General features: G+C 67.6%; 50 protein-coding genes (1 of these 50 cut by a window edge). 21 read left to right on the top strand and 29 right to left on the bottom strand.

Features of this window, described 5'->3' with window-relative positions:
- Both AC1DFR_RS19060 and AC1DFR_RS19055 read left to right on the top strand, forming a co-directional pair.
- Positions 1–825, top strand: the 3' portion of a protein-coding gene (locus tag AC1DFR_RS19060; protein WP_476851446.1) for an MDR family MFS transporter. It extends 834 nt beyond the left edge of the window; 825 of the gene's 1659 nt are visible here — the last part of the coding sequence; its start codon lies off the left edge, out of view; the stop codon is at positions 823–825.
- Positions 826–1026: 201 nt separating this feature from the next.
- A complete protein-coding gene (locus AC1DFR_RS19055) occupies positions 1027–2502 on the top strand; it encodes a sugar porter family MFS transporter (RefSeq protein ID WP_476874185.1) in 1476 nt (491 codons plus the stop codon).
- A 119-nt stretch (positions 2503–2621) separates the two neighbouring features.
- On the opposite strand, the gene AC1DFR_RS19050 is transcribed toward AC1DFR_RS19055, so the two are convergent.
- From AC1DFR_RS19050 to AC1DFR_RS19030, 5 genes are all read right to left on the bottom strand, one after another.
- The gene (locus tag AC1DFR_RS19050) at positions 2622–3848 is read right to left on the bottom strand and encodes an MFS transporter (protein ID WP_028277571.1); all 1227 of its coding nucleotides are present in this window, start codon (positions 3846–3848) and stop codon (positions 2622–2624) included.
- A 38-nt stretch (positions 3849–3886) separates the two neighbouring features.
- Positions 3887–4351: a MarR family winged helix-turn-helix transcriptional regulator gene (locus AC1DFR_RS19045; protein ID WP_223914957.1), complete on the bottom strand. Its 465-nt coding sequence runs from the start codon at positions 4349–4351 to the stop codon at positions 3887–3889.
- Between the two features lie 182 nt (positions 4352–4533).
- Positions 4534–5682, bottom strand: a complete 1149-nt coding sequence (locus AC1DFR_RS19040) for a mannitol-1-phosphate 5-dehydrogenase (RefSeq protein WP_476874184.1) — start codon at positions 5680–5682, stop codon at positions 4534–4536.
- On the bottom strand, positions 5682–7652 hold the full coding sequence (locus AC1DFR_RS19035) for a PTS mannitol transporter subunit IICBA (RefSeq protein ID WP_476874183.1): 1971 nt from the start codon (positions 7650–7652) through the stop codon (positions 5682–5684). Before AC1DFR_RS19035 ends, AC1DFR_RS19040 begins: the two co-directional genes overlap by 1 nt.
- A gap of 58 nt (positions 7653–7710) precedes the next feature.
- A complete protein-coding gene (locus tag AC1DFR_RS19030) occupies positions 7711–8439 on the bottom strand; it encodes a TetR/AcrR family transcriptional regulator (RefSeq protein WP_028277575.1) in 729 nt (242 codons plus the stop codon).
- A gap of 184 nt (positions 8440–8623) precedes the next feature.
- Here AC1DFR_RS19030 and ptsP point away from each other — a divergent pair, with 184 nt between their 5' ends.
- From ptsP to AC1DFR_RS19015, 3 genes are all read left to right on the top strand, one after another.
- Positions 8624–10309, top strand: a complete 1686-nt coding sequence (gene ptsP, locus AC1DFR_RS19025) for a phosphoenolpyruvate--protein phosphotransferase (RefSeq protein ID WP_223914954.1) — start codon at positions 8624–8626, stop codon at positions 10307–10309.
- Between the two features lie 22 nt (positions 10310–10331).
- Positions 10332–10754, top strand: coding sequence for a helix-turn-helix domain-containing protein (locus AC1DFR_RS19020; RefSeq protein WP_476874182.1), 423 nt, complete (start codon positions 10332–10334; stop codon positions 10752–10754).
- 74 nt (positions 10755–10828) lie between these two features.
- Positions 10829–11098 carry a hypothetical protein gene (locus tag AC1DFR_RS19015; RefSeq protein ID WP_230006918.1) on the top strand — a complete coding sequence of 90 codons (270 nt, stop codon included), beginning with the start codon at positions 10829–10831 and terminating at the stop codon, positions 11096–11098.
- A gap of 8 nt (positions 11099–11106) precedes the next feature.
- On the opposite strand, the gene AC1DFR_RS19010 is transcribed toward AC1DFR_RS19015, so the two are convergent.
- On the bottom strand, positions 11107–12327 hold the full coding sequence (locus AC1DFR_RS19010) for a PucR family transcriptional regulator (protein WP_223914951.1): 1221 nt from the start codon (positions 12325–12327) through the stop codon (positions 11107–11109).
- A gap of 244 nt (positions 12328–12571) precedes the next feature.
- Here AC1DFR_RS19010 and ald point away from each other — a divergent pair, with 244 nt between their 5' ends.
- Positions 12572–13690 carry an alanine dehydrogenase gene (gene ald / locus AC1DFR_RS19005; RefSeq protein WP_476872288.1) on the top strand — a complete coding sequence of 373 codons (1119 nt, stop codon included), beginning with the start codon at positions 12572–12574 and terminating at the stop codon, positions 13688–13690.
- 178 nt (positions 13691–13868) lie between these two features.
- Here the strand turns inward: ald and AC1DFR_RS19000 are convergent, their stop codons facing one another.
- From AC1DFR_RS19000 to AC1DFR_RS18975, 6 genes are all read right to left on the bottom strand, one after another.
- Positions 13869–14924, bottom strand: a complete 1056-nt coding sequence (locus AC1DFR_RS19000) for a Gfo/Idh/MocA family protein (RefSeq protein ID WP_476874181.1) — start codon at positions 14922–14924, stop codon at positions 13869–13871.
- A gap of 139 nt (positions 14925–15063) precedes the next feature.
- A complete protein-coding gene (locus AC1DFR_RS18995; protein ID WP_230006921.1) occupies positions 15064–16761 on the bottom strand; it encodes an ABC transporter family substrate-binding protein in 1698 nt (565 codons plus the stop codon).
- 68 nt (positions 16762–16829) lie between these two features.
- Positions 16830–18998: a dipeptide ABC transporter ATP-binding protein gene (locus AC1DFR_RS18990; RefSeq protein WP_476874180.1), complete on the bottom strand. Its 2169-nt coding sequence runs from the start codon at positions 18996–18998 to the stop codon at positions 16830–16832.
- A complete protein-coding gene (locus tag AC1DFR_RS18985) occupies positions 18995–20005 on the bottom strand; it encodes an ABC transporter permease (protein ID WP_230010032.1) in 1011 nt (336 codons plus the stop codon). The genes AC1DFR_RS18990 and AC1DFR_RS18985 overlap by 4 nt, the downstream gene beginning before the upstream one ends.
- Positions 20006–20007: 2 nt before the next feature.
- Positions 20008–20994: an ABC transporter permease gene (locus AC1DFR_RS18980; RefSeq protein ID WP_476874179.1), complete on the bottom strand. Its 987-nt coding sequence runs from the start codon at positions 20992–20994 to the stop codon at positions 20008–20010.
- Between the two features lie 357 nt (positions 20995–21351).
- Positions 21352–21984 carry a TetR/AcrR family transcriptional regulator gene (locus AC1DFR_RS18975; RefSeq protein WP_476874178.1) on the bottom strand — a complete coding sequence of 211 codons (633 nt, stop codon included), beginning with the start codon at positions 21982–21984 and terminating at the stop codon, positions 21352–21354.
- 125 nt (positions 21985–22109) lie between these two features.
- On the opposite strand from AC1DFR_RS18975, the gene AC1DFR_RS18970 reads away from it, so the two are divergent.
- The 3 genes from AC1DFR_RS18970 to AC1DFR_RS18960 all read left to right on the top strand — a co-directional run bounded on the left by AC1DFR_RS18970 (position 22110) and on the right by AC1DFR_RS18960 (position 24664).
- Entirely contained in the window at positions 22110–22673 is a 564-nt protein-coding gene (locus AC1DFR_RS18970) for an NAD(P)H-dependent oxidoreductase (protein WP_018775397.1), read from the top strand.
- Between the two features lie 163 nt (positions 22674–22836).
- Positions 22837–24129, top strand: coding sequence for an aminotransferase-like domain-containing protein (locus tag AC1DFR_RS18965; RefSeq protein WP_476857699.1), 1293 nt, complete (start codon positions 22837–22839; stop codon positions 24127–24129).
- Between the two features lie 106 nt (positions 24130–24235).
- Complete coding sequence (locus AC1DFR_RS18960) at positions 24236–24664, top strand: universal stress protein (protein WP_223914942.1); 429 nt, start codon at positions 24236–24238, stop codon at positions 24662–24664.
- 4 nt (positions 24665–24668) lie between these two features.
- On the opposite strand, the gene AC1DFR_RS18955 is transcribed toward AC1DFR_RS18960, so the two are convergent.
- On the bottom strand, positions 24669–26312 hold the full coding sequence (locus tag AC1DFR_RS18955) for an AMP-binding protein (protein WP_476874177.1): 1644 nt from the start codon (positions 26310–26312) through the stop codon (positions 24669–24671).
- Between the two features lie 256 nt (positions 26313–26568).
- Here AC1DFR_RS18955 and AC1DFR_RS18950 point away from each other — a divergent pair, with 256 nt between their 5' ends.
- The gene (locus AC1DFR_RS18950; RefSeq protein ID WP_476874176.1) at positions 26569–26907 is read left to right on the top strand and encodes a hypothetical protein; all 339 of its coding nucleotides are present in this window, start codon (positions 26569–26571) and stop codon (positions 26905–26907) included.
- A 116-nt stretch (positions 26908–27023) separates the two neighbouring features.
- Here the strand turns inward: AC1DFR_RS18950 and AC1DFR_RS18945 are convergent, their stop codons facing one another.
- The 4 genes from AC1DFR_RS18945 to AC1DFR_RS18930 form a co-directional block, all read right to left on the bottom strand.
- Positions 27024–28565, bottom strand: coding sequence for a dihydrolipoamide acetyltransferase family protein (locus AC1DFR_RS18945; protein ID WP_476874175.1), 1542 nt, complete (start codon positions 28563–28565; stop codon positions 27024–27026).
- A gap of 9 nt (positions 28566–28574) precedes the next feature.
- The gene (locus AC1DFR_RS18940) at positions 28575–29555 is read right to left on the bottom strand and encodes an alpha-ketoacid dehydrogenase subunit beta (RefSeq protein WP_090582226.1); all 981 of its coding nucleotides are present in this window, start codon (positions 29553–29555) and stop codon (positions 28575–28577) included.
- A complete protein-coding gene (pdhA, locus tag AC1DFR_RS18935; protein WP_476851435.1) occupies positions 29555–30820 on the bottom strand; it encodes a pyruvate dehydrogenase (acetyl-transferring) E1 component subunit alpha in 1266 nt (421 codons plus the stop codon). The genes AC1DFR_RS18940 and pdhA overlap by 1 nt, the downstream gene beginning before the upstream one ends.
- Before the next feature lie 147 nt (positions 30821–30967).
- Entirely contained in the window at positions 30968–32086 is a 1119-nt protein-coding gene (locus AC1DFR_RS18930; RefSeq protein WP_476857695.1) for a histidinol-phosphate transaminase, read from the bottom strand.
- 128 nt (positions 32087–32214) lie between these two features.
- Here AC1DFR_RS18930 and AC1DFR_RS18925 point away from each other — a divergent pair, with 128 nt between their 5' ends.
- Complete coding sequence (locus tag AC1DFR_RS18925) at positions 32215–32601, top strand: phage holin family protein (RefSeq protein WP_028277592.1); 387 nt, start codon at positions 32215–32217, stop codon at positions 32599–32601.
- Here the strand turns inward: AC1DFR_RS18925 and AC1DFR_RS18920 are convergent.
- Complete coding sequence (locus AC1DFR_RS18920) at positions 32552–34006, bottom strand: hypothetical protein (RefSeq protein ID WP_476857694.1); 1455 nt, start codon at positions 34004–34006, stop codon at positions 32552–32554. The two genes, AC1DFR_RS18925 and AC1DFR_RS18920, sit on opposite strands and share 50 nt — an antisense overlap.
- Positions 34006–34305, bottom strand: coding sequence for a hypothetical protein (locus AC1DFR_RS18915; protein WP_476857693.1), 300 nt, complete (start codon positions 34303–34305; stop codon positions 34006–34008). The genes AC1DFR_RS18920 and AC1DFR_RS18915 overlap by 1 nt, the downstream gene beginning before the upstream one ends.
- A gap of 272 nt (positions 34306–34577) precedes the next feature.
- Between AC1DFR_RS18915 and purB the strand changes: the two genes are divergently transcribed.
- From purB to AC1DFR_RS18890, 5 genes are all read left to right on the top strand, one after another.
- Complete coding sequence (gene purB, locus AC1DFR_RS18910) at positions 34578–36020, top strand: adenylosuccinate lyase (RefSeq protein WP_476874174.1); 1443 nt, start codon at positions 34578–34580, stop codon at positions 36018–36020.
- Positions 36017–36688 (top strand): histidine phosphatase family protein, encoded by a 672-nt coding sequence (locus tag AC1DFR_RS18905; RefSeq protein WP_476874173.1) that lies wholly within the window; start codon positions 36017–36019, stop codon positions 36686–36688. The genes purB and AC1DFR_RS18905 overlap by 4 nt, the downstream gene beginning before the upstream one ends.
- A gap of 156 nt (positions 36689–36844) precedes the next feature.
- Positions 36845–41701 (top strand): NAD-glutamate dehydrogenase, encoded by a 4857-nt coding sequence (locus AC1DFR_RS18900; RefSeq protein WP_476874172.1) that lies wholly within the window; start codon positions 36845–36847, stop codon positions 41699–41701.
- Positions 41702–41861: 160 nt separating this feature from the next.
- Complete coding sequence (locus tag AC1DFR_RS18895) at positions 41862–42365, top strand: GNAT family N-acetyltransferase (RefSeq protein ID WP_043436378.1); 504 nt, start codon at positions 41862–41864, stop codon at positions 42363–42365.
- A 70-nt stretch (positions 42366–42435) separates the two neighbouring features.
- Positions 42436–42870: an acyl-CoA thioesterase gene (locus tag AC1DFR_RS18890; RefSeq protein WP_079555099.1), complete on the top strand. Its 435-nt coding sequence runs from the start codon at positions 42436–42438 to the stop codon at positions 42868–42870.
- Here the strand turns inward: AC1DFR_RS18890 and AC1DFR_RS18885 are convergent.
- The 4 genes from AC1DFR_RS18885 to AC1DFR_RS18870 form a co-directional block, all read right to left on the bottom strand.
- Complete coding sequence (locus tag AC1DFR_RS18885; RefSeq protein WP_476874193.1) at positions 42809–43861, bottom strand: FAD-dependent monooxygenase; 1053 nt, start codon at positions 43859–43861, stop codon at positions 42809–42811. The two genes, AC1DFR_RS18890 and AC1DFR_RS18885, sit on opposite strands and share 62 nt — an antisense overlap.
- A 44-nt stretch (positions 43862–43905) precedes the next feature.
- Complete coding sequence (locus AC1DFR_RS18880) at positions 43906–44298, bottom strand: nuclear transport factor 2 family protein (RefSeq protein ID WP_476874171.1); 393 nt, start codon at positions 44296–44298, stop codon at positions 43906–43908.
- A gap of 117 nt (positions 44299–44415) precedes the next feature.
- Complete coding sequence (locus AC1DFR_RS18875) at positions 44416–45606, bottom strand: 4-hydroxybenzoate 3-monooxygenase (RefSeq protein WP_476874170.1); 1191 nt, start codon at positions 45604–45606, stop codon at positions 44416–44418.
- A 93-nt stretch (positions 45607–45699) separates the two neighbouring features.
- Positions 45700–46479, bottom strand: a complete 780-nt coding sequence (locus tag AC1DFR_RS18870) for an IclR family transcriptional regulator (RefSeq protein WP_476874192.1) — start codon at positions 46477–46479, stop codon at positions 45700–45702.
- Between the two features lie 133 nt (positions 46480–46612).
- Between AC1DFR_RS18870 and AC1DFR_RS18865 the strand changes: the two genes are divergently transcribed.
- Positions 46613–47914 carry an MFS transporter gene (locus AC1DFR_RS18865; protein WP_476874169.1) on the top strand — a complete coding sequence of 434 codons (1302 nt, stop codon included), beginning with the start codon at positions 46613–46615 and terminating at the stop codon, positions 47912–47914.
- Positions 47915–47927: 13 nt separating this feature from the next.
- On the opposite strand, the gene AC1DFR_RS18860 is transcribed toward AC1DFR_RS18865, so the two are convergent.
- Positions 47928–49010, bottom strand: a complete 1083-nt coding sequence (locus tag AC1DFR_RS18860; RefSeq protein WP_476874168.1) for an FUSC family protein — start codon at positions 49008–49010, stop codon at positions 47928–47930.
- 243 nt (positions 49011–49253) lie between these two features.
- On the opposite strand from AC1DFR_RS18860, the gene mscL reads away from it, so the two are divergent.
- The 3 genes from mscL to AC1DFR_RS18845 all read left to right on the top strand — a co-directional run bounded on the left by mscL (position 49254) and on the right by AC1DFR_RS18845 (position 51444).
- Positions 49254–49784, top strand: a complete 531-nt coding sequence (mscL, locus tag AC1DFR_RS18855) for a large conductance mechanosensitive channel protein MscL (RefSeq protein ID WP_476857685.1) — start codon at positions 49254–49256, stop codon at positions 49782–49784.
- 94 nt (positions 49785–49878) lie between these two features.
- Positions 49879–50472 (top strand): DinB family protein, encoded by a 594-nt coding sequence (locus tag AC1DFR_RS18850; RefSeq protein ID WP_476857684.1) that lies wholly within the window; start codon positions 49879–49881, stop codon positions 50470–50472.
- Positions 50473–50562: 90 nt separating this feature from the next.
- Positions 50563–51444: an ACT domain-containing protein gene (locus tag AC1DFR_RS18845; protein WP_476857683.1), complete on the top strand. Its 882-nt coding sequence runs from the start codon at positions 50563–50565 to the stop codon at positions 51442–51444.
- A gap of 63 nt (positions 51445–51507) precedes the next feature.
- On the opposite strand, the gene AC1DFR_RS18840 is transcribed toward AC1DFR_RS18845, so the two are convergent.
- On the bottom strand, positions 51508–52467 hold the full coding sequence (locus tag AC1DFR_RS18840; RefSeq protein WP_476857682.1) for a diacylglycerol/lipid kinase family protein: 960 nt from the start codon (positions 52465–52467) through the stop codon (positions 51508–51510).
- A 172-nt stretch (positions 52468–52639) separates the two neighbouring features.
- Here AC1DFR_RS18840 and AC1DFR_RS18835 point away from each other — a divergent pair, with 172 nt between their 5' ends.
- The gene (locus AC1DFR_RS18835) at positions 52640–52876 is read left to right on the top strand and encodes a hypothetical protein (RefSeq protein ID WP_476851420.1); all 237 of its coding nucleotides are present in this window, start codon (positions 52640–52642) and stop codon (positions 52874–52876) included.
- A gap of 84 nt (positions 52877–52960) precedes the next feature.
- On the opposite strand, the gene AC1DFR_RS18830 is transcribed toward AC1DFR_RS18835, so the two are convergent.
- The 4 genes from AC1DFR_RS18830 to AC1DFR_RS18815 form a co-directional block, all read right to left on the bottom strand.
- Complete coding sequence (locus tag AC1DFR_RS18830) at positions 52961–53767, bottom strand: IclR family transcriptional regulator domain-containing protein (RefSeq protein WP_079555075.1); 807 nt, start codon at positions 53765–53767, stop codon at positions 52961–52963.
- A gap of 62 nt (positions 53768–53829) precedes the next feature.
- The gene (locus AC1DFR_RS18825; RefSeq protein WP_230007404.1) at positions 53830–54537 is read right to left on the bottom strand and encodes a 3-oxoacid CoA-transferase subunit B; all 708 of its coding nucleotides are present in this window, start codon (positions 54535–54537) and stop codon (positions 53830–53832) included.
- A 1-nt stretch (position 54538) separates the two neighbouring features.
- On the bottom strand, positions 54539–55198 hold the full coding sequence (locus AC1DFR_RS18820; RefSeq protein WP_229993600.1) for a 3-oxoacid CoA-transferase subunit A: 660 nt from the start codon (positions 55196–55198) through the stop codon (positions 54539–54541).
- An 18-nt stretch (positions 55199–55216) separates the two neighbouring features.
- The coding region (locus AC1DFR_RS18815) for a thiolase family protein (RefSeq protein WP_476874167.1) at positions 55217–56389 on the bottom strand (1173 nt) is incomplete at its 5' end.

The raw sequence follows: 56389 nt of genomic DNA, 5'->3' as shown, positions 1-56389 counted from the left end.
ATCACCTTCGGCCTGTCCTCGCTGCTGAACTTCATCATCGGCATCGGCATGTTCGGCGCCATCGCGATGCTGCCCATGTACCTGCAGCTGGTCAAGGGCCTGACCCCCACCGAGGCCGGCCTCATGATGATCACTTTCACCGTGGGCATCCTCACCGGCTCCATCACAGCGGGCCGGACCATCTCGGCCTCGGGCACCTACCGGATCTTCCCGATCCTTGGCACCGCAACGCTGACGGCGGCCGCCGTCGTCATGGGCCTCTCCCTCGGCGTGGACACCCCGCTGTGGGTCCCCGGCGCCATCGCCGTGTTCTTCGGCCTGGGACTGGGCTTCTGCATGCAGCCCCTGACGCTGGCCATGCAGGTCTCCGTGCCCTCGAAGGACATGGGCGTGGGCACTTCCTCCGCCGCGTTCTTCCGTTCCATGGGCGGCGCGGTTGGCACGGCAGTGTTCATCTCGATGCTTTTCAGCCTCGCGGCGGACAAGATCGCCACGGGCATGAAGGACGCCGCGCAGAATGCTGACTACCTCAAGGTGCTCAAGGATCCGGCCGTGGCCGCCGACCCGGCCAACGCCCAGCTCTACGACTTCTTCAAGAACGGCGCCAGCAACGACTCGCTGAACGACACCAGCTGGCTGCACACGGCCAACTCGACGCTCACCCGTCCCATCGTCGAGGGCTTCGCGCAGTCGATCGACGCGGTCATGCTCACGGCCGCCGTGCTCACCGGCATCGCCTTCCTGATCACGTTCGCCCTGCCGAACAAGAAACTCACGGACCCGAAGGCGGTTGCCCGCGAGGGCGCCGTGGCCGCCGCCCACTAGGCGGTCACGAGGTCTGGAACACGACGACGGCCGGCAGTCTTGTGGACTGCCGGCCGTCGTCGTCTGTCCTCAGCCGCAGCAGCGGCAAAGTGTATGTTTCGTCTCACTTTCCAGTGGTTGTGACAGGGGGCACGCGGGGGCGGGTGTAAGACTGGGTAGTTGCGGCGAAGGCCGTGGACCGCGAACTGCCAAGGGAGCCGTATGACCACCACCCATGACCAGACCGCCGCCAAGATCCCAAAAAGGGTCATTTGGCTGGCCGTAGCGGGCGCCGTCGGCGGCTTCCTCTTCGGCTTTGACTCCTCCGTCGTCAACGGCGCCGTCGACGCGATCAAGGACGAGTTCGCCCTCAGCGAGGCCGTGACCGGCTTCGCCGTCGCCGTGGCCCTCCTCGGCTGCGCGGCAGGGGCCTACCTGGCCGGCAAGATCGCCGACCGCTACGGCCGGATCCCGGCCATGAAGCTGGGCGCGCTGCTGTTCCTGGTCAGCGCCATCGGCACCGGGTTCGCGTTCGGCGTCTGGGACCTGATCTTCTGGCGTCTGGTGGGCGGGCTCGGCATCGGCCTGGCCTCGGTGATCGCGCCGGCCTACATTTCCGAAATCTCCCCCCGCCACGTCCGGGGCCGCCTGGCCTCGCTGCAGCAGCTGGCGATCACCACCGGCATCTTCGCCGCCCTGCTCTCAGACGCCGTGTTCGCGACGTCGGCCGGCGGCGCGGACCAGGCCCTGTGGCTGGGTTTGGAAGCCTGGCGCTGGATGTTCATGGCCGCCGCCGTCCCCGCGGTCGTCTACGGCTGGATCGCCTTCACCCTGCCCGAATCGCCGCGGTTCCTGGTGTTCCAGGGCAAGGACGAAGAAGCCCTCAGGGTCTTCAAGTCGATCGCACCGGACGAGGACTCGGACCGGCACCTGCGCGACATCAAGAAGGCCATCGACGAGGACAAGTTCGCCGGCCAGAAGGGATCCCTGCGCGGCAAGGCCCTGGGCCTGCAGCCGGTGGTCTGGATCGGCATCATCCTGTCCGTGCTGCAGCAGTTCGTCGGCATCAACGTGATCTTCTACTACTCCACCACGCTGTGGAAGGCGGTGGGCTTCCAGGAAAAGGATTCGCTCACCATCTCCGTGGCCACCGCCGTCACCAACATCCTGGTCACGCTCGTGGCAATCGCCCTGGTGGACCGGATCGGTCGCCGTCCGATCATGTTGGCCGGCTCCATCGGCATGGCCCTCTCGCTGGGCACCATGGCGCTGGCCTTCGGCTCGGCCACCGGGTCCGGCGACGCGATCTCGCTGCCCGGGGCGTGGGGGCCGGCGGCGCTGGTCGCCGCCAACGTCTTCGTCATCAGCTTCGGCGCCTCCTGGGGCCCGCTGGTGTGGGTACTGCTGGGGGAGATCTTCCCGTCCCGGATCCGCGCCCGGGCCCTGGGCCTGGCCGCGGCCGCGCAGTGGATCGCCAACTTCGCCATCACCCTGAGCTTCCCGGTTATGGCCGCGGCCTCCCTGCCGCTGACGTACGCCATGTACGCGCTGTTCGCGGCGGCGTCGTTCTTCTTTGTCATGTTCAAGGTCCCGGAGACCAACGGCATGTCCCTGGAGCAGGCCGAAACCCTGTTCGTACCGAAGGGATCCGCGAAGGAAGCCGCCAAGGAATCCGCGAAAGAGTCCGCCAGGGCCTGAGCCGGCGCTTCTGTCAGGCCCGCCGCGCCTTCAGCGTTCCGACAAAGAACGCCCATGCTTCCTCGGAAGCATGGGCGTTCTTTGTCACCTCAGCGGGTTCTGCACAACACCGGGCGTTGCTACACCACGTGCGGCTCGTGCGCCGCCAGGTAGCGGCGTCCGCCGAAGACGACGGCAATGGCGGCCACCATGGCCAGCGCGCCGGCGAAGAAGGGCACCTGCGGGCCGAAGTGCTCGCCCAGCTGCGCCGCGGCAAACGGTGCCAGGGCGCCGCCCATCCAGCGCACGAAGTTGTAGCCGGCGGAGGCCACCGGCCGCGGCGAGTCGGACACGCCCATGGCCAGCTCCGTGTAGATGGTGTTGTTGATGCCCAGGAGCGCCCCGGAAATGACCACGAGGACGACGACGGCCGGCACCGAGTGCCCGGCGGCCAGGCCCAGTCCCACAAGGTCGAGCATCAGCAGGACCAGGGTGCCGGTGAGGACCCGGACCGCTCCGAAGCGGTTCTGCAGCACGGGGGCGGCAAACACTGAGAAGACCGCGACCGCCACACCCCAGCCGAAGAACACCCCGCCGATCCCGTAGGCGTCCATGCCGAGGATGAAGGGCGTGAAGGCGAGGACGGTGAAGAAGCCGTAGTTATAGAACAGGCCGCTGGCCGCCGTCGTCCGCAGCCCCTTGTGCCCCAGGGCCAGCAGCGGATCCCGGAGCCGGACTTTCCGCTCGGGCAGCGGCGTCTTGGGCAGCAGGGCAATGAGCGCGATGAAAGCGGAGGCCATCAGCACGGCCGTACCGAAGAACGGGGCGCGCCACTGCCAGCCGCCCAGCAGTGCGCCCAGGAGCGGGCCGAGGGAAATGCCCAGGCCGAGCGCGGCCTCGTACAGGATGATCGCCGTGCCGGCGCCGCCGCTTGCGACGCCGACAATCACGGCCAGCGCCGTGGCCACGAACAGGGCGTTGCCCAGCCCCCAGCCGGCGCGGAAGCCGATGAGCTCAGCCACGCTGCCCGACGTGCCGGACAGGGAGGCGAACACGACGATGACCGCCAGCCCGATCAGCAGCGTCCGCTTCCCGCCGATCCGGGAGGAGACGTAGCCGGTGATCAGCATGGCGACTGCGGTCACCAGGAAATAGCTTGTGAAGAGCAGCGACACCTGGCTCGGCGAGGCGTCCAGGTTCTTGGCGATCGCCGGCAGGATGGGGTCCACCAGCCCGATCCCCATGAAGGCGAACACCGCCGCGAGGGCCGTGGCCCACACCGCCTTGGGCTGTTTGAGCAGTGAGGCCTTCTCGGCCTCGAGGGTTACTTCCGCTGCCGGCAGGGTGTCGGCGGGCTGGCCGTGCATGGGGGCACTCCTAAGTGATTGGAATTGTTGGGTGAAGATCAGGCAAGGAGCGTCGCGTTGATCCTGCCGATGACCGGGAGGGCGGCCGCGAGGGCGGCGCGGTCTTCGCCCGAAAGGGACGAGAGGACGCCGGCCATGACGGTGTTCCGGCGCTCGTTGGCGGATGCGACGGCGGCGAGGCCGGCGTCCGTGAGGGTGACCCGGACGGCGCGGGAATCGTCGGGGTCCGGCTCGCGCCGGGCGAGGCCGGCGCGCTCGAGCTTGATGATCTGCTCGGTGGCACTGGGCACCTTGACCCCCAGGTTCCGGGCGATTTCGCCTACCCGCACGCCACCTGCGGCGGGCCCGGCGTCCAACAGCATCTTGAGCATGCTGAGCTGTGCGGCGCTGAGTTCGCCGTCGGCGTCCAGGCGGCGGACGAGGTAGATGCTGTGGCGGAGGGCCTCGCGGAAGTCCTCGGCGAGAGCGAGGAGGCCGGGGTCAGCCGGTTCACTGGCGTTCATAGTTAGGTAGCCTAACAGTTAGGCAACCTAAAGGTCAAGGACTCTCGTTGCCCTATGACTCCCGGGTGCTAAAACCGTCGGATAGCAGCCAAAAGTGATAGGGCAACGGGGGTGTGAGGGGCTCAAAAACGCCGGCGCCGGAACTCAGGTGAGTTCCGGCGCCGGCCCAGCTAGGGCGTTGATCAGACGACCGCCTTGGCCTCCTCGATGAGGGAGGAGACGGCGGCAAAAAGCGGGTGGTCCGCCGGCAGGCCAGTGATCTCCTCCGTGGCCTCGTCCGGCGTGGACGCGGAGAGGATTTTCGCCAGCTCCACGGCCTCGGCGTCGGCCGGATCATTGAAACGCAGGGCGGCGGCGATGGCCCCGAGCAGCGCCTCGGGGACAATTCCGCGTTCGGCCAGCTCGGCAGCGGGACCGATGAAGCGCTCGTGCCGGCTGAGTTTGCGCAGCGGGGCACGGCCCACCCGCGTGACGGTGTCCGGCAGGTGCGGGTTCGAGAAGCGGCCCAGGATTTTTTCCACGTACGCCTCCTGCTCGGCCCGGTTGAAGCCGTGCTTGGCCACCAGCAGCTCCTTGGTTTCGTCCAGGACGGCGCGCACATCGGCCGCGACATCCTGGTCGGCCATGGCCTCGGAAATCTTGCCCAGGCCGGCCTCGAATCCGAAGTAGGCCGCCGCCGCGTGCCCCGTGTTGACGGTGAACAGCTTCCGCTCGATGTACGGTGCGAGATCGTCCACGAACGTCGCGCCCGGGACCACCGGCTCCTTCCCGGCGAACGGGGTACGGTCGATTACCCACTCATAGAACGTCTCCACCGTGACGTCCAGGCCCTGCCCGGCCTCCTGGTTCGGCACAATCCGGTCCACCGCCGTGTTGGCAAACACGGCGGCCGCGTCCAGGGCGCCCGCGGCGGGGTCCCACTGGGCAACGACCTCGGACTTCAGGATGTCCGTGGCGTTGATCGCGTTCTCGCACGCCATCACCTGCAGCGGCGCCAGCCCGGCGGCACGGGCGGCAATCCCCTTGGCGATCACGGGCGCCACGAACTTCAGGATGTGCGGCCCCACGGCGGTGGTGACGATGTCCGCCGTCGCGATTTCCGCGACGACGTCGGCTTCCTGGGTGCCGGAGTTCAGCGCCCGGAAGTTGTTGACGGTACGGACGGCGGGGTTCTCTCCGACTTCGTGGACCTCGTAGCTGTCCGCGGCGGCCAGCTCGGTGATGAGGGCGTCCGCGACGTCGGCGAACACCACCTCATACCCTGCGTCGTGCAGCAGCAGGCCCACGAAGCCGCGCCCGATGTTTCCGGCTCCGAAATGAACAGCCTTCACTAGGAGTTGACCTTTCCGAACAGGGCCAGCACTTCGTCAACCGTGGTGGCCGCCTCGAGCTGGGCCACCTGGGCCTTGTTGGTGAAGACCTTGGCGATTGAGGACAGGATGTGCAGGTGTTCGTTGTTGACGCCGGCCACACCGACGACGAACTTCACTTCCTTGCCGTTCCAGTCGATGCCGTTCGGGTAGCGGATAACGGAGACCGCCGACTTCATGATGTGGTCCTTCGCGGCGTTGGTGCCGTGCGGGATGGCCAGGAAGCTGCCCATGTACGTGGAGACGGATTCCTCGCGTTCGTGCATGGCGTCCACGTAGCCGGAGTCGACGGCGCCGCGGTCCAGCAGAAGCTGCCCGGCCTCGTCGATCGCGGCGTCCCGCGTGGTCGCGTGGCCGTTGAGGACGACGCTTTCGGCCACCAGGATGCCGGCGGGACCCTCCTCGGCTTCTGCCTCGGCGGCCGCGGGGGCGGTGCCGGCGGCGGCCGCGGCAGGGGTCGTTTCCGTGGTGCCGGCTTCCGTGTTGCTGGCCTCGACCAGTTCTACGATCTCGTCGTACCGCGGGCTGTTCATGAAGTTGTCCACAGAGACATGCACGGCGCTGGCGGTCGCGGGCTTGGCCCGTTCGGTCAGGTCCTGGTGGGTGATGACGACGTCGTACGTGTCGGTGAGGTTGGCGATCGCGGAGTTGGTGACCTTGACGTCCGGGAATCCGGCGGCCTTGATCTTGTTGCGGAGCACCGAGGCGCCCATCGCGCTGGAGCCCATGCCGGCGTCGCAGGCAAAGACGATGTTCTTGATCGGGGTGGCGAGGACGGCGACGCCGCTGGCACCCACGCCCTCACCGATCAGGGCTGCGGACACCGAGCTCTTCTTGCCCTTCAGGGCCTCCATCCGGTGGGTGGCCTGATCGAGGTCGTCTTCGGCGGGCGCCTTGCTGGCTTTCAGGACCACCGAGGCGATCAGGAAGGACACCGTGGTGGCAAAGAGGACGGAGAGCGTCACGCCGACGTAGCTGTCGCGTGCCGTTGAGGCGTAGACCGCGATGATGCTGCCCGGGGCTGCCGGGGACCGGAGTCCGGCGCCGGTGACCACGAGCGTGAAGATGCCGGTCATGCCGCCGCCGATCGCGGCGAAGATCGTCATCGGCTTCATCAGGACGTACGGGAAGTAGATCTCATGGATACCGCCGACGAACTGGATCACGGCTGCGCCCGGCGCGGACGCCTTGGCCAGACCCTTGCCGAAGAATGAAAAGGCGAGCAGGATGCCGAAGCCCGGACCGGGGTTGGCTTCGAGCAGGAACAGGATGGACTTGCCCTGCTCGAGCGCCTGCTGCGTGCCCAGCGGGGTGAGGATGCCGTGGTTAACGGCGTTGTTGAGGAACAGGACCTTTGCGGGCTCGATGAAGATGCTGGTGAAGGGCAGCAGGCCGTTGGTGACCAGGAATTCGACCACGGCGCTGGCGCCATTGCTGAAGGCCTTCACAATCGGGCCGACCACCAGCATGCCGACGACCGCCATGGCGGCGGCAACGATGCCTGCCGAGAAGTTGTCGATCAGCATTTCGAAGCCGGGCTTGACGCGGCCTTCCCAGATCTTGTCCAGCTTCATCATGATCCAGGCAGTGAGCGGGCCAAGGATCATGGCGCCGATGAACATGGGGATGTCGGTACCGACGATGACGCCCATGGTGGCCACCGCGCCCACCACGCCGCCGCGCACGCCGTAGACCATCCGGCCGCCGGTGTAGCCGATCAGCAGCGGGAGCATGTACGTGATCATGGGCCCGACAAGCTTGCCGAGCTCCGCATTGGGGAAGAAGCCGGCCGGGATGAAGAGCGCCGTGATGAAGCCCCAGGCGATGAAGGCGCCGATGTTGGGCATGATCATTCCGGACAGGAACGTCCCGAATTTCTGGACGTGTACGCGCATGCTGGTGCGTGGTTTCGCAACTGTCTCTGTTGCCATGTGAGTTCCTAACCGTCGTTCCCGCTGCATTGCAGGATGGTCCGATAATTTCGCCGAGCTAGCTGGTGGAGCTGTTGGAGATCCGGTGGAGCCATTCGAGGAAGAGCTTGAGTTCCGAGCTGGAGAGCTGGTCCGAGTGGGACGCCTGGAGTGCTGCGTTCAATGCGATGGCCGCCACAACCACTGAGGACTTTCCGCTGTCGACAGAACCGTTGTCCCGGGCCTGCTCGGTGGAAACCGCAAAGATCATGGCGTCACGGGTCATGGCGGAGAGCTCGAGGTTCCGCTCCGGCACCTTTTCCGCGATCAGCATGAGGGTCATGCCCACATTGGCCGCCAGGATGGACCTGGCCGCCTCCTTGGGCGGGACGTTGAGCTGGCCGGAGACAGCCGCCTTGTTCAGCATTTCCTCCATGAGGGCCTCGGCATCGGCGACGATGGCCGGGCGGCTCTCAGGGCGGATATTGCCGAACATGACGAGGTACAGTTCCGGCTGTTTCAGCCCGAACTGGACATGGTTGTCCCACATCCTCCGGATGTCCTCCAGAGGTTGGCCAGAGGGCGCGAAGTCACGTTCGCCCGCGACATATTCGTCGAACCCTGCTGCGACGACGGCGTCGAACAGCCCTTCCTTGTCACCAAAGTGGTGGTAGAGGGTCGGTGCCGTGACACCGGCCAGCTGCGTGATCTGGCGGGTCGAGACTGCGGATCCGCCGGAGTTGGCCAGCAGCTCGGCGGCCGCACGCAGCAGCCGGGCCTTGGGTGGTAGCTGGCCATCGATACTCATAACCGCTACCCTAGCACCTATAGCAACGCTATATGAACTGCATCACATACAATTTTTCCAGGTGCCGTGACCCGCCCGCTGCCGCAGCCGTCAGCCGCAGGCGCAGATGATCAGCAGGGTCGCTGCGGCACCTGGTTTACCGGCTTAGTGGCCACTGGCCTACGACAGAAAATGAGGACCTTCAGTGCAGAACTTCCCAGGAGTAGGCGTTAGCCCCGGCCGCATCATCGGTACCGTCCGGCAGATGCCCAAACCGATCAGCGAACCGCCTGCCGGAGAGCAGCTTCCCGCCGGCGTCACGGCGGAGGACGCGACGGCGGCGCTGAAGGCCGCGGCGAAATCCGTCCACGACGAACTGAAGGCCCGGTCCGAGACCGTCTCGGGCGACGGCAAGGCCGTCCTCGAGGCCACGGCCCTCATGGCCACTGACACCATGCTGCTCAAATCCGCCGCCAAACTGATCGGCCGCGGCACCTCCGGGCAGCGTGCAATCTGGGAAGCCGGCGCCTCGGTCTCGGAGATGCTGCACAACCTGGGCGGCTACATGGCCGAGCGCGCCACGGACGTCCTGGATGTCCGCTCCCGGATCGTGGCGGAACTGCGCGGAGTCCCCGCGCCGGGCATTCCCGTGTCCCCCACCCCGTTCATCCTCATCGCCGAGGACCTGGCCCCGGCCGATACCGCCACTCTGGATCCGGAAAAGGTCCTGGCGCTGGTCACCGCCGGTGGCGGCCCACAGTCCCACACCGCGATCATCGCCCGCTCGCTGGGTCTGCCGGCCGTGGTCGCCGCCGTCGGGGTCGACGAGCTCGCCGACGGCACCGAGGTGTACGTGGACGGTGCGGCCGGCCTCATCACCGCGAACCCGGACGAGTCCCAGCGCGCGGCCGCAGCCCACTGGGCCGCCACCGCGTCGCTGCTTGCCGCCTTCGACGGGACCGGCACGACGGCGGACGGCCACCTCGTGCCGCTCCTGGCCAACGTCGGCGGCGCCAAGGACGCCGTGGCCGCGGCCGGCCTGAACGCCCAGGGCGTGGGACTGTTCCGGACCGAGTTCTGCTTCCTGGAGCGGGACACCGAACCGACCGTGGAGGAACAGGCCGCCGCCTACCAGGGCGTCTTCGACGCCTTCCCGGGCAAGAAAGTGGTGCTCCGCACGCTGGATGCCGGAGCGGACAAGCCGCTGCCGTTCCTGACCGACGCCACCGAGCCCAACCCGGCCCTGGGCGTCCGCGGCTACCGGACCGATTTCACCACGCCGGGGGTCCTTGAGCGCCAGCTGCAGGCCATTGCCCTGGCGGAAAAGGCATCCGAGGCCGATGTCTGGGTGATGGCCCCGATGATTTCCACCGCTGAGGAGGCGGCCCGCTTTGCCTCGCTGTGCACCGCGGCAGGGATCAAGACGCCCGGCGTCATGGTGGAGGTCCCGTCGGCGGCGCTGACGGCCGAGGCCATCCTCCGCGAGGTCGGCTTCGCCAGCCTGGGCACCAATGACCTCACCCAGTACGCCATGGCGGCGGACCGCCAGCTCGGCCCGCTGGCCGCCCTGAACACCCCCTGGCAGCCGGCCGTACTGCGGCTCGTGGGCCTGACCGTGGAAGGTTCCGCGGCCGAGGGCCACAACAAGCCAGTGGGCGTGTGCGGCGAGGCCGCGGCGGACCCTGCCCTCGCCGTCGTCCTCACGGGGCTGGGCGTCACCACGCTGTCCATGACGGCGCGTTCCATCGCGGCCGTCGCCGCCGTGCTGAAGACCGTCACGCTGGCTGAAGCCCGGGAGCTTGCCAAGCTGGCCTTGTCCGCGCCGAGCGCTACCGAGGCCCGGGCCTGGGTGCGGGCAAAACTGCCGGTCCTGGAGGACCTTGGGCTGTAGCTGCTGCCGCTAGGATGCACTCATGGCACTGATAGCCCCCCGGGTGACGGCCGGCCTCCCGGCCGAGGATGCGCAGAACCTCAGGTACGCCCTCGACGGCAGCCACGACATCACGGTGTTCGTGGACGGCACCGTCCACCGGCTGCCGCCCGCGGCGCGGGACGCCGTCGTCGATCTGCTGGACCGCTTCAGCCGCGGCGAGGCCGTGACGGTCAGCAGCGTCGAGGAAATGCTGACGACGTCCCGGGCCGCGGAGCTTGCGGGGATCTCGCACACGTATCTGCGGAACATGACCGACCGCGGCGAGATCCCGGTGGAATACCGCGGAACGCACCGCCGGATCCGGTTGGCCGACATCATGGCGTGGCTCGAAACGCAGAAGAAGAACGGTGCGGGCGTCGGGACGCCGGCCGGCCAGGATGACGAGGCTGCCAGTGCTTCATGAAGCAGTGATAAGGATCAAGCAACGATCCCGGTCCGGCGCGGAAGCACTGATATCCCGCGGGTTAAGCTTGGAATGTGGGTAAATTCAGAGGGTGGCACATCGTGGCAGGGATCGCCGCCATGCTGCTCGCTGGCATCTTCGGAACCGCCATGGGCCTGAACAACACCGCCACGTATCTGGCAAGCGGCGTCGCTTTCGTAGCGGTGTCGCTCTGGGTGGACAGCCGGATTTCCCGCCGCCGCAGTGCCGCCGGCATCGCCCGCCCCGGCCAGGACCTTGGCCAGGACGCTGGCCACGACGCGAAGCCGGCCCTCGACGCCGACCCCTCCAAGCGCGAGGGCTAAGCGCGCCGCTAGATTCTGGGCCGGCCAGCCCAGCGCCGCGCCTTGAGCCCGGCATGCAGTTCCAGCCGCACCATTCCCTTCAACGGGTCCACGCCCAGCAGCTGGCGGATCCGGCCGAGCCGGTTGTAGATGCTGCTCCGGTGCAGGTGCAGTTTGGCCGCGACTTCCTGGACCGAGCCGTCGTTGTCGTAGAACAGCTCCAGCACGGGCAGCAGCTCGTGGTTGCGGTCATGGTCCTCGAGGAGGCGGAAATACACGGAACCCGCGTCTGCCCAGGCTCCCGCGCCGCCGCCGGCCGAGGCCAGGAGCTGGTAGACGCCGGTGGCCCGGCAGTCGACGAGCTCGCCCAACTGGGGATCCACCGCCGCGGCCTGGGCCGCCTGCCGTGACTGCCGGTAGGCCTCGGCCAGTTCCCGAGGCTTGGCGAATCCCTCGGACGTGCCCAGGATGATCCGCCGGACCGTGCGCCCGGAGCGTTTGGCGAGTTCGAGTTGGTAGTGGACCAGCACCTGGGCGTGGTCGGCGCGTCCCGTGGATTCCTTGAAGAGCACCACCGCGTGGGTCTCCGTGCCGGCGCTGAACAGTGCGGCATCCACCCCGATGGTCGCCTGCAGCGCCGCGGAGCGGTGAATGAGCGTGTCGGCGATGGGATCCGAGCCACCGGCCCAGCCATCCGCGTCCAGGACGGTCACCAGCTGCCAGGGTCCCTTGCCCTGGACCTCTTTCCAGCCCGCGACGGCCGCCGCCGCGTTGGCCTCGCCGGCGCACGCGGCCAGGAACTCCTGTTCGCGCCGGCGCCGGAACTCGGACTCGGCCGTATTGGAATCCAGCAGCAGGGTGGACAGTTGTTCCAGCTCCGGGGCCACGTCCGGCAGCTGGGCGAGGACGGTCGCGGCGCTGGGTTCCTCAGCGTCGAGCTGGACCCACAGGTACCCCACCCGGAAGCCCCGCACCAGCAGCGGCACGCACACGCGCCCGAGCATGCCGAGGTCCGCGTTGGCCGGCACGACGACCGGCCGGACCGCCGTCGCGATCCCGTGGGAGAGCTGCCACGCGATGACGTCCACGGGGACACGCTTACTGAGCAGGAAGTTCACCCGGACGCGGTCCGCATGGGATTGGTTGGAACTGTAGGCGAGGAGCAGACCGTCGAGGTCCTCGAGGGAGAGGCCGCGGCCCAGCCGCTGCGCCACCTGCTCCACGAGCTGCTCCACGTCCTGCTGCTGCATCCTGCCAGACTACTGCCCCCGCCCGCCGCACTGCGAATGCAGCCGGGACGGACACCAGCCGACACCTGACGCCCGCTCCATCGACAAATGTCTATCCCCGGTTTTGAAAAACCCCGGAATGACGCGGCGGGCGCCCAATGCCCGGCGGCGGCACCTGTCGCGTGCCTCACAGCGGGATTTATTCTGGAAGTACGAATCCCCCACTCATCCAGGCCCACGAGGCCCCACCTACTGGAGCTAACAAATGATCATCGGCGTACCCAAAGAGATCAAGAACAACGAGTTCCGCGTCGCCATCACGGCGGCCGGCGTCCATGAATTCCGGACCCACGGCCACGAGGTCCTCGTCGAGCGCGGCGCGGGGCTGGGCTCCGGCATCACGGATGAGGAATACGCGATCGCCGGTGCCGAGATCGTCGCCGAAACCGACGACGTCTGGGGCCGCGCCGACATGGTGCTGAAGGTCAAGGAACCGGTCAAGGCCGAATACCACCGCTTCCGCAAGGGCCTGATCCTCTTCACCTACCTGCACCTGGCCGCCGAACCGGAACTGACCCAGGCCCTGATCAACTCCGGCGTCACCGCCATCGCCTACGAGACCGTCCAGGAGGGCAGGTCCCTGCCGCTGCTGGCCCCGATGTCCGAGGTTGCCGGCCGGCTGTCCGTGCAGGTCGGCGCCACGTCCCTGATGGCGCCGGCTGGCGGCAAGGGCGTGCTGCTCGGCGGCGTCCCGGGCGTCCGTCCGGCCAAGGTCGTTGTCCTCGGCGCCGGTGTTGCCGGCACCAACGCTGCCGCCATGGCCCTGGGCCTGGGTGCCGACGTCACCATCCTGGACATCAACATCAACCGCCTGCGCGAACTGGACGCCCAGTACCAAGGCCGCCTGAAGACTGTCGCGTCCAACAAGTACGAGATCGAGAAGTCCGTGGTCGACGCCGACCTCGTGATCGGTTCGGTCCTGATCCCCGGCGCCAAGGCACCGAAGCTCGTCACCAACGAGCTCGTGTCCCGGATGAAGCCCGGCTCCGTGCTGGTGGACATCGCCGTGGACCAGGGCGGCTGCTTCGAGGACACGCACCCCACCACGCACCAGGAACCGACGTACAAGGTCCACAACACGATCTTCTACTGCGTCGCCAACATGCCCGGCGCCGTCCCGAACACCTCCACGTACGCGCTGACCAACGTCACCCTGCGCTACGCCGTCTCGCTGGCGAACCTGGGTGTCAAGGCTGCGTTTGAGCGCGACGCCGCCCTGGCCGCCGGCCTGAACATCGCCGGCGGCAAGGTTGCGCACCGCTCGGTCTCCGAGGCGCACAACCTGCCCCTCGTCGCCGACTGGCACGAGCTGGTCTCCGCGTAGCCAACACATCTCCGCGTAGCCAGCACTTCATCGGCTGCTCCTCCCCACCGGCCCCCTCGCCTCGCAAGCTCGGCCAGGGAACCCTGCCGGTGTGGGCCCAAACCGCCCTTTTTTGGACACCCAGAAGGGCGTTTTCGGAGCAGCCGATGGCTGTTTAAGCCCGCACCGTGCCGAGAACCTAGGCCAGGGACCGGGCCTGCTCGATCAGCTGCAACACCTGGAGCGGGCCCGCGGGGTCGACGGGGACGGGCAGCGACGAGCTTGCGCCGCCGTCGGCGATCTTGGCGGCCAGGATCCGGTAAAACTCGGGGTAGGCGCCGCGCTCGGTGGGCAGCCGGTCCAGGTGCCCGTCGCGCCCCAGCAGCCCGGCCCAGTCCGGATCTTCCACGCCGTAGTCGGCATCCAGCGGGCTTCCCCCGGCCAGGATGTACGGCTCCTGCGGGTCCACGCCGTGCTTGGTGAAACCGCCCTCGCTGCCCAGGATGCGGTAGCGCGGGCCCTGCTGGGCGCACAGCATGTTCATCCACAGGTGGCTGGTCACCCCGGAGCTGTGCCGCAGGACCAGGAAGACGTCGTCGTCCGCCTTGGCTCCGGGCCGCCGGGCCGCCAGCTCCGCGTGAATGAGCGTGGCCGGTCCAAAAAGCTGCACGGCCTGGTCCAGCAGGTGGGTGCCGAGGTCAAACAGCACCCCGCCGCCGTCGTCCGCCGTTGCGGCCGCCTTCCATGCTTTGGGGACGTCGGGCGACCACCGCTCGAAGCGGGACTCAAAGCGGCTCACGGTGCCGAAGGCTCCGGTGTCCATGAGGGCCTTAACGGTGAGGAAGTCGCCGTCCCAGCGCCGGTTCTGGAACACCGTGAGCACCCGGCCCAGCCGCCCGGCCAGGTCGATGAGCTCCTGCCCCTCGGCGCTGCTGACAGCGAAGGGCTTGTCGACGACGACGTCGAGGCCGGCTTCCAGCGCCGCTTTCGCGAGTGGGTAGTGGGTGGCGGGCGGCGTGCCGAGCACCAGCAGGTCCAGTTCGCCGGCGAGCTCCAGGATATCGGCCGGGGTGTCGACGATCCTGGCCGCCGGATAGCTGTGTGCGGCGGCAGATCTCCTGGCGGCGTCGGAGGTGGCAATGGCATCGAGCGAATAGGCCGGGTTTGCGGCGATGAACGGGGCGTGGAAGACGCTGCCCGAAAGGCCGAAACCGGCGACGGCGGTGCGGATGGGCCGGGTTGAATCGTTGCTCATGGTGCCAAGGCTACCGGCTGGGCATGCACCGGGGCGCCTGTCCGGCAGGGCTTAATCGAACGAGGCCGGCGCCGCCCGGAAGCTTCCAGGGGCACCGGCCTCGGCCGTGCTGCTTGTTAGTGCGTGGTGCTTGCCGGGACTAGCTCTTCTGCCAGCCGACGACGCTCCAGTCCGGGGTCTGGAACAGGGCCGCACCGTAGTTGGCCAGGCCCGTGCGGGCGAAGTAGATCTGCGGGCCGTTCATGATCACGCCCATGGAGAAGTACTTCTCCATGTGCTTCTTCTCGACGTCCATGGCGGCCTTGTTGCGCTGGGCGTCATCCTGGATGGAGGCAAGGTCCTTGATGGCCTTGTCCAGTTCGGCGTCGCCGAGTTCGTTCTCGTTGGTCTTGGAATCGTAGAACTGCTTCACGCCGGAGGTGGCGTCGGCGCCTACCGTGTAGCCGCTGATGGTGAGCTGGAAGTCGCGGCTGCCAACCACCTTGCCGAAGTCGGCGTCACCGCGCTGGTCGATGCCAACGTCCATGCCGGCCGCCTGAAGCTGCTTCTGCAGCGTCTGAACGGTGGCGAGGCCGGTGGGGTCGTCACCGAAGTTGGTGATCTTGAACGACGCCGGGACGCCGTCCTTTTCCATGATGCCCTTGGCGTTGGCCTTGTAGCCGGCCTCGGTCAGGACCTTCTTGGCCGCGTCGGCGCCGGTTTCCTTGACCGGGTAGTTGTCCTGGTAGTACTTCGAGAACGGCATCAGCATCATGGAGCCCGAGCTGTTCTCTTCCCAGTTCAGTCCGCCAAAGCGGACGGCGCGGATGGCGGGGCGGTCCACGGCGGTGAAGATTGCCTTGCGGACTGCGACGTCGGTGAGCGGGGCCTTGAGGGCGTTGAGGTTCAGGCCGCCGGCGAAGAGGCGCTGGCCGCGGCGGACCTCGGAGTTCTTGGAGCCTTCAAGCTGCTTGTACTTCGTCAGCGTGCGGCCGTCGGCCATGTCGATTTCGCCGTTCTTGAAGGCGGCGATCTCGGCGCTGGCCTCCAACTGGCGGAAGATCACCTTGTCCAGGACCGGCTTCTCGCCCCACCACTTGTCATTCGGCACGAGGGAGACAGTCTTCGCGGCGGAGTCAAACTTGTCGACCTTGAACGGGCCTGCCATCCACTCGGGGTGCAGTTCGCCCGTGAAGCCGGTGTTGAAGATTTCGGGAGTGTTCACGGTCTGCGGGATGAAGCCGCCGAACATGTCACTGAGCGGGTACACCGGCTGTGTGGTGGTGACAACGACTTCCTTGTCGCTGCTTCCCGCCTTGACGGAGTCGATGAACTCGTAGGCCCCGGAGCTGACGATGTCGATGTCCTTGTTCTGGCCATTGAGCATCTTCCACGTGTTCTCGAACGTGGCGGCGTTGATCGGGGTGCCGTCGTTGTAGGCGGCCTTCGGGTTGATCTTGATGGTGATGGTCTGCTTGCCGTCTTTGACCTCGCTCTTGAAGTCTTCGCAGAAGTTCTTGTTGAGGTTGGCGGTGCCGTCGAAGTCCAGCTTCCAGCAGCCCACGTAGCCGGCCTCGTCGATCGGGTAGTGCAGTTCGGTGTTGTCCGCCGAGTTGCCCGCGTTGGAGAAGCCGTTGAAGTCCGGTCCGATGTTACCCAGCGGCAGCGTCACGGTACCGCCCTGCTGCAGGTCGGCGGCCTTCTTGGCGTTGACGCTGACCAGCTTGCTCAGGTCGCCGGAGGCATCCTGGGCCTTGGCGCTCTGGGCGGTGGTTGAGGCGCCACCGCTGCCGCAAGCGGTCAGCGCGAGGGCTGCCACGACGGCGGTGAGGCCGCCGATCCTGGTCCGATTTTTCATGTGATCCCCTTCATTTTTTCATGCGAGTGTGATGCGTGGGTTCTCGGGTAGTGTGCTGGTCCGGTGATTCAGTGGTTTTCGTGGACAACCAGCATGTCCGCGTCCAGTTCGCCGTCCGGGTAGAAGCAGGCGAACTGCTGGTCGGTGGCGGACGCTTCGAGGGCCGGCTCCAGGGTCAGGCACTTCTCCTGCCTGGCCGGCGGCAGGGCCGCGAACACGGGACAGCGGGTGGCGAAGTTGCAGCCTGCCGGCGCTTCCAGCGGCGAGGGCAGGTCGCCCTGGAGGATGATCCGCTCGCGGGTGCGCTCCAGCTCCGGATCCGGTACCGGGATCGCGGAGAGCAGGGCACGGGTATAGGGGTGGCGGGGGTTGTCAAAGACGGCGTCGACGTCGCCGATCTCCACGATCTTGCCCAGGTACATGACGGCAACGCGGTTGGAGATGTGCCGGACCACGGAGAGGTCATGGGCCACCATGAGGTAGCTGAGGCCGAGTTCGGCACGGAGCTTGTCCAGGAGGTTGATGACGCCGGCCTGCACCGATACGTCGAGGGCGGAGACGGGCTCGTCCAGGACCACCAGCCGGGGGTTCACCGCGAGGGCGCGGGCAATGCCGATGCGCTGGCGCTGGCCGCCGGAGAACTGGTTGGGGAACCGGTTGACGTGGTCGGCCTGCAGGCCCACCAGCTCCATAAGCTCCATGATCCGCTTCCGGATGGCAGCCTTGGGCATGCCCAGGTTTTCCATCGGCTCGGCCAGGACCTCGTAGACGGTGAAGCGCGGATCCAGTGCCCCGGTGGGATCCTGGAACACCATCTGCAGTTCCTTGCGCATGGCGCTCTTGGCCCGGGCGTCCGCGGCCTGCTTGTTGCTCAGCCCGCCGATCACCACCTCGCCGTCCTGGTCCTTGTGGAACTCCATGATTTCCAGCAGGGTGGTGGTCTTTCCGCAGCCCGACTCCCCCACGATCGAGAAGCACTCGCCCTCACGGATATCGAAGCTCAGCCCGTCCACGGCCTTCACCGTGCCGATCCTGCGCTTGATCAGGGCGCCCTTCATCAGCGGAAAGTGCTTCCTGACGTCGCGGAGTTCCAGGACAGTCTTGCGTTCGTGCCGGGGAAGGCTGTCAAAGCGGGATACCGGCACGGCCGGGACGGCGAAAACCGTGTGGACATCGACGTCGGCGAGGGCCTCGCTCTTGATGCACGCGGCCCTGTGCCCGGTGCCGGGCGCCACCGCCCGAAGGTCCGGTTCGCCGTCGAGGCAGGCCTCGCTGGCCAGCGGGCACCGCGGCGCGAACGAACAGCCGGTGGGCGGCTGGGTGAGGTTCGGGGGGATGCCGTCGATCGGCACCAGCGACGATTTTTCCGCGACGTCCACGCGCGGGACCGCACCGAGCAGGCCCATCGTGTAGGGCATCCGCGGGCTGTAGTAGATGTCATCGACGCTGCCGGTCTCCACCGGCCTGCCCGCGTACATCACCATGATGTCGTCCGCCATGCCGGCGACCACGCCGAGGTCGTGCGTGATCATGACGACCGCGGCGCCGGTCTCCTCCTGGGCGGCGTGGAGCACCTCGAGGACCTGCGCCTGGATGGTGACGTCCAGCGCCGTCGTCGGCTCATCGGCGATCAGAACCCGCGGGTTGTTGGCGATCGCGATGGCGATCATGACGCGCTGGCGCATGCCGCCGGAGAACTCGTGCGGGAAGGCCTTGAGCCGGTCCTTCGGGCTGGGGATGCCGACCAACCCCAGGAGTTCGACGGCGCGTGCCTCCTTGGCCTGCTTGCTCATGGTCGGGTTGTGGACGGTCAGGGCCTCGATGATCTGGGTGCCGACCGTGTAGACCGGGGTCAGGGAGGACAGCGGGTCCTGGAACACCATGGCGAGGTCGCTGCCGCGGTGGCGGCACATGGCCTTGTCGCTGAGCCCCAGGAGCTCCTTGCCCTGCAGCCGGACGGAACCGGTGATTTCCGCCGTCGCGGGCAGCAGGCCCATGATCGCCATGGACGTGACGGATTTGCCGGAGCCGGACTCGCCCACAATGCCCAGCGTCTTGCCGGGCATCACGTCGAAGTCGACGCCGCGGACCGCGTGCACCACGCCGTTTTCCGTGTTGAAGCGGACGTTGAGGTCCCGGACGGAGAGGACCGCGCTCGTGGGGGCGTGCAGCCCGGCGGCGTGGAGGCGCTCGGCGGTCCCTTGCGCGGTGTCCCGTGCGGTGGTGTTGCTGGTCATTTGCTCTTCTTCTGTGTCTTGCCGGTGGCGCCGCCGGTGGCGTGGCCAGTGGCCTTGCTCCTCTTGGCGCGGCCAACGGAGCTGGAGCTGGGGTCGAACGCGTCGCGGAGGCCGTCGTTCATCATGGCGAGCGAGCCGGTCAGCAGGAACATCACGATCAGGGGCGCCCAGAACATCCACGGAAAGGTGGAAACCTGGGAGGTCGACTGGCCGATCAGGACGCCCAGGCTCACGTCGGGGACCTTGATGCCGATGCCGATGAAGGAGAACGCGACCTCGGCGAGGATGGCGCCGGTGACGCCGCGGGTGACTTCCAGGACCAGCAGGGAGCCGATGTTCGGCACGAGGTGGCGCCAGACGATCCGGCGCGGCGGGATGCCCATGTACTGGGAGGCTTTGACGAAGTCACGCTGCATGAGGGAGAGCGACAGGGACCTGATGAGGCGTGCGGTCCCCATCCAGCTGAAGACCAGCAGCACGATGATGAGCAGCAGCCAGCTCGGGACGGTGTTCTTCAGGCCGTTGGCGCCGCCGCTCGTGGCCACCGCGACTACCAGCAGGGCCGGCATCATGATCAGGGCTTCGAGGATGAACAGCATGACCTTGTCCACCTTGCGGCCGAAGAACGCCATGGTGCAGCCGTAGACGGCGGCGATCAGCACCGAGACGAGGCCGACGACGACGCCGATCAGGATGGAGACCCTGGTGCCCTCGACGGTCAGGGCGTAGAGGTCGATCCCGGCCTGGGAGGTGCCCAGCAGGTGCTCCGCGGAGGGCGGCATGCCGATGTTGAAGGGGTCGATGGTCTCCTTGTCCCAGCTGCCGAAGAAGCCGCCGATGAAGGAGAAGAGGGTCAGGGCCAGGAAGATGGCGAGGCCGGCGACGGCTGTCCGGTTGCGCAGGAAGCGCCGCAGGATGATGCGCGACTTGCCGATCACGACCTCGTCGTCGCCGAACTTTCCTTCGTCCAGGACGGCGGCTGGGTCAATCGTGTTGAGGTTGGTCATGATTACTGCACCCGCACTCTCGGGTCCACGAGCGTGGTGGCGAAGTCGGCGAGGATCGCTCCGACCGCGAAGATGACGGAGCCGTAGGCGAGGGTCGCGGTGGCCGCGTTGACGTCCTGCAGGGCAATTGAATCGATGGACCAGGACCCGACGCCGTGCCAGGCGAAGATTTTCTCGGCGAAGAAGCCGCCGGCGAAGATGGCCGGGATGGTGAACGCAATGCTCTGCGCCACGGGGATGAAGGACACCCGCAGGGCGTGCCGGCTGATGGCCTGGTTGCGGGTCAGGCCCTTGGCCCGCGCCGTCCTGACGAAGTCGGCGTTGACGTTGTCAAGCAGATACTGGCGCTGGGCGATCTGGTATGCGCCCCAGCCCACAATCGTGATGGCGAACGTGGGCACGGCGTAGTGGGCGAGCATGTCGACGAACTGGGCCCAGCCGTCGCCGTCCAGGCCCGGGGTGGAGATGCCGGTGACAAAGAAGACCCGCTCCCCGACCGACTCGTTGATGTTGATGGCGCCCAGCTGCACCAGGAAGTAGGCGATCGGTGCGGGGACGATGTACATGAGGTAGCTGTACGAGGTGATGGCCCGGTCCGAGGCCTTGTACTGCCGGGCCGCGGTGAAGACGCCGAGGGCGACGCCGATCACGAGGGTCAGGATGATCGAGGCCAGGAAGAGCCGGGTTGAGATCCAGACCCGGTCGCCGAACTCGGCGTTGATGAAGGCACCGTTGGGGCTCCGTCCCCAGTCCCAGCGGGTGAGAATGGCGGTGAGCCAGTCGACGTAGCGCTCCCACGGGTTGAGGGTGGGATCGAGCCCCTTGAGCCGGAAGGAATTGACCACCTGCTCGGGCGTGGGCCGCGGAATCCGCTCCTGCTCAAGCAGCGCCGGCTGCAGCGTGCTCACAGCCAGGAGATAGCCGGCACTGGTGGTCAGGAAGATCATGAAGGCATACGTGAGCGCACGTTTGGCGAGATATCTAAGCATGGAGCGGCTAGTTCTGGATCGCCGTTGCCTGAGCAGATCCGTGCGTCACGGCTGCGGCCGCACGGGCGGGCCCGCCTGTGCCAGGGACAAGATTATTCACAACGTCGATCCTTCCGTCGTCCCCATCCGGCAGCGGGTTCCGCAGCCGGTTCGGGAGTATGGGCCGGCTGGTTTCCGGCCGCCCGCATGCCTTGCGGCTGAGCCCTTGTGGGCTATGTTGCGGGTCACATTCCAGAGGAAGCTATCACATTAGCCGGGCTCCGCCGGGCTCTCACGGGCCGCGACACGGCGGCCTCGCTACAGATCGTTATGAATAACTCCGTGGAATGGATTTGGCCCACGGAACCGGCTGCGCCGTTAGGAGCCGCACACTACGCGCGTGACAAGCTCCCGCCAGGTGTCCGCAAGGCGCTCCGGCGCAATCCCGTGCACGCCGACGGAATGGAGCAACAGTTCCGGCTCCAGCGACGCCCCGAGGGCCGACGCCATGACCCACGGGTCCGCCGTCACGCCGGCTTCGCGCAGCAGCATCTCGAGATGACGGCGCCAGAGGACGGCCGGCGGGACATCGAACCTGTTGTAGACCGAGGCGTCGGCGGCCCGCGCCAGCTCCCCGAATTCCAGGATCCAGTCAATGCGGGCGGCGCCCACGGCGATCAGCCGCTCCAGGGGCGGCGCGCCGGGACCTACCGGGGGCGGACCAAACATGAACCGGCCCTGGAATTCGGCCTCGGCGTCGCTAAGGAGCGCCATCATCAGCCCGGCACGGCTGCCGAACCGCCGGAAGACCGTCCCTTTTCCAACTCCGGCGCGCTGCGCCAGCCGGTCCATGGTGAGGGCGTCGGCGCTGGATTCCTCAACGATTTCCCGGGCGGCGCAGAGCAGGAGCTCCCTGTTGCGCATCGCGTCGCTGCGCGCTGATTCTGCGGCGGGCGCGGCGGGGCGCCCTGCCCCGGACTGGGCACCGGGACGGATCGGGATAAGGCTCACACCGCTGATTCTAGCGCCCCGGAATATAACCGGACCGCAGTCCGTTTAGGATTGGTGAAGGCCCCAAAGCCTCACGATCCACCAGCCGCCGGAATCACCCCGCGGCGTGATGCACAGGAGTACACATGTCCAAGAAGACCATCCTCACTCTCGTCGGCAGCCTTCGCGCCGGCTCCACCAACCTGCAGCTGGCCGAGGCCATCGCGCTCAACGCCCCGGAACAGGTGGACGTGGTCATTCACGAGAGCCTGGGCAACATCCCCTTCTACAACGAGGACATCGACGTCGAAGGCCAGGTGCCCGCGGCCGCCGCCGCCCTGCGGGCCGCCGCCAACGAGGCCGACACCATTCTGCTGGTCACGCCGGAGCATAACGGCACCGTCCCGGCATCGCTGAAGAACGCCATCGACTGGCTGTCGCGCCCCTTCGGCGCAGGCGCCCTGTCCGGCAAGCCCACCGCGGTTGTCGGAACCGCCTTTGGCCAGTTCGGCGGCGTATGGGCCCAGGACGAGGCCCGCAAGGCCGTCGGCATCGCCGGCGCCCAGGTCCTCGAAAACGTCAAGCTGGCAGTCCCGGGCTCGATGGTCCGCTTCGCCGAGGTTCACCCCAAGGACGACGCCGAAGTTGTCGAGCAGATCAAGGGCGTGTTCGACGCGCTGGCTGAGGCTCCCGCTGCGGAAGCGGCGTAAGCTACCGCACCCCGCACTCCGCTCCAGATACCTCCCGGGCCCCCGGCAGCACACGGCTGCCGGGGGCCTCGGGCCGCCCGGAGCATCCCGGCCGCTTTCGGCCCGGGCATTATCTGGAAACAATCGTTTCCCCCAAGACAACACGGGTAGTATCCTTGGGTTTGTGACCCACGAAACACTTGATGCCGCCGCAGCAGTACTTCCGGCCGAGGCCATTGACGCAATCGAACGTGCGGCTACGTCCGCCCACCGCCACGAGATCCTGTTCTCGGAGCGCGCAGCAAATATCAAGCAGTCGGCGGTCCGGGATGTCTTCGACATCTCGATGCGCCCCGGACTCGTTTCCCTCGCCGGGGGCAGCCCCTACCTGCAGTCCCTGCCGCTGGAACGCCTGGGCCAGACCGCCGCGAAGATCATCGCCGAGCAGGGGATGACCGCCCTGCAGTACGGCGGCGGCCAAGGCACTGAAGAGCTCCGCATCCAGATCTGCGAGGTCATGGCGGCAGAGGGGATCCTGGACGCCGACCCCGCGAACATCGTCATCACGGCCGGCTCACAGTCCGCGCAGGATGTGGCCACCAAGGTTTTCTGCAATCCGGGCGACGTGGTCCTCGTGGAGGACCCCACCTATGTCGGGGCCCTCAACACCTTCGAGGCCTACCAGGTGGAGGTCGAAACGGTGCCGATGGACGGTGACGGCATCATCCCTGATCTGCTGGAGGCAAAGATCGCCGCCCTCCAGACCGCGGGCAAGAACGTCAAGTTCCTCTACACCATTCCCAGCTTCAACAACCCGTCCGGCATCACCCTGTCCGCGGAACGCCGGCAATCAGTGGTGGATATATGCCGTCGCGCGAATATTCTGGTGCTGGAGGACAACCCCTACGGCCTGCTCCGCTTCGACGGCAAGCCGCTCACCCCACTGCGGGCGGCCAACCCGGATGACGTCATCTACATGGGGTCCTTTTCCAAGATCTTCGCCCCGGGCCTGCGGATCGGCTGGGCCCTGGTCCCGGCCCACCTGCAGCGCAGGTACTACCTGGCGTCGGAGGCCGTCACCCTGTGCCCGCCGACGCTGAACCAGATGCTGGTGTCGGCCTATCTGCGCGACTACGACTGGCGCGGCCAGATCGAGACGTACCGGGGGCTGTACCAGGAACGTTGCGAGGCAATGCTGGCCGCCTTGGCCGACTACATGCCGGAGGGACTGACCTGGACGCGCCCCGAGGGCGGCTTCTTCGTGTGGGTTACGCTGCCCGACGGCGTGGATACTTACCCGCTGCTGAGGAAGGCCATCGACGCCGGCGTCGTCTTCATTCCGGGAGCGGCCTTTACAAACTCGGACGACCCGTCGAACAAGATCCGGCTGGCGTTCAGCGCGGTGCCGCCCGAATCGATCCGCGAGGGTGTGCGGCGGCTCGCGCCGGTCCTGCGGGAAGCCCTGGCCGCCCTGTAGCGTGAACACCGGCAGGATCCATGCGGGGCCTCGACTGGGGCGCGCTGGGGCCAGTTGATCGGCCAGGCACACTAAACAGCATTACTCGTTGAAAGAGGAGCGGTCCATGACCGGAATAATCGTTGTCGGCGTCGACGGCAGTGAAACTGCCCTGCGGGCGGCGCACACCGCGCGCGACCTCGCAGTTTCCGTGGGGGCGACACTTCATGTGGTCAGCGCCTTTGACAGCGACAAGACACAGGTCTTCGGCAGCGGCAGTGACCAGTGGATCGTTTCCGACGCCGGCAACGCGGAAACGGTTGCGCGCTCGGTCGCGGAAGGCCTGCGCCGCCCGGACATCACCGTCACGTACGCCGCCGCGCGGGGCAAGCCGGCCGAGGCCCTGATCCGGGAAGCCGAACGGACCAGTGCCTTGATGATCGTGGTCGGCAACCGGCGCATGAGCGGAATCGGCCGGGTCTTGGGGAGCGTTGCGAACAGCGTGGCCCACAACGCCCCCTGTGACGTCTACATCGCCAAGACCGACGCCGACTGAGGCGCTACCGCTGCTTCGGTGCCGCTGCTGGCACGGCGGCTTGGCCGGTGTCTGAGCCTGCAGACCCAAGCATCCGCCGCAGGATTTTTCCTGAGGCGGATTTCGGCACGGCGTCGATGAACTCAACCTGTCGGATTTTCTTGAACGGCGCCACCCGGGCCGCCACGAAGTCCATGACGCCCGCCAGGTCCAAGGCATCGCCGTCCGCGCCCGGCTGGCGGACCACGAACGCCTTGGGCACTTCCTGGCCGTCGGCGTCGAGGGAGCCGACCACCGCGGAGTCGGCGATGCCGGGGTGGGTGAGGAGCAGCGCCTCCAGTTCCGCCGGGGCGATCTGGTAGCCGTTGTACTTGATCAGTTCCTTGAGCCGGTCCACGACCGTCACCACCCCGTCCGCCCGCACCGTGGCGATGTCCCCTGTGCGCAGGAAGCCGTCCGCGTCCAGGGTGTCCGCGGTTTCCTGCGGCCGGTTGAGGTAGCCGAGCATCACATTCGGCCCGCGGCACAACAGGTGCCCCGGCGCGCTGGTCCCTTCCGCGGGAACCGGGATCTCCTCCCCCGTGGCCGGGTCCACGAGGCGGCACTGCATGTTCGGCACCGTGTACCCCACGGAACTGACGGGGGCCCTGAGCCCATCGCGGCCTTCGCGCGGAATGAGGTGCGATACCGGGCTCATCTCGGTCATGCCGTAGCCCTGCAGGACCTGGCAGCCGAGGCGTTCGGCCAGGCGCGTGCCAAGTTCGCCGTCCAGCGGTGCCGCGCCGGAAAGGGTGGTGTGCACCGAGCCGAGGTCGTACTCGGCAACGAGCGGGTGCTTGGACAGCGCCACGGCCACGGGAGGCGCGATGAACAGGTAGCTGCACCGGTGGTCCTGGATGATCCGCAGGAACTCGGGCAGGTCGAACCGGGGCATGGTCACAAGCCTGGCCCGCTGGCGCAGCGCGAGGTTCAGCAGCACGGTCAGCCCGTAGATGTGGAAAAACGGGAGCAGCGCCAGGACCCGGTCTTCGGGGCCGACGTCGAGCAGACCCCTGGCCTGTTCCACGTTGGCGACCAGGTTGCGGTGGCTGAGCATGACCCCCTTCGGCCGGCCGGTGGTGCCGGAGGAGTAGGGCAGCACGGCCACATGCGTGGCGGGATCGAACGAGACGCGGGGTGCCGGTGCGCCCAAGGCGAGCAAGTCGGCCAGCGAGGGGTGGCCGTCGGCGCCGTCGAGCACCACGAGCCGTGAGGCAGGGATCCCGGTCCTTTCGGCGGCCTCCCGGGCGGCCGGCAGCAGCGCCGATACGGTGAAGAGCCAGTCCGCGCCGGCGTCGGTGAGCTGGGTGGCGATCTCGTCGGCCGTGTACAGGGCGTTGATGGTGGTGACCGTTGCGCCTGCCCGGAGCAGGCCGTGGAAGACGGTCGCAAAGGCGGGGACGTTGGGACACAGGATGGCGGCCACGCCGTGCACGCCCAGGCCCTGGGCGGCGACGGCACCGGCGAGGGCGTCGATCTGCCCGCGCAGCGCCCGGTAGGTGGTCTCCGCACCGCTGGCGCCATCGACGACGGCGATCCGGTCCAGGTCCTCCTCTGCCAGAGCGCCGAAGAGGTAGTCGTAAATGCCGAGGTTGGGAACATCGACGTCGGGGTACGGGCTTGAAAACACGCAACATCTCCTTTGATCCGCTTCCGCCCGGGCTGTCGGCGGCTGGTGCCACTCTAGTGCCGGGCGTAGCCGCGGGACAGGAGGGCGCGGACTTGGCTGTGTCCGGTCGCGGCCGTGTCCGGACTTGATGAGGATCACCCTTTGTCGTGGGCAGCCTCACCGCCCAGCGGGCCGCCCGGCGCGGACCGGCTCAGTAAAATGGGAGGTGCCCTGCGATGGTGCGGACGTCCGAGAACCCACCTACCAAGGGAGCCCCATGATCACTCTTCAGCGCCGCCAGCTGGTTGGCCACGACATCCTGCTGGCCCGGCACGGCAACCACATCAGCGCCATGCGCGTGGACCGCGGTGCCGGTCGCGTTGTCGCGTTCCTGGACGACGGATCGACGGACAGCGCACCCAACCTGATTGCCCCGGGACTGCGCATGCCCGACACCTTGCGCAGCGTGTTCCGGGAGGACTGGAAGTTCCTGACGGGAATCAGCGCGTGCTGCGCGGGGCTCGCGGGCCTGATGTTTGCCGCCTCGGCCGCCCTCGCCGGCATGAGCGGCGATCCCGCGCTGGTCCAGATCATGACCGCATACTCGGGAAACTGAGCGGCCCGGGCCAGGCTGGCCACTGGGAAACCCCAACACTGAGAAACCCCGCCGCTGAAAGGTTCAGCGGCGGGGTTCTGCGGTTTCGCGGCCGGTTTCGTGGCCGGTTTCGCCGGCTAGTCCAGCAGCAGGGCCGGCTCTTCCAGGATGGCGGCGACGTCGGCCATGAAGCGGGCCGAAAGGTCGCCGTCCACCACGCGGTGGTCGAAGGAGCCGCCGAGGGTGGTGATCCAGCGCGGAATGACTTCGCCGTCCAGGACCCAAGGCTTTTGCTTGATGGTGCCGAACGCCACGATGGCGACCTCGCCCGGGTTGATGATCGGCGTTCCGGTGTCGATCCCGAGGGCGCCGATGTTGGTCACGGTGAGCGTGCCGCCGCGCATCTGGGCAGGCTGGGTCTTGCCGGCCCGCGCCGTCGTGGCGAGCTCGTTCAGGGCCAGGGCCAGTTGCTTGAGCGAGAGGTCCTGGGCGTTCTTGATGTTCGGCACCATCAGCCCGCGGGGCGTGGCGGCCGCGATGCCCAGGTTCATGAAGTGCTTGACGTGGATCTCCGCGGAATCGCTGCCGTCCGGGTTGTCCACCCACGTTGCGTTGACACTCGGGTTTCGCGCCGCGGCCCAAATGACCGCCTTGGCCAGGATCAGCAGCGGGGAGACCTTGATGCCTTCGAAGTCGCGGGAGGCCTTGAGGCGTTTGACGAATTCCATGGTGCGGCTGGCATCGACGTCGACAAAGATGCTGACGTGCGGCGCAGCAAACGCGGATTCGACCATGGCCTTCGCGGTGGCTTTGCGGACTCCCTTGACCGGGATCCGCTCGATCCGCTGGTCCTGCGGGCGGCCGGACTTGCCCCAGAACGAGTCCGCCTTGTCCACCTCGGCGTCCCGCTGGGCCTGGTAGCTCACCAGGTCCTCGCGGGTCACTTCACCGCGGGCGCCGGTAGGCACGACATCGGCCAGGTTGATCCCGAGGTCCCGGGCGATCTTGCGGACCGGCGGCTTGGCCAGCACCTTGCCGACCAGGCCGCTGATGGCACCGCCGAAGGTGGGGCGCGCCTCAACGGAGCCGGCGGGGCCCGTGGCCGCGTCGGCAGGGCGGCTGGCCGCGTCCGGGTTGATCCATATGTCGTGGGCCTCCACCCCCACCTGCTCCACCACCGGAGCGGCAGCGCCGGTGGCTGCCGCGGCGGACGGGGCGTCGTGGCCGGCTGCCGCAGGGGCGGAAATCCGCCGCCGGCGTTTGACGGCGTCGGCCTTGGGACCGGAGCCCACGAGCGGCCCGCCGGCCGGGCGCCCGGCTGGTTCGCCGGCGTCGGAGTCATCAGCCGGAAGCGTGCCGTACATGGGCGCGGCGGCAGCCTGCTCCTGGGCTACAGGCGCCGGGGCGGGTGCCGCGGCGGCCGGCGCCGGGGCGTCGGCGGCGTCGCTCACGCTGATGATCGGCGTGCCGACATCCACCGTGACTCCCTCGGGCACCAGCAGTTCCGTGACGGTCCCGGCGAACGGTGAGGGCAGTTCCACCAGGGATTTGGCCGTCTCGATCTCGCACAGGACGTCGTTGACGGCCACGGTATCGCCGGCCTTGACCTTCCAGGCGACGATTTCGGCCTCTGTCAGCCCTTCGCCGACGTCGGGAAGGTTGAACTTGTTGAGCGTCATGGGTCCTCGTCAGTACGCCAGGGCGCGGTCGAGCGCCTCAAGGATGCGGTCGATGTCCGGCAGGTAGTCTTCTTCGACCTTGGCCACGGGATAGGGCATGTGGAATCCCCCGACGCGGATGACGGGGGCCTCCAGTGAATGGAACGCCCGCTCGCTGATCCGCGCGGCGATTTCGCCGCCGATGCCGCCGAATGTGGGGGCCTCGTGGGCCACGATCAGCCGGCCGGTTTTCCGGACCGAGGCCGTGACGGTGTCGAAGTCGATCGGCGAGATGGAACGGAGGTCGATCACCTCGACGCTGTGGCCGTCCTCGGCGGCGGCCTCGGCCGCTGCGAGGGCCACGGGCACCAGCGGGCCGTAAACGACGACGGTCGCGTCGGTGCCCTCGCGGAGCACATGCGCCTTGAAGGGGTCAGCGGACGCACCCGGGGTCTCGGTGTCGACCTCACCCTTGAGCCAGTAGCGGCGCTTGGGCTCGAAGACGATCACGGGATCCTGGCAGTCAACGGCCTGCTGGATCATCCAGTAGGCATCGTGCGGATTGGAGGGGGTGATGATGCGCAGCCCGGCCGTGTGGGCGAACAGTGCCTCCGGCGATTCGGAGTGGTGTTCAATGGAGCCGATGCCGCCGCCGTACGGAATCCGGATGACGACGGGAACGGTCAGGTTGCCGTTGCTGCGCGAGTGCATCTTGGCCAGCTGGGTGGTGATCTGGTTGAACCCCGGGAACACGAAACCGTCGAACTGGATCTCGCAGACCGGCTGGTAGCCGCGCAGGGAGAGGCCGATGGCGGTGCCGATAATGCCGGATTCGGCCAGCGGGGTATCGACCACGCGGTCGGCGCCGAATTCGGCGATCAGCCCGTCGGTGACCCGGTAGACGCCGCCAAGGGCCCCGATGTCCTCGCCCATCAGCAGCGAGCGGGGGTTGTTGTTCAACGTGGCCCGCAGGCCCTCATTGATGGCTTTCGCAATGGTCATGGTGGTCATCAGCGGGCCGCCCTGTCTGTCTCGGCTGTGCGTGCCTCATCGGCGGACGCCTCATCGGCGAACCCTGCGCTGTATTCCTCGAACCAGGCCAGTTCCTCGGCCACCAGCGGGTGGGCCTCCACATAGGTGTTGGCGAAGGCGGTCCGGATGTCCGGGGTTTCGAGGTCGTGGGTGGTCTTGCGGACATAGGCGGCGAGCTCGTCGCCGTCGGCCTTGACCTGCTCGAAGAAGCTGTCATCCGCGAGGCCCTGGGCCCGGAGATACTTCTCCAGCCGGGCCAGCGGGTCCTTGGCACGCCAGAGGCTTTCTTCGGCGGATGCGCGGTATTTGGTGGGGTCATCGGCCGTGGTGTGCGCCCCGACCCGGTAGGTGAACGCCTCGATGAGTACGGGCCCATGGCCCTCGCGGGCCCGCTCCAGCGCCCATTCCGTGACGGCGTGGACGGCGATCACGTCATTGCCGTCCACCCTGATACCGGGGAAGCCGTAGCCTTTGGCGCGGTTGGCGAGCGGGATGCGGGTCTGCACGGAGCTTGGCACGGAGATGGCCCAGTGGTTGTTCTGGCAGAAGAAGACCACGGGCGCCTGGTAGGAAGCGGCGAACACCATGGATTCATGGACGTCCCCTTCGGAGCTGGCGCCGTCGCCGAAATACACCATGACGGCGGCGTTCGGCTCCACGGCCTGTCCCGCCTCACCGCTGGCGACGGCGTTGGCGGCCGCCAGTTTCTGGTCCCGCTGGATGCCCATGGCGTACCCGACGGCGTGCGGGGTCTGGGCGGCCAGGACCAGCGTGTAGAGGTGGAAGTTCGTGTCTTTCGGGTTCCAGCCGCCGTTGGAGACGCCCCGGAACTGGCGCAGCAGCTCGGCCAGGTCCACGTTTCGCGTCAGGGCCACGCCGTGCTCGCGGTAGGTGGGGAAGATGTAGTCCTGCGGCTGGCTGGCCCGTCCGGAGCCGATCTGGGCGGCTTCCTGTCCGGTGAGCGGGACCCACAGGGCCAGCTGGCCCTGCCGCTGCAGGGCGGTGGCCTCCACGTCGAAGCGGCGGATCTTGGCCATATCCGCGTAGAAGCCGCGCAGGGTGCCCGGGTCCAGCTTCTCGGCGTATTTTGAGAAAACCGGGTCCGAGCCCAGGGTGCCGTCCGGGTCCAGCAACTGCACCATCGGCTCGGCCGGGGCACCCAGTTGGGCCTCGGCCTCCGCTTCGAGCTGGTCATCCATCCCGGTTCCGTCGAACTCGGTAGAGGGCAGATGTGTGGCGCCCATACCGTCTCCTTGCTTGCCGCATCCGAATGCGCCGCAATCGCTGGGATATATGCCGGACCAGGAATACATTCCAGGTCCGGCATATATTTTGGCTTACTGGTCCCTACTTTATCCGCACGGGGCGGCCTGAGCGCGCAGTGTTAAGCGCTAGGAACGCCGCGGCGGTTTTGTATAGATCGCACAGAGCTCCAGGAAACGGGTGTTGGCTTCCGTTTCGCCGATGCTGACCCGGACGCCCTCGTTGCCGAAGGCCCGTACGGACAGCGCCCGTTCCGCCGCCAGGGCGGCAAATTCCGCGCTGTTTTCGCCCAGATTGAGCCAGACAAAGTTGCCCTGGGCCTCCGGGACGAACCACCCGAGCTCACGCAGTCCCGCCGTGACCCTGTCCCGTTCGTCCACCAGGCTTTGTACCCTTTCTACAACATCGGCGAAGTGCTCGAGCGACGTCACGGCTGCCGTTTCCGCGATCTGGGACACGGCGAAGGGGGTGGCACTGACGCGCAGGTGCTGCGTCAGTTCGGGCCTGGAGACGCTGTAGCCCACGCGGAGTCCGGCGAGGCCGTGCGCTTTTGAGAAGGTCCGCAGGACGACGACGTTGGGGTACTTGCGGTACATGGCGATGCCGTCCACGGCGTCGCCGGCGCGCACGAATTCCTGGTAGGCCTCGTCGATGACCACCACGACGTCGGCCGGAACGGCCTGGATGAAGTGCTCCGTTTCCTCGGCCGTCAGGATGGGTCCGGTGGGGTTGTTGGGCGTGCACAGCAGGATCATCCGGGTCCGCGCAGTCACTGCGGCGGCCATGGCGTCCAGGTCATGCCGCCCGTCGGATGTCAGCGGGATCCGGACGCTCTCGGCGCCGGCCAGTCCTACGCAGATCGGGTAGGCCTCGAACGAGCGCCAGGCGTAGATGACCTCGTCGGCCTTGCCGTCGTCGTTCTGGCCGGCGAAGGTGGTCAGCAGCTGGTTCAGGGCGCCCAGGCTGCCGGCGCCCGTGACGATGTCCTCGGCGGGAACATCCAGGAAGCGGGCGAGCGCTTCACGCAGCCTGCTGCTGAGCGGATCGGGGTAGCGGTTGAAATCGGTCTGCGCCGCGATGGCCTGCTGCACTGCAGGGATCGGGGGCAACGGGTTCTCGTTGGAGGACAACTTGTAGCTGGTCAGGCCTTCCACGGGGACGGGGGGTTTTCCGGCCGCGTAGCGGGGGAGGAGGTCTACCACCGGACGGGGCCTGATGCCCCCGGCCGGATTCTCTGATGAAGTCATGCCAACTAGCCTACTTCGGGTCGCTGCCGCAGTTGCGGGAGCCGATTGCTGTCCGTAGGGGATAGCCGTTGCTGACATGGGGAATATGGTCCCTGCCGTCGCCGCCGGGCGTATGACAGCATGGGGCCATGCGCTCAATCATCGTACGAGTCATCATCAACGGGCTGGCCCTTGCAATCGCCTGCTGGATCCTCACCGGGCTGGATATTTCCACCCAGAGTGACGGCACCATCAGCATCATCTTGGGCTACCTGTTCATCGGCTTGATCTTCGGTCTGGTCAATGCCTTCGTCAAGCCCATTGTCAGCCTCCTCTCGCTGCCGATCACTATCCTCACCCTGGGCCTGTTCACCGTGGTCATCAACGCCGCGATGCTCTACTTGACCTCCTGGATCAGCAGCTACACCACTGTGCACTTCACCATCGACTCGTTCTTCTGGACTGCCGTGTTCGCCGCCATCATCATCAGTCTGGTGTCCCTCGTGGCGAGCTTCCTTCCTGCCCTCGATCGTTAGAAGCGCCCGTGCCGCGCGGCGTGCCCGAAGTGGTTGCGGGCGTTGCCCGCGGTTCCGGCCGGGCCTCACGCCGGAGCGAGAACCTGGTCACCGACGCCGCCCCGCCGGTCCCCACCACTGCGGCCAGTGCCGCGGTGGAGTTCTGCAGGGTGTTGTCCCGGCTCGCGGAGACGAGCGCGGCCCCGTCAGCGTAATTCTCCAGCCGGTGCCCGGGACCCAGGCCGAAATCCTGTGGCGGCGGCACCGCCAGCGGGTTGGTGAGGGTCACGGTCACCCGGTCCCTGGTGTCCGGGTTCGCCAGTCCGTCCGCCCCCGGCACCCAGTCCTGCTCATGTTCGAGGTGCAGGCTGCGGATCCCCGGCGCGGGGCTGATCCCGCCCACCGGCGAGCCCGCGGTCAGCACGAACTTGAGGTCGTACTCGGCTAGGACAGCACGGTCCTTGCTGAGATTCATCGCGTGGATCCCGCCCTGGCTGTAGCCGACGGCCACGAGCTGATCCCCGGCCTCGGCCCCGGCCTGCCGCAACGCCTCCCTGATGGCCTGCGCCGTCGACGCCGAGTCATAGCCCAGGGCCTCGGCGATTCCGGCGGGGTCAAAGGGGTTGGTTCCTTCCGGCAGGGCGCCCTGCTGGGTTCCGGGGATGATCACCACCCACGCGGGCCGGGAACCGCCGTCGACCTCGATAACCTCGATCCGGCCGCCTTGCTCTCCCACTGCCCCGGCCCGCCGCAGCAGCCCGGCCGGTGAGAGGTCGACGTCGGCCGTAAACGTCTCCCGGCCCACGATGCTGACGGGGCGGGGCTTGAGGAACACGAGCCCCGGCGCTTCCGAGGCGTCCCGCACCAGGCGGCGGACGTCAGCGGGCCCGGCCAGGGCGCTGGCCACGGCGGCCAAAGGCCAGGGCAGGCCAAGCAGCACGGCGAGATTCCGGGGCGCCATGGCGACCCAGCCTTCAACAGTGCCGCGCACCCCGGGCAGGGCGAAGGGCTCCGGTGCTGCGCCGTACTCGGAGCCGTGCAGTCCCATCCGCAGCAGCAGGGCATTCCGGGCTTCGGCATATTCGTATTCGCGGTGACTGGCGCGGACGTCGTCGCCGATCCGCTGAAGCTGGGACCGGACGCGTCCGACCTCCCGGCCGGCCTCCCCCACAGCGATGATGGCGTTGCTGCCGCTGGTGTAGGAGTCGGACTGGTAGGGAAAGAGTGCGCGCCGGACGGTGTCGGCCTCAACCTCAACCGATTGCAGCTGCCGCACCAGCCCGTCCAGTGCCGCGGCACCCGCCAGCAGCTCCTCAAACTGGAAGCTCACCCCGCCGATTCCGCCCCGGATGAGCAGGCTGCCGTCGCGCGGCGGCGCGGAAACCCCGGGGCCGCCGCCGGAGCCCGCCGGACTCGACTCGGCCATCAGGGTCCCATCTGGTCCGTGGGCTGCGCCACGTTCCGGGCATGCCGGAGCACCACGGCAACAGCATCGAGCAGCGCATCCCGGCTTCGGTGCAGCGCCGCCGCGTGCAGGGACAAGGCCACACGGTAGGCGCGGCCGGCCGGTGACTGCCACGACTGCAGCTCAAGGCGGGCGAGGGCGGCGAGCACCGCATCAGCCTCATCGGCGCACCGCGCAACGCGCGCAGCAAACTGCTGGACTTCATAACTGCGCGAAGCGCACTCAAGGGCGTCGGCGGCCGTCACGCCAAGAACCGCCATGTCCTGCACCGCCACACTGCCCGCCGGTCCCGGTGCTATCCCGTTGACCGGCCTCATCCCGGCCTCACCCCGGCCTCACCCCAGTGACCTGTCTCATCCAGCTGCCCATGAACCGACGCTAGCGGGGCGGCCTGTGCCCGCTGAAGAGAGCCGCCCGGCTATGTGGACAACATCCCGGACCGCCATGCGCTGCCAGCCGGCAATGTCATCCGGCAATGTCATAAGGACGGGGGCGCTTAAGGCCCGGCGGCACTTCGTGAAAGAATCGCCATATGCCTGAAACTGCCGCCACAGCTGATACCCGCACGCCGTCCGGACGCCTGGCCCTCGCCGCGTCCGACCACCAGATCGCGCTCGGCCCGCTGGATGGCCGCTACCAGTCCGCCGTCGCGCCGCTGGTCGACTACCTTTCCGAGGCTGCCCTGAACCGCGACCGCGTGGCTGTGGAGGTCGAGTGGCTGATCCACCTGACCGGCAACAGCGTCCTGCCCGGGGCCGGACCGCTCACGGCGGAACAACAGGAGCAACTGCGTGCGATCGTCACGGAGTTCGACGCCGCCTCCGTCACCGAACTCGCCGAGATCGAGGCCGTTACGGTCCACGATGTCAAGGCCGTGGAGTACTACATCGGCCGCCGCCTGCCCGGCATCGGAATCGATCACCTGACCGCCATGGTGCACTTCGGCTGCACCTCGGAAGACATCAACAACCTCTCCTACGCCCTGGGCATCAAGGGGGCCGTGGAGGACGTGTGGCTGCCTGCGGCCCGCGCCCTCGTCGGCCAGATCAGCGCCATGGCCCGGGACAACCGCGCCGTGCCGATGCTCTCCCGCACCCACGGCCAGCCCGCCACGCCCACCACGCTGGGCAAGGAACTGGCAGTCATCGCGCACCGGCTCAACCGGCAGCTGGACCGGATCGCCCGCACCGAATACCTCGGCAAGATCAACGGCGCCACCGGCACCTACGCCGCCCACGTCGCGTCCGTCCCGGGCGCCGACTGGGAGCACGTCGCCAAGGGCTTCGTCGAAGGCCTCGGCCTGACCTGGAACCCGCTGACCACGCAGATCGAAAGCCATGACTGGCAGGCCGAACTCTATGCGGACGTCGCGCGTTTCAACCGCATCCTGCACAACGTCTGCACCGACATCTGGAGCTACATCTCGATCGGGTACTTTGTGCAGATCCCGGTGGCAGGCGCCACGGGCTCCTCAACCATGCCGCACAAGGTGAACCCGATCCGTTTCGAAAACGCCGAGGCCAACCTCGAGATCTCCTCCGGCCTGCTGGACGTCCTCGGCTCCACCCTGGTCACCTCCCGCTGGCAGCGCGATCTCACCGACTCCTCCTCGCAGCGCAACATCGGTGTGGCGTTCGGCCACTCGCTTCTCGCCATCTCGAACGTTGCCAAGGGCCTGGACCGGCTCAAGGTTGCCGAGGACGTGCTGGCCGCGGACCTGGACACCAACTGGGAAGTCCTCGGCGAGGCCATCCAGATGGTCATGCGCGCCGAGGCCATCGCCGGTGTCGACGGCATGGAAAACCCGTACGAGCGGCTCAAGGACCTGACCCGCGGACAGCGCGTGGATGCCGCCCGGATGCAGGAATTCGTCCAGAGCCTCGGCCTGTCCGCCGACGCCGAAGCCCGCCTGCTGGCGCTGACCCCGGGCAAGTACACGGGCATCGCGGACCAGCTGGTGGACCACCTCAAATGAGGCTTCTGCTCATCCGGCACGGCCAGACGCCCGGCAATGTGCTGGGCCAGCTGGACACGGCGCACCCGGGGCCCGGGCTGACCGAACTCGGCAAGCGTCAGGCCGAGACGTTGTCCCGCGCCTTGGCGAACGAGCGGATCCTTGCCCTGTACGCCTCCACCCTGGTTCGGACGCAGATCACAGCGGCACCGCTCGCCCGGGCGCACGGGCTGGAAACCGAGGTGCTGGAGGGCCTTCACGAGATCGAGGCCGGGTCGCTGGAAAAGCGCACCGACCACGAATCGCACAAGCAGTACATCGGCACCATTTTTTCGTGGGCGGACGGCGAGCTGGACCGCCGGATGCCTGCCGGTCCCAGCGGCCGGGACTTCTTTGAGCGCTACGACGCCGCGATCGCCAAAATAGCGGGACGGACAAACGGGGCGGGGGGCTCAGGATCCGTGGCCGTGGTCAGCCACGGCGCAGCCATCCGGGTGTGGGCCGGCCTGCGGGCGGACAACATCGAACCGGACTTTGCCATCAGGCACGTGCTGGACAACACCGGAATCGTGGCGCTGGAAGGCGATCCCGCCAACGGCTGGGAACTCATCCACTGGGACGACAGTCCCGTGGGCGGACTGGCACTGGCGGATCCGACGGCGGAGGATCCCACCGGCCGTCCGGCGTAGCGGGCCCGTCCGTCCCCGGCGGGCGAACAGGCCGTCCCTGCGGGGCGTACCGGGTCTGGACTGCTCACGGGAACGCGGCGATGATGAAGACAGGCGTGGGGACAGGATGGTCGGCCGCGGCATGCGGTTGAGCCCGCGCAGTGGAGGCGCAGGGGCATGTCACGCAAATCGGTACACCCGGGGCATGCGCCCGGCCACGTTTTCCCTGGCTTCGATGACCAGTTCCTCGCGGCGTACTACGAACACGCTGCGCCGGAGGACCTCCAAGGCTACAGTCCAGAAAACCTGGAGCAGCGCTCCAGGCACCATGCGGAACTAGCGGACGGCCGTCCGGCAGGCACGGCGGCCGTCGACATCCTGAACGAAAGCGACGCCAGCGTCCTGCTGGTGGTTGCCGACGCCATTCCGCACCTGATCCATTCGCTTACTGCGGAGCTGGCCCGCCAAAACGAGTCCATTCGGTTACTGGTGCATCCCAATTTTCTGGTGCGGCGGGATCCGCGGACTGATCGGTTGGTGGAAGTACGGCATGGGTCCTCGCAGTCCGGACCGACGGGCCCAATTGCCGGCGTCCCGGGCGCCGCGGCGGCAGGCACCGTCCAGGCCCCACCGGGGTGGAGATCCGAAACGTGGGTGGCGGCAGAGATAGGCCGCCTGCCGGGGTCACGGGCCATTGTGGAGCTCACCGCCAACGTGCGGCGTGTCCTGGCGGACGTCCAGTTGGTCGCTGATGACACCCCAGCCATCCACGCCCGTCTCGCCCGCACCATCAACTCCCTGGACCTGCTGCCCGCCGGCACGGTTCCGGCTCCGGAGCAGCTCGGTGAGCTCCTGGGCTGGCTTGACCGCGGCAACTTCATGTTTCTGGGATACAGCGAATATGAATACTCGACGGCGGAGGGCCCGGATGTTGTGTCGTTGCTGCCCGGCGCGGGGCTGGGCCTGCTCAGGGACGGGCGGCCGGAGGCCCGCCAGCCTGTTACGGGGCTGCCCCATTCGCAGGTCCTCACCATCTCCATTTCGGATCTGAGATCATCCGTCCCCCGCCCGGCTTACTTGGATGAAATCCTCGTCCGGACCTTCGGCAGCGCCGGGAAGGCCACGGGAGAAGTCAGGTTTGTGGGCCTTTTCGCCCCGGGCGCCACGGGCCGGTCCGTGCGGCGCATCCCGGTCATCCGGGACAAGGTACGCGCCATCCAGGAGCGCTTCGGCTTCACCGAGGCCTCCCACCCTGGCAAGCAGCTCCTCACCGTCCTCGAGTCCTTCCCCCTGGACGAGCTGTTCCACCGGGACCTGGATGAACTTTCCGGGCTTGCCCGAGAGATTCTGCGCCTGCAGGCCCACCACCAGACACGGGTGTTCCTGCGCGCTGACAGCTACGGGCGCTTCATGACCGCGCTGGTGTTCCTCCCCCGGCCCAGGTACAGCACGGCCGTCCGCCTCCGGATTGAACACGAGCTTAAACAGGCTTTCGGGTCCTCCTCGCTCGAGTTCGAAGTCAGGCTTAGTGAATCCCCGATGGCCCGCGTGTTCTTCCGGATACTGTTGCCCGCCGGCGGGATGCCCGACGTCGATCCCGCTGAAGTGGAGCGGAGCATTGTCAGCGCAACGCGGACCTGGGCCCAGGGCCTGGACGAAGCGCTCCGTGACAGGTTGCCGTCGGCGGAGGCCAGCCGGTTGTCGGCGCTGTGGTCCGCCGCCTTCCCGGCCAGCTACCGGGCTGATTTCGAGGTCGAGGACGCGGTCGAGGACATCAATACGTTTGAGCGGTTCGATCTCGACGGCACGGGCGGGCGACCGCTGAAAGATCCTCAGCTGGCCGTTTATGTCCGCACCGATGCCTCCCCGACGCTGGCCGAAGACGCACGGATCCGGCTTTACCTGACCACCGCCCACAGCCTGACGCGGATCCTGCCGTTCTTCCACAACCTCGGACTGGAGGTGCTGAACCAACGGCCCTTCGATGTGGTGCGCGGGAGGGACCGGGCCTTGTTCCTCTATGACCTTGGCGTCCGCTACCCGGCCGGCGTGGATCCGTCCCGCACCAGCGGGCTGCTGGGGGATGCCTTCGGAGCTGCCATGCGTGGGGACTCAGAATCGGACCGCTTTGACGGCCTCGTCCTCCGGGAGGGCATCGAGTGGCGCCAGGCGGCAATCCTGCGCAGCTATGCCAAGTACCTGCAGCAATTGGGCACGACGACCTCTTACGGCTTCATGGCCGATACCCTGCTGGTCAATGTCCGGGCGACCCACGCGCTCCTGGCATTGTTCAGGGCCAAGTTCGATCCCGAGCTGGAGGCGGCACGCCGGTTCGGGGACACCGACGCGGCTCGGAGGGATCTGCTGGCCGCGATCGACGACATTCCCGTCCTCGACGCCGACCGGCTGTTGCGCACCTTCATGAACTTGGTGGAATCCACGCTCCGCACTAACTACTTCCAAGCGAAGCCCCACCTGAGTTTCAAACTGAACCCTTCCGCGATCGCGGGTGCCCCGCTTCCCCGTCCCAAATATGAAATCTGGGTGTACTCGCCCCGCGTGGAAGGCGTCCACCTGCGCTTCGGGGCACTGGCCCGGGGCGGGCTGCGCTGGTCCGACCGGAGCGAGGATTTCCGCACCGAGGTCCTTGGCCTGGTCAAGGCGCAGAACGTGAAGAACTCGGTGATAGTGCCAACCGGCGCCAAGGGCGGCTTCTATCCCAAACAGTTGCCGGACCCGGCCATGGACCGCGACGCCTGGCTGACGGAGGGCCTGGAATGCTATCGGACCTTCGTCCGCGGGCTGCTGGACATCACCGACAACCTGGTCACCACCGCCCACGGCGAAACAGTGGTGCCTCCGGCGCGAGTGGTGCGGCACGACGTCGACGACTATTACCTCGTGGTGGCGGCGGACAAGGGAACAGCGTCATTTTCCGACGCTGCGAACGCGGTGGCAGCGGAGTACGGCTTCTGGCTGGGCGATACCTTCGCGTCCGGCGGGACCGTGGGCTATGACCATAAGCAGATGGGCATCACGGCCCGCGGGGCCTGGGAATCGGTGAAACAGCATTTCCGCGAACTCGGGATGGACTGCCAGACAGAGGACTTCACAGTTGCCGGCATCGGCGATATGGGCGGCGACGTCTTTGGGAACGGGATGCTCCTCTCCCGCCACATCCGGCTGGTGGCGGCTTTCGATCACCGCCACATCTTTCTTGACCCGGCGCCGGATGCGGGGGCCTCGTTCGAGGAACGGCGGCGGCTCTTTGCCCTCCCCCGCTCATCTTGGGCGGACTACGATCCAGCACTGATCAGCGAGGGCGGTCGTGTCCATTCCCGCCGGGCCAAGTCCATCGGCATCACTGAACAGGTCAGGAGCTCTCTGGGCCTGGAACCGGGCACCGTGTCCCTGCCGCCACACGCTCTGCTTCAGGCCATCCTCCGGGCGCCCGTGGACCTGCTGTACAACGGCGGCATCGGAACTTACATCAAGGCCTCATCAGAGGCCAACACCGGGGTTGGCGACAAGGCGAACGACCCCGTCAGGGTCAACGGCAATGAGGTGCGGGCGAAGATCATCGCCGAGGGCGGGAACCTCGGAATCACGCAGCTCGGACGGATCGAGGCCGCCCTGGCAGGCGTCCTGCTCAATACCGACGCCATCGATAATTCAGCCGGCGTGGACTGCTCGGATCATGAAGTAAACATCAAGATCTTCGTGGACCGGATGATCGCGGCGGGAAAGATGCCGTCGCCGGAACGCGCCGGCTTCCTGCATTCCCTCACGGACGAGGTGGCCCGCCTTGTGCTGGCCAACAACGCGGACCAGAATGTCCTGCTCTTCAACGACCGGCACCTGGTGCGGGAATGGAGCCCGGGCTTCGAACGGACCATGGACTGGCTCGAGAACGCCACGGACCTTGACCGCAAGCTGGAGGGCCTGCCAAGCAACGAACAACTCAGGGAACGGCTGCGGTCAGGTGAGGGCCTGACCGCGCCGGAACTGTCGGTGCTGGCCGCCTACGCAAAGATCGAACTGGCAGCGGAGCTCAACGCCAGCGACCTTGCCGATGACCCGTGGTTCCGGCGCGTGCTCCGCGGCTATTTTCCACGCCAGCTGTCCGAACGCTTTGAAGCAGAGCTGGCGGACCACCCGCTGCGCCGCCAGATCGTGTGCACAGTGGTGGCCAACGACATGATCAATCTCGGCGGAATCACATTCGCCTTCCGTGCCATCGAGGAAACCACTGCCACCGCCGCCGCCGTTGCCAGGGCCTTTGTGGTGGCGCGCGAGGCCTACGACCTGCCGTGGATCGTCACCCGGCTGGCCGCACTCCCCGCCGGATATCCCACCGAACACGTCGCCGAGGCGACGCTGCACATGCGCCGGATCCTCGACCGGGCCACGCGATGGTACGTGACGCATGACCATCGCGACCAGCCCGTGGCCGCGGCCTTGGACAGGATCATGCCCACTCTGGAACTGCTGCGGACCCGAACATTGGACTACCTCCGCGGCTCCGACCTGGACCGCGTGGAAGACAGACTCGCGCACTGGGCCGCCTTGGGGATGCCCCGGGAGCTGGGCCTGCGCGCCTCGGACCTGTTGGAGAGTTTCGGGTTGCTGGACATCTCCCTGATCTCCGAACAGGTGCGCGAACCCATCCCCACTATTGCTGACCTGTACTACGCGGTGTTCCAGCGCATCGGCGCCGCGAACCTGCTGCTCAGCATCACCGACCTGCCCCGGCAGAGCCGCTGGGAGTCTCTCGCGCGGGCAGCCCTGCGCGACGATGTGTATTCCGCCGTAGCCGACATGACCGTCTCGGTAATGGCGACAACCCAGGGCCTGAATGCCACCGACGCCGGCACGTCCGATGCCGTGGAGCGCATCGTGGCCTGGGAACGCGGGCACCAGGAGCAGCTGGCACGGATCAAGGACACCTTCGCGGAAGTGACCAAACCGGGCCAAGTGGATATCGCCTCGATCTCCGTGGCGCTGAAACTCCTGCGGACACTGGTGCGCCGCTAGGCTGTGGCCGTCGCCACGTCGACCCGGAAAGTCGAGCCGGAAGCCGCAACTGCACTGCCATCCGCCCACAGTTCTCGCGACGCTTACCGGCAGGAAACACAGCCGAAACCGCTGGTGCCTAGCCTTGGACTGCATAACACTTCGGCGAATCGAGGCAGTGATGCAGACCAACCCGCGGCTCAACATCCGTCAGGTCACTTGGGCGAACCCCGTCGGAGCGGACCTGAGGGCAGCCCAGCAGGCGGAACTCGAGGCCCGCTTCGGCCGGCCCGACCACGAACCCGGCCCGCCGCCGTCGGAAGCGGACACGGCGGTGTTCCTGGTGGCGCACGACAAAGCCTCAGGCCAGCCGGTGGGCTGCGGCGGCCTTCGCATGCTGGACGCCACCACCGCTGAAATCAAACGCCTCTACGTACTGCCCTACACCCGTGGCTCAGGAGTGGCGAGCTCCATCCTCGCGGCCCTCGAAGCCCACGCCCACGCGCTGGGAATCACCACCCTGACTGCGGAGGCCGGCTCGGTGCAGACCGACGGCCGGCAGTTCTACGAGAACTCGGGCTTCGTTTCCGTGCCGAACTTTGGGCCTTATGTAGGCCTGGTGCACTCGTACTGCTACGCGAAGCCGATCGATTCGCACAGCGCCGCGCACACCGCCATGGCGTGAGGCCGCGCGCCGCCCCGGGCCGGCTGCGTCACACAACGCCGCCGGTCACGGAGTCGGCTAACCTCGCACTATGGAATCGGCCGACATCACCTTTCGCACCCGCAAATGGGTGCGGCCCGAGGACCTCAACGCCAACGGCACCCTGTTCGGCGGGAGCCTGCTGAAGTGGATCGACGAGGAGGCGGCCATCTACGCCATCCTGCAGCTGGGCAACGGCCGGGCCGTCACCAAATACATCTCCGAAATCAACTTCGTCAGCTCCGCGGTCCAGGGCGACCTGATCGAAATGGGCCTGACCGCGACCCGTTTCGGCCGGACATCGCTGACCATGCGGGCCGAAGTCCGGAACATGATCACGCGCCGCAGCATCCTCACCATTGATGAGATCGTCTTCGTGAACCTGAGCCCGTCCGGTAAGCCAGAGCCGCACGGCTATACCGAGATCACCTACGACCGGGACCGGATTCCAACGCACCATCTGACCGAGACCCTGGACCAGGACTAGCCAAGCCCAGCAGCGCGTCCCGCACAGGCTGGCCCCGCTCCGCCAGGGCCAGCCGCATCACGGCCGACGACGCCCACCGCAACGCCTGGGTGCGGAGGTGGCGCGCACGGTTGTAGGCGCCCAGGGCCTCGTCCACGGGCCGGGTGTTGAGCAGCGCCGCGAGGGTCACGGCATCGACCAGCGCCTCGCAGGCACCCCGGCCAAGGTTGGGTGTCATCGCGTGGGCGGCATCCCCGAGCAGTGCCACCCGGGCGCGGACATAGCTACCAAGCGGCGGCGTCGTCCAGATCCGCTGCACCAGGGTCGTTTCCGGTTCCGCAGCGGCCAGGACGTCGCGGATGCCCGGGGCGTAGCCTGCGTAGCGGGCGCGGGTTTCCGCCAGGACCGCGGCGACGTCGAGGCTTCCGTGTCCCGTCCCGGAGCGGAACGCCGCGTACCAGTTGGTCCCGGCCGCCGCGGGACCAATCCCGAAGAGCTGCCCGCGGCCCCAGTATTCGCCCGTGTGCCCCCGCCACAGCGATCCGGGAACCACGCCGCGGACCGCGAGGTAGCGGGTGTACCGGGCACCGGAGCGGGCACCCCAGCAGCTGCGGCGCACCGCGCTGTGGACACCGTCAGCGCCCACCACGAGGCCGGCAGGACCGGGACGGACGACGTCGAGGCGGCCGGACACCCGGCGCACGCTGGCCGGGACTGCACCGTCGAGGAGCCGGACGAGATCAACCCGGGAGACGCCGATCAGCCCCGTCGCCTGCGCTGATGTCCATGCCCTGCCGGAGGCCGCCCGGACGGTCATGCCGTCGATCACCGGGCTGGCCTCCCTGACGGCGTCCAGGATGCCCAAATCGCCGAGGGCGCGCTGGGCCGCGGGCCACATGGCCAAGGATGTCCCCACGGTCGGGAGCCCGGACCGCTGTTCGGTGACCGTGACCTCGAAACGCGCGGGATCCAGCCGGGCTGCAAGAGCCAGCCCGGCGATGCCGCCGCCGATGATGGAAACAGCCCGCGGGCGGGGCCGATCATGCGGTTGTTCGGTCAGGTCCAGAAGTCGTCTGCCTTGGCCGTGTCCTCGAAGAACTCCCGCCCTTCCGCGATCTGTCCGTCGCGAACCACGAACGTGATGACGGTAGGCATGTCCAGGATTTTGCCGTTGGCTTCCCCGTGGGTTTGCTGGATCGCGACCGTGTGGTTTTCCCCGCCGACGATGTCCTCGACGTTGGCTTGGAAGTGACCTTGGGTGCGCGCGCCCAGTTCACCGAAGTACGCCAGGATCGCGTCGCGGCCCTGTTTGGTTCCGGATAGCACGCCACTTCCGGCAACGTGCCAGACTGCGTCCTCCGCGAACAGGTCGCTGAGGGTCGCCATATCCCCTGCGTTGAAGGCCGTGTAACCCCGCCGGACCAGTTCAACATTCTCTGCGGTTCCCATTATCGGACACCTCTCCATCGTCCTTGTCGGGTCATGCTGGGACGGTTCAAGGCTAGTCCTGGCCCCTGGGCCTGTCGATGGAAATATCAACCCCCTGCCGGGATTCCGGCCGGTGCTCTAGCGGGCGCCCGGCCAGCCGGTGTAGGCCTCCGCGAGGTAGGCGCTGCCGTGGCGGGAGGACACCACGGACTGGAGCTCGCCAAGCTGGCGGGCGCGGGAGAAATCATCGGCGCCGGCCGGGGTGTGCAGCATGGAAGTCATCCAGTAGGAGAACTGCTGGGCCTTCCACACCCTGTTCAGGGCGCGGTCGCTGTAGGCGTCCAGGAGCGCGGCGGAGCCGGTGGCGTAGAAGCTGTCGAATCCCTCGAAGAGGACCTTGACGTCATGCAGCGCCAGGTTCAGGCCCTTGGCCCCGGTGGGCGGCACCGTGTGCGCGGCGTCCCCGGCGAGGAACAGGTTGCCGTGCCGCATGGGGGCGTGGACGAAGCTGCGGAATTTCAGGACCGTCTTGTCGATCACGGGCCCTTCCTTGACCTCGAAGCCGTTGCCGTTGACGCGGCTGCGGAAGGCGTCCCAGATGCGGTCCTCATCCCAGTTGTTGACGTCCTCGTTGGGGTCGCACTGGAAGTACATCCGCTGGACCGTCTCCGTGCGCTGGCTGATCAGGGCGAAGCCGTTCTCCGAGTTGGCGTAGATCAGCTCGTCGGAGCTGCGCGGCGCCTCGGCCAGGATGCCGAACCAGGCGAAGGGGTACTCGTGGAAGTACCACTTGCGGTGCGCCTCGGGAATCTGGAACCGGCAGTGGCTGCGCGAGCCGTCCGCGCCGGCGATGAAGTCGGCCTGGAGCTCGTACTCGACGCCGTCCACATCCGTAAACCAGACCTTGGGCTTGGCTTCGATGTCGTGGATGGTGGTGTCCGTGACGCCGTAGCGGACGTCGCCGCCGTCGGCCTTCCGGCGTGCGGCGAGGTCCAGGAACACGTCCGTCTGCGGGTACAGCCACACCGATTCCCCGACGAGGTCCTGGAAGTCGATCCGGTGGCTTTCGCCGTTGAAACGCAGTTCGATTCCGTCGTGCCGGTCGCCGTCACGCAGCACGCGGTCGGAGACGCCGCTGTCGACGAGCATGTTAACCGAGCCGTGCTCAAGGATGCCGGCACGGACCGTCTCGGAGATCGCCTGGTGGCTGCGGATCTCCAGGACGGTGGATTCGATGCCGGCCTTGGCCAGCAGGTGGGACAGCATGAGTCCGGCCGGGCCGGCCCCGATGATGGCTACCTGGGTGGTGATGACTTTTCGCTGTGCCATGTGCTTCTCGCTTCGTTGCGGGGTCCGGGCGGTCGGGGCCGGGGCCGTTTTCGTCTTCCGGCTAACAGTGTGCTCCCCCGGGGGTGATGCGCGTTACATGGATTCCGCTGAATGGAATACAGGATTCTCGCGGGGCTCTCCCAGCCGCCGCCCGATCCCCCGCGCCGCCGTCTGGAGGGCGGGAACAAGCGCCTGCAGGCGCACCTCGCGAAGGGGAACGACGACGCCGAGGGCCGCCACAGCGTGCTTCCTGCGGTCCAGCACCGGAACCGCGATCCCCCACGTGTCAGGGTCCACGACGCCGGCCAGCTGGGCATAGCCCCGATGGGCGGCCTCGCCAAGGAGGGCGCGGAGATCCTCCAGAGCCAGCCGGCCGGCCGGATCGCTGAATCCCTCGAGGTACTCGGCCTGGACGGGGCGGGGCTGGTTGGCCATGAGCACCAGCCCGGCGGAGGACACGTGCACGGGCATCCGGCCGGCCACCTGCGCCCGGTTGGCGACGGAGCCGCGGCGGGACAGCCGCTCCACAAAGAGCGCTTCCCGCCCGTCCAGCACGGCGAGGTTCACGTTTTGATGCAGCACCTGCTGGATGTCTTCCATGAAGGGCAGGGCTGCCTGGCGGAGTTCGAGCGTGGGGGAATTGCGGTTGGCGAGCTCCCAGAGCCGCAGGCCCAGGCTGACGGAGCCGCCGGGGCCGACGTCGAGCAGGCCATGCCCGGCCAACTGCCGGACGAGCCTGTGCGCGGTGGTCAGGGGGAGCTCCGCCCTCGCGGCAAGCTCCGAGAGCGGCAGCGCCGTGACGCCTTCAGGGAACGCGGCAATCAACCGCAGGACCCGGTCCACCACCGAGTCGCCGGAGTTCGAGTTGGCCACCATATCCCTTCCGTTGAATGGTTTTAAGTGTCCCATGCAACACGGCCCGGTGATACAACTCTCACAATGGAAAGAGGCCCGGCGAACACCGGCCGGGGCACGGAATCACCTAAACACTAGCGCTGAGGTAACAATGTCAACGTCGTCAGTGGACAAGTCGTCGTCATCGGGAGAGAAATCACGGTGGCCCGTGTGGCTCTGCTGGCTGGCCATGGTGCTGGACGGCTTTGACCTGGTGGTGCTCGGCACGGTCATCCCGACCCTCATCAAGTCGCAGGAACTTGGCTTCGACGCCGTTGGGGCGACGTTCGCCGCAACCGTCTCCCTGGTGGGTGTGGGGCTCGGCGCGCTCTTCATCGCCCCGCTCTCGGACCGCTTTGGCCGGCGGAACCTGCTGGTGGCCTGCGTGGCGTGGTTCTCCCTCTTTACGATCGCCGTCGTCTTCGCACCCAACGTTGCGTGGTTCAGCACGTTCCGGCTGCTGGCGGGCCTGGGCCTGGGCGCCTGCCTGCCCGCCGCGCTGGCTTACATGAACGACTACGCACCCGCCGGAACGGCCGGAAAGTCCACCACCCGGACTATGACCGGGTACCACGTCGGTGCCGTGGCCACCGCGTTCCTGGCCCTCATGGTCATTCCAAGCTGGCGGACCATGTTCGTGGCCGGCGGCCTGGCCGGCTTCGCCCTGGTCCCCTTCCTGTGGTTCAAGCTTCCGGAGACCCTCCCGCCGGTCCACCACATCCCCGCGGCCGCCAAGTCCCCGGCCGGCAGCCAGGCCCGCACACAGGCCGCGGCCGCGCCCGCGGAAGAACGCGCCAGCTTCCGGGATTTGGGCCGCAAGCCCTACCCGCTGATTGCGGCCGGTGTGGCCGTGGCGTCCTTCATGGGGTTACTGCTGGTCTACGGCCTGAACACCTGGCTGCCGCAGCTCATGGCCTCCGCCGGTTACAGCCTGAACGCCGGCCTCGCCTTGCTCCTGGTCCTGAACGTGGGCGCCGTGGTGGGCCTGCTGATCGCCGGCGTCCTGGCCGACCGGCACGGGACCAAGAAGATCGTCCTGCTCTGGTTTGGCCTCTCCGCCGTGTTCCTGGCCGCGCTCAGCGTCCAGATCCAGAACGAAGTGGTGCTCTATGCCGCCGTCTTCGTCACCGGCGTGTTCGTCTTCAGCTCCCAGGTTCTGGTCTACGCCTGGGTCACCCAGCTCTTCCCCGTCCGCCTGCGCGGCACCGCTTTGGGCTTTGCCGCCGGCGTGGGCCGGCTGGGGGCAATTATGGGCCCGGCCGTCACCGGCGCGCTGGTGGCCGCCGGCATCGCCTACCCGTGGGGCTTCTATGTTTTCGCCGCGGCCGCCGTCCTGGCGGTGCTCGCCCTCGCCTTTGTCCCGCAGACCGTTCCGGCAGTGTCCCGCGCCGGCGCCAGCGTCGGGCCCTCGTAGCCGTCAGTCGCGCCTAGGAGAAGCGCTCCGGGGTCCGCGCCTCGCGGCGGCCCCTGAGTTTGCGCCACGCGCCGGGCGCCAGCACGACGGCGATGCCGACGGCGGCGCCGATGATGGTCTCGACGATTCTGTCGCGGAGCAGGAGGCCGGGCGGCACGGGCGCCACGAGAAGCGTCGAGGTCAGGGCCAGCGGCGTGACGAAAACCTGCGCCAGCATGTACTGGCGGGCGATGAACATCTCGGCGCCGAACTGGCACGCGGCAATGACCAGCACCGTCTGCCAGGGCGTCGGCTGCAGGAGCAGGATGCCGGCGAGCAGCACCAGCCCCAGGGCTGTGCCCGCGATTCGCTGCAGGCCGCGGCTGACGCGGTGCCGGGTTGTGTGGCCCACCAGCGGGACGACGGCGGCCACCATCGCCCAGTAGTTGTGGCCAATGCCCAGCCATTCCCCGGCCAGGGTTCCCAGCGTTCCCGCCAAGCCTGCCGCCACGAGGTAGCCCCAGCTTTCATGCCACGCGGTGCGTGTCTCCCGCGGAGTGAGGGCCGCCGGTCTCGGATTCACCCACGGGGTCCGGTGGCTCCGGGCCACCCGCGAGGACAGGCCGAGCAGCAGGGAGAAAGCCACCGTGAGGACCGCCACCAGCATGGCCTGCCACAGCGGCGGCTGATTGGGGATTGACGCGATGGCCGCGAACGCGAAGATATGGAACAGCGAACCGGAGGGGCGCAGGCGCCACCACGCGACAACCAGGGAGCAGCCCCACGCGATCACGGTGGTGGCCACGACCAGGACCCAGGTGGTGCCTGCCGCCGACAGCCCGGCCAGGGCGTCCACCCGCGCGGTGAGGGCGGCCAGGAACATCACCAGCAGCATCAGCCCGCCGCCGCGGACCTGCAGGGTCAGACGCCTGGCGTGCGGCTCGTTGCGGCCGTAGATGCCGGTGAAGGCGCCGAAGGAAGCGAAGATTGCCAGATCCAGGCGGTCCAGCAGCACCAGCGTGATCAGCGGAACAAAGACTCCCACGGCGCAGCGGAAGGCAACCTGGTGGTCCTTGTTGCCCGGCGCGATGGTGAACATCTCGGCGAACACCTTCATAGCGCCGGCCTCACAGCGAAAAAGCTCTTCATGGGCGGGTTCTCACGCATTTGTTCATGAGTTCAGGCGCCTTTCGTTGCAGCCGGAGTGTTACGACGGCGGCGCTGGCATCCAAGAGGGAGTTTACGCCGGAACGGCGCGGCGGCGGCATCGGAATCCGTTGATCGGGATCGGCCGGCTGCACCGCGAAGTGGTAGCGTCTATCGGTTGAATCAAGCCCGCAACGCACACCGGAGGTTCCCCATGCTCAAAGGATTCAAGGATTTCATCCTGCGTGGCAACGTGATCGAACTGTCCATCGCCGTCGTGGTCGGCACCGCTTTCACCGCCCTGGTCAGCGCGTTCACCGCAAACATCGTCAACCCGATCCTGGCTGCCGCCGGCGGAGTCGAGACCCACGGCCTGGGCTTCTACGTCTGGCCTGGCAACGACAAGACCTTCGTCAACATCGGCGCCGTGGTGACGGCCTTCCTGACCTTCCTCATCACCGCCGCGGTGGTGTACTTCATTTTCGTGGCCCCCATGAACCGGATCAACCGAATGGTCAAGAACCGGCTCAAGGCAGCCGAGCCCGAGGAGAAACCTATCCCGGCCGACACCGCGCTGCTGGCCGAGATCCGCGACCTGCTGGCCAATCTGGCCGGCCCGGACTCCGCGGCCACCCGTGCCCGCGTCGGGGAACACCCGGACGGGGAACACCGGGACGGGGAGTACCCAGACGGGAAGGCACACTCGTCCGAGCCGGCCGGAACCGCAAGCCGAACTCACGTCTGACCCGTCCTTGCCGGGCCCTCTGGCGGGCGGCCGGACCGGAGTGCTTTGATGTAGGGGCCCCGCCGCGCGAGCCTGGCTGCCAAGGAGGAACACCATGCCGGACCTTAGTTGGAACCACGAGCTGGTGGACCAACTGGACTGGCATTTTGCCAATCAGGCCCGGCCGCGGCTGGAGGGCTTGACTGACCACGAGTACTTTTGGGAGCCGGTACCGGGCTGGAATGTCCGCCGCAAAGACGCCTCAACGCCGCCGGCCGCGCCGGGTTCGGGCGAATTCACCATAGATTTCAGCTACCCGGAGCCCGTTCCTGCTCCGGTGACAACCATTGCGTGGCGCCTGTGCCACATTCTGGTCGGCGTCCTCGGCGCACGCACGGCATGGCACTTTGGCGGCCCACCGTTGGACTACCAGAGCTTCGCCTACCCCGGCACCGCGGCCGGGGCACTGGCCCAGCTGGACGAGTACTACGGCCGGTGGGTCCACGGCGTGAAGGGCCTCCACGAATCGGGATTGGCGGCACCCTGCGGGCCGGCCGAGGGCCCGTACGCCGATGCCCCCATGGCAGCACTGGTCCTGCACATCAACCGTGAGATGATCCACCACCTGGCCGAGGTCGCCCTGCTCCGCGACCTTTACGCCCACCGCCACCTGCTCCAGCGCGGCCCGGAGGGTGGACCGGACCTGTAACAGCACGATCACTCGGCCTGGCCCGGTCCCGGCGCGAAACCGTCACCCGGCGGCAACCCGGCCGAAACAGCCGGCCGGAATCATGGGAGCATGACGCGCAACGCTACAGGCAAAAACCCTGCCAAAACCACCGGCAAAGCCCAGTCCCCGGCCACCTCCGAGTTGAGCTGCGAAGTGTGCGGCCAGATGCCCGAACCGACCAAGGCACGGCTGACCCTGGCCAATGTCGCCGTGATGCTCCCGATCGAACTGCTGGTGCACGCGGCGGTGGTGCAAACCCACCTGCCATACGTTGCCAAGGTCCTGGTGCTGACCATGACCGCGACCATCCTGGTGATCTGGGTGGCCGAACCCTCGGCGGCCCGGATGCTCAGGGGCTGGCTGCATGCCCCGGCCCTGCGGCACCGCAAACGGCTCGGCGCCGCACCCGCCCTGTGGCGGGCGCGGACCGTCCTGAAAGACAAGCCCGGGTCGCTGCAGAAACTGACGCAGGCCCTGGCCGGCCTGAACACGAACATCCTCAGCATTCATGTTCATCCCGTGGCCGGCGGTGTGCTGGACGAGTTTGTGCTCTCGGCCCCGGGCGAAGTCCGCGAAGCCGAGCTGCTCCGGGCGCTGCGGGCCGGCGGCGGAGCGGACCCGCACGTCTGGCCGACCACCGCCCTGGCCATGGCCGACGGGCAAACCGGCGCACTGAGCCTGGCCGCCCGGATCGCCGCCAGCCCGGAGGAGCTGCCGCTGGCGGTCGCGGAACTGCTGCGGGCACGGATCATCCCCGGAACGGCCGCCGGCATCACCGAGGGCCCGCCCTCCACGGGCGGTGACGGGACGGTCCTGAAAATCCCTACGGCGTGGCACGGGCCCATTACGTTTTCCCGGCCCGGCGAGCCGTTTACGCCAGCCGAGTCCGCCCGCGCACACCGTTTGGCCGAACTCGCGGAGATCCTGGCGCACCGGCCGGCGGCGCGTTAGCCGGCCCGGCTGGCCGGTGGCCCGGCTGGCCGGTGAAATAGCCGCCCGATGGTTGGCGCGGGGTCAGATGCCTGTCATCCGGATGGTGAGGGCATCCTGCTCGACCGTGACCTTGAGGTGCTTGGCCTTGCCGAGCGGGTCGCCGTCGAGCTGGAATTCCTGCTCGTGGGCGAGTTCGATCTCGGCTGACTTTCCGGCGAAATATTCCACCGACGCGTTCTTGGAGTTCCTCCGGCCGAAGACGCCGGCCAGCACATCCAGCCAGCCGAACCGGCCGATGGGGGCCAAAATCACGACGTCCAGGATGCCGTCGTCGATCTTGGCGTCGGGAAAGATCTCCACGCCACCCATGATCTTGCCGCAGTTACCCACCATCACGCTGCGGATGCGGCGCCGTACCGGGTGCTCACCGTCAATGCTGATTTTCGCCCTGATGGGCTTGCCCGGCAGGTGCCGGATGCCCGCCTCAACGTACGCGAGCCAGCCCACGCGGTCCTTGAGTTCGTCGACGGTGTTGGCCATGATGGCGGCGTCGTAGCCAAGTCCGGCCATCACCAGGAAGGTGGATTCCGTCTCGGCGTGGTCCAGCGTGGCCTTCACCACGTCCACCTTGGTGTCCGTGCCGCTCAGGACGTCGTAGCTGGCCGCCACGGGGTCGGTGATGTCGATGCCGAGATTGCGGGCCAGCAGGTTCCCGGTCCCCAGGGGCACCAGGCCCATCGGCGTTCCGGTGCCTGCGAGGACTTCCGCCACGCAGCGGACCGTTCCGTCGCCGCCTGCGGCGATCACAACGTCGACTCCGGCCTCCAGTGCCTCGCGGGCCTGGCCCAGCCCGGTGTCCTCCTTCGTGGTTTCCAGCCACAGCGGCTCCGCCCAGCCCTGGGTCTCGCACAGGCGGAAGAAGGAGGCGCGGAAGCTCTCACCGGGAGACTTCATGGGGTTGATAACCACGGCGGCGCGCCGGGACGCTGTATTGTCCCCGGTTTCCAGGGTCTCCGACGTCGCGGTGCTGTTCTCTGTCATGGCGTCCTTAGGGGCAATTCGGCGGAGGGTTCCCGAACTAAAATCCTAGCCGCAGTGCCCGCGTAACCTGCGCAGGGCCGGCGCGAATCGTGGACGCGCGCTCCGCAGGCTCACTAGACTGGGTTTCGTGATGTGCCGGAGGCTGCGCTCCGGACGCCGAAAGCGGGGGCAGATGACTGAAACAGAGAATTACTCAGCGACGGCAGAATCGTCCAGCGTCGATCCGCACGACTGGGGCCGGGCGATGGCGCTGGCGCTCACACGGCTGGCCGAGCAGATCGCGCCCGGAGGCAGCGAAGACATCCATGCCCTGCTGGTGGGCAGGGACCTGCACTTGAAAATCGGTGACGAACCCGGTGGCGTGACGATCACGGTTTCAACAGAGCCCATCCCGGATCCCGCTGCCTGACGGTTCTCTTTCCAGACGTACCCCTTCCCGGACGTACTTCTTTCCAGACGTACGCCTTCCCAGACGTCCCGTCTGAGACGCGGTTCACCGGCCCGAGGTCAGGTCCTCGGAGATAATTTCCGCCGTGGCCAGCGCCGCCTCACGCACGGCCTTGAGGTAGGCGTCCGGGTCGGGCTGCGCGGACACCGTCTGGGCCTGCAGCGAGACGTTGATGGCCGCCACCACTTTCGGCCCGTCGTGGACGGGCGCCGCGATGGACATCAGGCCCAGCTCCAGCTCCTGGTTCAGCAGGCACCAGCCCTGGGCGCGAACAGTATCCAGCTCCGCCAGGAGGGCGGCCCGCGTTCCGATGGCTCCGGGAGTGAGGGGCCGGATCTCGGCGGCCGCGAGGTACTCTTCCAGCTTCGCCGGCGGGAGGGCCGCGAGCAGCACCCTGCCCATGGAGGTGGCGTAGGCGGGGAAGCGGGTGCCCACCGTGATGCCGACCGTCATGATCCGCCGGGTGGACACCCGGGCGATGTAGGCGATGTCGGTGCCTTCGAGCACCGCGGCCGACGTCGACTCCCCCAGTTCGAGGGAGAGCTCTTCCAGATGCGGCTGGGCGAGCTGCGGCAGGGAGAGCCCGGACAGGTAGGCGTAGCCGAGCTGCAGCACTTTGGCAGTCAGGGCGAAGATCTTGCCGTCCGTGCGGACATAGCCCAGCTCCGCGAGCGTGTGCAGGAACCGCCGGGCGGTGGCCCGGGTCAGCTCGGTCCGGGCCGCCACCTCGGTCAGCGTCATCTTGGGGTGTTCCGTGTCGAAGGCACGGATCACGGCGAGCCCGCGCGCCAGCGACTGCACGTACTGGTCGCTGGCCGCGGGCGCGCCGCCGCTCTTGGCTGGCTCAGTCATTTTCCGCCTCTCGGTCCCGCATCACTTTAGCGGTGCCCACAGCTTGTCCGGCCGCAGGCCTGTCAGCTTGGGTCCGCCGCCCGGAGCGGCATCGGGACCATGGCCTGGAGTTCCTCGAGCGTGCAGCCGAAGGTCTCCCGCACCTGGACGCCGTCGGGTCCGGTCAGGAAGACGGCCTTGTCGGTGTAGACGCGGGTCACGCAGCCGATCCCGGTGAGCGGGTACGTGCAGGTCTCCACGAGTTTGGACACGCCGTCGCGGGTCAGGAGCGTCATCATGACGAAGACGTCCTTGGCGCCGGTGGCGAGGTCCATGGCGCCGCCGACGGCGGGGATCGCGTCCGGGGCCCCGGTGTGCCAGTTGGCGAGGTCGCCGGTGGCGGAAACCTGGAAGGCGCCCAGGACGCAGATGTCCAGGTGTCCGCCGCGCATGATGGCGAAGGAGTCAGCGTGGTGGAAGTAGGACGCCCCCGGCAGTTCGGTCACGGGGATCTTCCCTGCGTTGATGAGGTCGCCGTCGATCTGGTCCCCGGTGGCCTCCGGGCCCATGCCGAGCATGCCGTTCTCGGTGTGGAGCGTGATGTTCTGCTCCGGCTCGAGGTAGTTAGAGACCAGGGTGGGCTGGCCGATGCCGAGGTTCACGAACGATCCGGGGACGATGTCGCGGGCCACGAGGCGGGCGAGATCGTCACGGCCCAGCGGCTTGCCGGACGTCTGGAGATCAGCCTGGTTGCCGGTCCGCAGACTCTGGTCATTGGTTGGGATGCTCATCTCAGGCCACCTTCACAATGCTGTTGACGTAGATGCCGGGGGTCACGATGTTTTCCGGGTCCAGTCCGCCGGTGGGGACGATCCCGGACACCTGGGCGATGGTGTGTTTCGCGGCGGCGGCCATGATGGGGCCGAAGTTCCGCGCGGTTTTACGGTAGACCAGATTGCCCCGGCCGTCCGCCGTGAGGGCCTTGATCAGGGCGACGTCGGCGTGGATGGGGGTCTCGAACACCTGCCACTTGCCGTCCAGGAAGCGGGTTTCCTTGCCTTCGGCGAGCATGGTGCCGTAGCCGGTGGGCGTGAAGAAACCGCCGATCCCGGCGCCGGCGGCACGGATCCGCTCGGCGAGGTTTCCCTGCGGGACCAGTTCGAGCTCAACCTCGCCGGCGCGGTACTTGGCGTCGAAATGCCAGGAGTCGGACTGCCGCGGGAAGGAGCAGATCATCTTCTTCACCCGGCCTTCCTTGATCAGCAGGGCCAGGCCCTGGTCGCCCTGGCCGGCGTTGTTGTTCACCACGGTCAGGCCGGTGGCGCCGCACTCCAGCAGCGCGTCGATGAGCTCGAACGGCTGCCCGGCGTTGCCGAAGCCGCCGATCATCACGGTGGAGCCATCCTTGATGCCGGCGACGGCCTCGCCGACGGTGTCGATGAAATTCAGCATCTGTCTTTGCCCTGTCCTCTATGCCGCATCGCGGGAAGTTACGTTTTCGAGCACGACGGCGAGGCCCTGGCCGACGCCGATGCAGATCGCGGCGACGCCCCAGCGCTGCCCGGAGGCCTGCAGGGAACGGGCCAGGGTGCCGAGGATGCGGCCGCCGGAGGCGCCGAGCGGGTGGCCCATGGCGATCGCGCCGCCGTGCCGGTTCACGATTCCCGCATCGATGCCCCAGGCGTTGATGCAGGCCAGGGACTGCGCGGCGAACGCCTCGTTCAGTTCGACCGCGCCGACCTGGTCCCAGCCGATGCCCGCTTTCGCGAGGGCCTTGTTCGCGGCCTCGACCGGGGCGTAGCCGAAGTACTGGGGATCGTTGGCGTGCGCGCCGCGCCCGGCGATCCGGGCCAAAGGCTCCAGRCCCAGGATCCCGGCGGCCTTTTCACTGCCCAGCCACGCCGCGGACGCGCCGTCGGAGAGCGGGGACGCGTTCCCGGCCGTGACGGTGCCGTTCCCGGTCCGGAACACGGTCTTGAGCCCGGCGAGCTTCTCCGCCGAGGACCCGGGACGGATGCCCTCGTCGCGGACCAGGTCCGTGCCCGGGACCGGGACGACGAGGTTGTCGTAGAAACCCTCGTCCCAGGCCGCGGCGGCGAGGTTGTGGGAGCCGGCGGAGAACTCGTCCTGCTGCTCGCGGGTGACACCGTACTTCTCCCGGAGCCGTTCGGTGGCCTCGCCCAGGGAGATGGTCCAGTCCTGCGGCATGGCCTTGTTCACCAGCCGCCAGCCGAGCGTGGTGGAGGCCAGGGTCAGGTCCCCGGCCGGGTAGGGCTTCTCGGTCTTSGGCAGCACCCACGGGGCCCGGGACATCGATTCGGCGCCGCCGATCAGCATCAGCTCGGCGTCGCCGGTGTTGATCTGGCGGGAGGCGATGATCGCCGCGTCCAGGGAGGASCCGCAGAGCCGGTTGACCGTGGTGCCCGGGAYCGAGACGGGCAGCCCGGCCAGCAGGGTGCCCATCCGGGCGACGTTGCGGTTCTCCTCGCCGGCGCCGTTCGCGTTGCCGAACACCACCTCATCGATCCGCTCCACGTCCAGGGCCGGGGCGCGCTTCACGGATTCGCGGATCACGTGCGCGGCGAGGTCATCCGGGCGGATCCCGGCGAGGCCGGAACCGAACTTCCCGAACGGCGTCCTCAC

The organism is Arthrobacter sp. 05T410, from assembly GCF_056396505.1.
This window is presented reverse-complemented; position numbering and strand designations above follow the sequence as displayed.

Excerpts from the sequence above, each read along its gene's own strand:
- AC1DFR_RS19055 (WP_476874185.1), top strand. The coding sequence starts at position 1,027 with ATGACCACCACCCATGACCAGACCGCCGCCAAGATCCCAAAAAGGGTC.
- AC1DFR_RS19050 (WP_028277571.1), bottom strand. The coding sequence starts at position 3,848 with ATGCACGGCCAGCCCGCCGACACCCTGCCGGCAGCGGAAGTAACCCTC.
- AC1DFR_RS19045 (WP_223914957.1), bottom strand. The coding sequence starts at position 4,351 with ATGAACGCCAGTGAACCGGCTGACCCCGGCCTCCTCGCTCTCGCCGAG.
- AC1DFR_RS19035 (WP_476874183.1), bottom strand. The coding sequence starts at position 7,652 with ATGGCAACAGAGACAGTTGCGAAACCACGCACCAGCATGCGCGTACAC.
- AC1DFR_RS19030 (WP_028277575.1), bottom strand. The coding sequence starts at position 8,439 with ATGAGTATCGATGGCCAGCTACCACCCAAGGCCCGGCTGCTGCGTGCG.
- AC1DFR_RS19020 (WP_476874182.1), top strand. The coding sequence starts at position 10,332 with ATGGCACTGATAGCCCCCCGGGTGACGGCCGGCCTCCCGGCCGAGGAT.
- AC1DFR_RS19010 (WP_223914951.1), bottom strand. The coding sequence starts at position 12,327 with ATGCAGCAGCAGGACGTGGAGCAGCTCGTGGAGCAGGTGGCGCAGCGG.
- ald (WP_476872288.1), top strand. The coding sequence starts at position 12,572 with ATGATCATCGGCGTACCCAAAGAGATCAAGAACAACGAGTTCCGCGTC.
- AC1DFR_RS19000 (WP_476874181.1), bottom strand. The coding sequence starts at position 14,924 with ATGAGCAACGATTCAACCCGGCCCATCCGCACCGCCGTCGCCGGTTTC.
- AC1DFR_RS18995 (WP_230006921.1), bottom strand. The coding sequence starts at position 16,761 with ATGAAAAATCGGACCAGGATCGGCGGCCTCACCGCCGTCGTGGCAGCC.
- AC1DFR_RS18990 (WP_476874180.1), bottom strand. The coding sequence starts at position 18,998 with ATGACCAGCAACACCACCGCACGGGACACCGCGCAAGGGACCGCCGAG.
- AC1DFR_RS18985 (WP_230010032.1), bottom strand. The coding sequence starts at position 20,005 with ATGACCAACCTCAACACGATTGACCCAGCCGCCGTCCTGGACGAAGGA.
- AC1DFR_RS18980 (WP_476874179.1), bottom strand. The coding sequence starts at position 20,994 with ATGCTTAGATATCTCGCCAAACGTGCGCTCACGTATGCCTTCATGATC.
- AC1DFR_RS18970 (WP_018775397.1), top strand. The coding sequence starts at position 22,110 with ATGTCCAAGAAGACCATCCTCACTCTCGTCGGCAGCCTTCGCGCCGGC.
- AC1DFR_RS18960 (WP_223914942.1), top strand. The coding sequence starts at position 24,236 with ATGACCGGAATAATCGTTGTCGGCGTCGACGGCAGTGAAACTGCCCTG.
- AC1DFR_RS18950 (WP_476874176.1), top strand. The coding sequence starts at position 26,569 with ATGATCACTCTTCAGCGCCGCCAGCTGGTTGGCCACGACATCCTGCTG.
- AC1DFR_RS18945 (WP_476874175.1), bottom strand. The coding sequence starts at position 28,565 with ATGACGCTCAACAAGTTCAACCTTCCCGACGTCGGCGAAGGGCTGACA.
- AC1DFR_RS18940 (WP_090582226.1), bottom strand. The coding sequence starts at position 29,555 with ATGACCACCATGACCATTGCGAAAGCCATCAATGAGGGCCTGCGGGCC.
- pdhA (WP_476851435.1), bottom strand. The coding sequence starts at position 30,820 with ATGGGCGCCACACATCTGCCCTCTACCGAGTTCGACGGAACCGGGATG.
- AC1DFR_RS18930 (WP_476857695.1), bottom strand. The coding sequence starts at position 32,086 with ATGACTTCATCAGAGAATCCGGCCGGGGGCATCAGGCCCCGTCCGGTG.
- AC1DFR_RS18925 (WP_028277592.1), top strand. The coding sequence starts at position 32,215 with ATGCGCTCAATCATCGTACGAGTCATCATCAACGGGCTGGCCCTTGCA.
- AC1DFR_RS18920 (WP_476857694.1), bottom strand. The coding sequence starts at position 34,006 with ATGGCCGAGTCGAGTCCGGCGGGCTCCGGCGGCGGCCCCGGGGTTTCC.
- AC1DFR_RS18915 (WP_476857693.1), bottom strand. The coding sequence starts at position 34,305 with ATGGCGGTTCTTGGCGTGACGGCCGCCGACGCCCTTGAGTGCGCTTCG.
- purB (WP_476874174.1), top strand. The coding sequence starts at position 34,578 with ATGCCTGAAACTGCCGCCACAGCTGATACCCGCACGCCGTCCGGACGC.
- AC1DFR_RS18905 (WP_476874173.1), top strand. The coding sequence starts at position 36,017 with ATGAGGCTTCTGCTCATCCGGCACGGCCAGACGCCCGGCAATGTGCTG.
- AC1DFR_RS18900 (WP_476874172.1), top strand. The coding sequence starts at position 36,845 with ATGTCACGCAAATCGGTACACCCGGGGCATGCGCCCGGCCACGTTTTC.
- AC1DFR_RS18895 (WP_043436378.1), top strand. The coding sequence starts at position 41,862 with ATGCAGACCAACCCGCGGCTCAACATCCGTCAGGTCACTTGGGCGAAC.
- AC1DFR_RS18890 (WP_079555099.1), top strand. The coding sequence starts at position 42,436 with ATGGAATCGGCCGACATCACCTTTCGCACCCGCAAATGGGTGCGGCCC.
- AC1DFR_RS18880 (WP_476874171.1), bottom strand. The coding sequence starts at position 44,298 with ATGGGAACCGCAGAGAATGTTGAACTGGTCCGGCGGGGTTACACGGCC.
- AC1DFR_RS18875 (WP_476874170.1), bottom strand. The coding sequence starts at position 45,606 with ATGGCACAGCGAAAAGTCATCACCACCCAGGTAGCCATCATCGGGGCC.
- AC1DFR_RS18865 (WP_476874169.1), top strand. The coding sequence starts at position 46,613 with ATGTCAACGTCGTCAGTGGACAAGTCGTCGTCATCGGGAGAGAAATCA.
- AC1DFR_RS18860 (WP_476874168.1), bottom strand. The coding sequence starts at position 49,010 with ATGAAGGTGTTCGCCGAGATGTTCACCATCGCGCCGGGCAACAAGGAC.
- mscL (WP_476857685.1), top strand. The coding sequence starts at position 49,254 with ATGCTCAAAGGATTCAAGGATTTCATCCTGCGTGGCAACGTGATCGAA.
- AC1DFR_RS18850 (WP_476857684.1), top strand. The coding sequence starts at position 49,879 with ATGCCGGACCTTAGTTGGAACCACGAGCTGGTGGACCAACTGGACTGG.
- AC1DFR_RS18845 (WP_476857683.1), top strand. The coding sequence starts at position 50,563 with ATGACGCGCAACGCTACAGGCAAAAACCCTGCCAAAACCACCGGCAAA.
- AC1DFR_RS18840 (WP_476857682.1), bottom strand. The coding sequence starts at position 52,467 with ATGACAGAGAACAGCACCGCGACGTCGGAGACCCTGGAAACCGGGGAC.
- AC1DFR_RS18835 (WP_476851420.1), top strand. The coding sequence starts at position 52,640 with ATGACTGAAACAGAGAATTACTCAGCGACGGCAGAATCGTCCAGCGTC.
- AC1DFR_RS18830 (WP_079555075.1), bottom strand. The coding sequence starts at position 53,767 with ATGACTGAGCCAGCCAAGAGCGGCGGCGCGCCCGCGGCCAGCGACCAG.
- AC1DFR_RS18825 (WP_230007404.1), bottom strand. The coding sequence starts at position 54,537 with ATGAGCATCCCAACCAATGACCAGAGTCTGCGGACCGGCAACCAGGCT.
- AC1DFR_RS18820 (WP_229993600.1), bottom strand. The coding sequence starts at position 55,198 with ATGCTGAATTTCATCGACACCGTCGGCGAGGCCGTCGCCGGCATCAAG.